This window comes from Leucobacter sp. UCMA 4100, from assembly GCF_027853335.1.
Lineage (GTDB): Bacteria > Actinomycetota > Actinomycetes > Actinomycetales > Microbacteriaceae > Leucobacter_A.
This window is the reverse complement of sequence record NZ_JAFEUS010000002.1, coordinates 112969-170639: the sequence shown is the minus strand read 5'-3', so window position 1 is coordinate 170639 and position 57671 is coordinate 112969. Positions and strand designations below refer to the sequence as shown.

General features: G+C 61.6%; 50 protein-coding genes and 1 tRNA gene (2 of these 51 only partly in view). 34 read left to right on the top strand and 17 right to left on the bottom strand.

The features are described 5' to 3' along the window. The 3 genes from JSO19_RS01005 to JSO19_RS00995 form a co-directional block, all read right to left on the bottom strand. Positions 1–220: the start of a DMT family transporter gene (locus JSO19_RS01005; RefSeq protein WP_270909185.1), read on the bottom strand. 749 nt of this gene lie to the left of the window's left edge; only the first 220 of its 969 coding nucleotides appear in the window; its start codon is at positions 218–220; its stop codon lies off the left edge, out of view. Beyond that, entirely contained in the window at positions 217–795 is a 579-nt protein-coding gene (locus JSO19_RS01000; protein WP_270909184.1) for a TetR/AcrR family transcriptional regulator, read from the bottom strand. Before JSO19_RS01000 ends, JSO19_RS01005 begins: the two co-directional genes overlap by 4 nt. Positions 796–941: 146 nt before the next feature. After that, complete coding sequence (locus tag JSO19_RS00995) at positions 942–1478, bottom strand: J-domain-containing protein (RefSeq protein ID WP_270909183.1); 537 nt, start codon at positions 1476–1478, stop codon at positions 942–944. 66 nt (positions 1479–1544) lie between these two features. On the opposite strand from JSO19_RS00995, the gene JSO19_RS00990 reads away from it, so the two are divergent. After that, positions 1545–2147 carry a TetR/AcrR family transcriptional regulator gene (locus JSO19_RS00990; protein ID WP_270909182.1) on the top strand — a complete coding sequence of 201 codons (603 nt, stop codon included), beginning with the start codon at positions 1545–1547 and terminating at the stop codon, positions 2145–2147. 98 nt (positions 2148–2245) lie between these two features. Here the strand turns inward: JSO19_RS00990 and JSO19_RS00985 are convergent, their stop codons facing one another. The 3 genes from JSO19_RS00985 to trmB all read right to left on the bottom strand — a co-directional run bounded on the left by JSO19_RS00985 (position 2246) and on the right by trmB (position 5268). Beyond that, entirely contained in the window at positions 2246–4045 is a 1800-nt protein-coding gene (locus tag JSO19_RS00985) for a DUF5979 domain-containing protein (protein WP_270909181.1), read from the bottom strand. Positions 4046–4414: 369 nt separating this feature from the next. Further along, a tRNA-Arg gene (locus JSO19_RS00980) sits at positions 4415–4487 on the bottom strand. Between the two features lie 43 nt (positions 4488–4530). Next, entirely contained in the window at positions 4531–5268 is a 738-nt protein-coding gene (trmB, locus tag JSO19_RS00975) for a tRNA (guanosine(46)-N7)-methyltransferase TrmB (RefSeq protein ID WP_270909180.1), read from the bottom strand. Between the two features lie 72 nt (positions 5269–5340). Between trmB and JSO19_RS00970 the strand changes: the two genes are divergently transcribed. Next, a complete protein-coding gene (locus JSO19_RS00970) occupies positions 5341–6657 on the top strand; it encodes an MFS transporter (RefSeq protein ID WP_270909179.1) in 1317 nt (438 codons plus the stop codon). On the opposite strand, the gene JSO19_RS00965 is transcribed toward JSO19_RS00970, so the two are convergent. From JSO19_RS00965 to pepN, 3 genes are all read right to left on the bottom strand, one after another. Then, positions 6654–7094 (bottom strand): globin, encoded by a 441-nt coding sequence (locus tag JSO19_RS00965; protein ID WP_270909178.1) that lies wholly within the window; start codon positions 7092–7094, stop codon positions 6654–6656. The two genes, JSO19_RS00970 and JSO19_RS00965, sit on opposite strands and share 4 nt — an antisense overlap. Continuing rightward, entirely contained in the window at positions 7091–7981 is an 891-nt protein-coding gene (locus tag JSO19_RS00960; RefSeq protein WP_270909177.1) for a mechanosensitive ion channel family protein, read from the bottom strand. Before JSO19_RS00960 ends, JSO19_RS00965 begins: the two co-directional genes overlap by 4 nt. Before the next feature lie 80 nt (positions 7982–8061). Further along, a complete protein-coding gene (gene pepN, locus JSO19_RS00955; protein ID WP_270909176.1) occupies positions 8062–10623 on the bottom strand; it encodes an aminopeptidase N in 2562 nt (853 codons plus the stop codon). A gap of 119 nt (positions 10624–10742) precedes the next feature. Here pepN and JSO19_RS00950 point away from each other — a divergent pair, with 119 nt between their 5' ends. The 3 genes from JSO19_RS00950 to JSO19_RS00940 are packed head-to-tail and all read left to right on the top strand — an operon-like array spanning position 10743 to position 12852. Continuing rightward, the gene (locus JSO19_RS00950; RefSeq protein WP_270909175.1) at positions 10743–11366 is read left to right on the top strand and encodes a DsbA family protein; all 624 of its coding nucleotides are present in this window, start codon (positions 10743–10745) and stop codon (positions 11364–11366) included. Between the two features lie 25 nt (positions 11367–11391). Further along, a complete protein-coding gene (locus tag JSO19_RS00945; protein WP_270909174.1) occupies positions 11392–11892 on the top strand; it encodes a ribose-5-phosphate isomerase in 501 nt (166 codons plus the stop codon). Positions 11893–11901: 9 nt separating this feature from the next. Continuing rightward, positions 11902–12852, top strand: a complete 951-nt coding sequence (locus JSO19_RS00940; RefSeq protein ID WP_270909173.1) for an Fpg/Nei family DNA glycosylase — start codon at positions 11902–11904, stop codon at positions 12850–12852. A 30-nt stretch (positions 12853–12882) separates the two neighbouring features. Here JSO19_RS00940 and JSO19_RS00935 read toward each other — a convergent pair whose 3' ends face one another. Both JSO19_RS00935 and JSO19_RS00930 read right to left on the bottom strand, forming a co-directional pair. Then, positions 12883–13947, bottom strand: coding sequence for an FUSC family protein (locus tag JSO19_RS00935; RefSeq protein ID WP_270909172.1), 1065 nt, complete (start codon positions 13945–13947; stop codon positions 12883–12885). Continuing rightward, complete coding sequence (locus tag JSO19_RS00930) at positions 13944–14996, bottom strand: App1 family protein (protein WP_270909171.1); 1053 nt, start codon at positions 14994–14996, stop codon at positions 13944–13946. The genes JSO19_RS00935 and JSO19_RS00930 overlap by 4 nt, the downstream gene beginning before the upstream one ends. Before the next feature lie 178 nt (positions 14997–15174). On the opposite strand from JSO19_RS00930, the gene JSO19_RS00925 reads away from it, so the two are divergent. The 4 genes from JSO19_RS00925 to cydC are packed head-to-tail and all read left to right on the top strand — an operon-like array spanning position 15175 to position 21019. After that, positions 15175–16620 carry a cytochrome ubiquinol oxidase subunit I gene (locus tag JSO19_RS00925; RefSeq protein ID WP_270909170.1) on the top strand — a complete coding sequence of 482 codons (1446 nt, stop codon included), beginning with the start codon at positions 15175–15177 and terminating at the stop codon, positions 16618–16620. Between the two features lie 12 nt (positions 16621–16632). Beyond that, complete coding sequence (gene cydB, locus JSO19_RS00920; RefSeq protein ID WP_217132013.1) at positions 16633–17670, top strand: cytochrome d ubiquinol oxidase subunit II; 1038 nt, start codon at positions 16633–16635, stop codon at positions 17668–17670. Continuing rightward, positions 17670–19307, top strand: a complete 1638-nt coding sequence (cydD, locus tag JSO19_RS00915; protein WP_270909169.1) for a thiol reductant ABC exporter subunit CydD — start codon at positions 17670–17672, stop codon at positions 19305–19307. The genes cydB and cydD overlap by 1 nt, the downstream gene beginning before the upstream one ends. Further along, a complete protein-coding gene (gene cydC, locus JSO19_RS00910) occupies positions 19304–21019 on the top strand; it encodes a thiol reductant ABC exporter subunit CydC (RefSeq protein ID WP_270909168.1) in 1716 nt (571 codons plus the stop codon). Before cydD ends, cydC begins: the two co-directional genes overlap by 4 nt. On the opposite strand, the gene JSO19_RS00905 is transcribed toward cydC, so the two are convergent. Next, the gene (locus JSO19_RS00905; RefSeq protein ID WP_270909167.1) at positions 21016–21762 is read right to left on the bottom strand and encodes an aminotransferase class IV; all 747 of its coding nucleotides are present in this window, start codon (positions 21760–21762) and stop codon (positions 21016–21018) included. The two genes, cydC and JSO19_RS00905, sit on opposite strands and share 4 nt — an antisense overlap. Before the next feature lie 34 nt (positions 21763–21796). On the opposite strand from JSO19_RS00905, the gene JSO19_RS00900 reads away from it, so the two are divergent. Both JSO19_RS00900 and leuS read left to right on the top strand, forming a co-directional pair. Further along, a complete protein-coding gene (locus JSO19_RS00900; RefSeq protein WP_270909166.1) occupies positions 21797–23080 on the top strand; it encodes a chorismate-binding protein in 1284 nt (427 codons plus the stop codon). A 5-nt stretch (positions 23081–23085) separates the two neighbouring features. Further along, the gene (gene leuS, locus JSO19_RS00895) at positions 23086–25587 is read left to right on the top strand and encodes a leucine--tRNA ligase (RefSeq protein WP_270909165.1); all 2502 of its coding nucleotides are present in this window, start codon (positions 23086–23088) and stop codon (positions 25585–25587) included. A gap of 72 nt (positions 25588–25659) precedes the next feature. On the opposite strand, the gene JSO19_RS00890 is transcribed toward leuS, so the two are convergent. Beyond that, positions 25660–26193: a CGNR zinc finger domain-containing protein gene (locus JSO19_RS00890; protein ID WP_270909164.1), complete on the bottom strand. Its 534-nt coding sequence runs from the start codon at positions 26191–26193 to the stop codon at positions 25660–25662. A 54-nt stretch (positions 26194–26247) separates the two neighbouring features. Between JSO19_RS00890 and JSO19_RS00885 the strand changes: the two genes are divergently transcribed. The 4 genes from JSO19_RS00885 (at position 26248) to holA (ending at position 32099) form a co-directional block, all read left to right on the top strand. Further along, on the top strand, positions 26248–27732 hold the full coding sequence (locus tag JSO19_RS00885; RefSeq protein WP_270909163.1) for an FAD-dependent monooxygenase: 1485 nt from the start codon (positions 26248–26250) through the stop codon (positions 27730–27732). 111 nt (positions 27733–27843) lie between these two features. Beyond that, a complete protein-coding gene (locus JSO19_RS00880; protein ID WP_270909162.1) occupies positions 27844–28662 on the top strand; it encodes a ComEA family DNA-binding protein in 819 nt (272 codons plus the stop codon). Further along, positions 28659–31082 (top strand): ComEC/Rec2 family competence protein, encoded by a 2424-nt coding sequence (locus tag JSO19_RS00875; RefSeq protein ID WP_270909161.1) that lies wholly within the window; start codon positions 28659–28661, stop codon positions 31080–31082. The genes JSO19_RS00880 and JSO19_RS00875 overlap by 4 nt, the downstream gene beginning before the upstream one ends. A 9-nt stretch (positions 31083–31091) precedes the next feature. Continuing rightward, positions 31092–32099 carry a DNA polymerase III subunit delta gene (holA, locus tag JSO19_RS00870; RefSeq protein ID WP_270909160.1) on the top strand — a complete coding sequence of 336 codons (1008 nt, stop codon included), beginning with the start codon at positions 31092–31094 and terminating at the stop codon, positions 32097–32099. 311 nt (positions 32100–32410) lie between these two features. Here the strand turns inward: holA and rpsT are convergent, their stop codons facing one another. Further along, a complete protein-coding gene (gene rpsT, locus JSO19_RS00865) occupies positions 32411–32677 on the bottom strand; it encodes a 30S ribosomal protein S20 (RefSeq protein WP_270909159.1) in 267 nt (88 codons plus the stop codon). Positions 32678–32859: 182 nt separating this feature from the next. On the opposite strand from rpsT, the gene lepA reads away from it, so the two are divergent. The 11 genes from lepA (at position 32860) to era (ending at position 43586) form a co-directional block, all read left to right on the top strand. Next, the gene (gene lepA, locus JSO19_RS00860) at positions 32860–34710 is read left to right on the top strand and encodes a translation elongation factor 4 (protein WP_270909158.1); all 1851 of its coding nucleotides are present in this window, start codon (positions 32860–32862) and stop codon (positions 34708–34710) included. Then, the gene (locus tag JSO19_RS00855; protein WP_270909157.1) at positions 34707–35390 is read left to right on the top strand and encodes a DUF1990 family protein; all 684 of its coding nucleotides are present in this window, start codon (positions 34707–34709) and stop codon (positions 35388–35390) included. The genes lepA and JSO19_RS00855 overlap by 4 nt, the downstream gene beginning before the upstream one ends. A gap of 1 nt (position 35391) precedes the next feature. Continuing rightward, on the top strand, positions 35392–36615 hold the full coding sequence (gene hemW / locus JSO19_RS00850; RefSeq protein WP_270909156.1) for a radical SAM family heme chaperone HemW: 1224 nt from the start codon (positions 35392–35394) through the stop codon (positions 36613–36615). A gap of 66 nt (positions 36616–36681) precedes the next feature. After that, entirely contained in the window at positions 36682–37725 is a 1044-nt protein-coding gene (gene hrcA / locus JSO19_RS00845) for a heat-inducible transcriptional repressor HrcA (protein ID WP_270909155.1), read from the top strand. A 30-nt stretch (positions 37726–37755) separates the two neighbouring features. After that, entirely contained in the window at positions 37756–38847 is a 1092-nt protein-coding gene (gene dnaJ / locus JSO19_RS00840) for a molecular chaperone DnaJ (RefSeq protein ID WP_217132036.1), read from the top strand. A 2-nt stretch (positions 38848–38849) separates the two neighbouring features. Continuing rightward, positions 38850–39593, top strand: coding sequence for a 16S rRNA (uracil(1498)-N(3))-methyltransferase (locus JSO19_RS00835; protein ID WP_270909154.1), 744 nt, complete (start codon positions 38850–38852; stop codon positions 39591–39593). A gap of 9 nt (positions 39594–39602) precedes the next feature. Beyond that, complete coding sequence (locus JSO19_RS00830) at positions 39603–39950, top strand: histidine triad nucleotide-binding protein (RefSeq protein WP_270909153.1); 348 nt, start codon at positions 39603–39605, stop codon at positions 39948–39950. Beyond that, entirely contained in the window at positions 39943–40923 is a 981-nt protein-coding gene (locus tag JSO19_RS00825; RefSeq protein WP_442915667.1) for a PhoH family protein, read from the top strand. The genes JSO19_RS00830 and JSO19_RS00825 overlap by 8 nt, the downstream gene beginning before the upstream one ends. Then, a complete protein-coding gene (gene ybeY / locus JSO19_RS00820; RefSeq protein ID WP_270909152.1) occupies positions 40920–41381 on the top strand; it encodes an rRNA maturation RNase YbeY in 462 nt (153 codons plus the stop codon). The genes JSO19_RS00825 and ybeY overlap by 4 nt, the downstream gene beginning before the upstream one ends. Further along, a complete protein-coding gene (locus JSO19_RS00815; RefSeq protein WP_270909151.1) occupies positions 41378–42697 on the top strand; it encodes a hemolysin family protein in 1320 nt (439 codons plus the stop codon). The genes ybeY and JSO19_RS00815 overlap by 4 nt, the downstream gene beginning before the upstream one ends. Then, on the top strand, positions 42687–43586 hold the full coding sequence (era, locus tag JSO19_RS00810; protein ID WP_270909150.1) for a GTPase Era: 900 nt from the start codon (positions 42687–42689) through the stop codon (positions 43584–43586). Before JSO19_RS00815 ends, era begins: the two co-directional genes overlap by 11 nt. Here the strand turns inward: era and JSO19_RS00805 are convergent. Continuing rightward, complete coding sequence (locus JSO19_RS00805) at positions 43583–45388, bottom strand: DUF2207 domain-containing protein (RefSeq protein WP_270909149.1); 1806 nt, start codon at positions 45386–45388, stop codon at positions 43583–43585. The genes era and JSO19_RS00805 overlap by 4 nt on opposite strands. Before the next feature lie 160 nt (positions 45389–45548). Here JSO19_RS00805 and leuA point away from each other — a divergent pair, with 160 nt between their 5' ends. The 7 genes from leuA to JSO19_RS00770 all read left to right on the top strand — a co-directional run bounded on the left by leuA (position 45549) and on the right by JSO19_RS00770 (position 54640). Next, a complete protein-coding gene (gene leuA / locus JSO19_RS00800; protein WP_270909148.1) occupies positions 45549–47297 on the top strand; it encodes a 2-isopropylmalate synthase in 1749 nt (582 codons plus the stop codon). Positions 47298–47368: 71 nt separating this feature from the next. Continuing rightward, positions 47369–47974 (top strand): Holliday junction branch migration protein RuvA, encoded by a 606-nt coding sequence (gene ruvA / locus JSO19_RS00795; protein ID WP_270909147.1) that lies wholly within the window; start codon positions 47369–47371, stop codon positions 47972–47974. A 3-nt stretch (positions 47975–47977) separates the two neighbouring features. Then, complete coding sequence (ruvB, locus tag JSO19_RS00790) at positions 47978–48976, top strand: Holliday junction branch migration DNA helicase RuvB (RefSeq protein WP_270909146.1); 999 nt, start codon at positions 47978–47980, stop codon at positions 48974–48976. A 70-nt stretch (positions 48977–49046) separates the two neighbouring features. Further along, positions 49047–49463 carry a preprotein translocase subunit YajC gene (locus JSO19_RS00785; protein ID WP_270909145.1) on the top strand — a complete coding sequence of 139 codons (417 nt, stop codon included), beginning with the start codon at positions 49047–49049 and terminating at the stop codon, positions 49461–49463. Between the two features lie 33 nt (positions 49464–49496). Beyond that, complete coding sequence (gene secD / locus JSO19_RS00780) at positions 49497–51341, top strand: protein translocase subunit SecD (RefSeq protein ID WP_270909144.1); 1845 nt, start codon at positions 49497–49499, stop codon at positions 51339–51341. Beyond that, positions 51341–52351: a protein translocase subunit SecF gene (gene secF, locus JSO19_RS00775; protein WP_270909143.1), complete on the top strand. Its 1011-nt coding sequence runs from the start codon at positions 51341–51343 to the stop codon at positions 52349–52351. Before secD ends, secF begins: the two co-directional genes overlap by 1 nt. Before the next feature lie 45 nt (positions 52352–52396). Then, positions 52397–54640: a RelA/SpoT family protein gene (locus JSO19_RS00770; RefSeq protein ID WP_270909142.1), complete on the top strand. Its 2244-nt coding sequence runs from the start codon at positions 52397–52399 to the stop codon at positions 54638–54640. Here the strand turns inward: JSO19_RS00770 and JSO19_RS00765 are convergent. Beyond that, positions 54637–55230, bottom strand: a complete 594-nt coding sequence (locus JSO19_RS00765) for a hypothetical protein (protein ID WP_270909141.1) — start codon at positions 55228–55230, stop codon at positions 54637–54639. The two genes, JSO19_RS00770 and JSO19_RS00765, sit on opposite strands and share 4 nt — an antisense overlap. 64 nt (positions 55231–55294) lie before the next feature. Continuing rightward, positions 55295–56527: a DUF349 domain-containing protein gene (locus tag JSO19_RS00760; protein ID WP_270909140.1), complete on the bottom strand. Its 1233-nt coding sequence runs from the start codon at positions 56525–56527 to the stop codon at positions 55295–55297. A 155-nt stretch (positions 56528–56682) separates the two neighbouring features. Between JSO19_RS00760 and JSO19_RS00755 the strand changes: the two genes are divergently transcribed. Beyond that, positions 56683–57671 carry the 5' portion of a replication-associated recombination protein A gene (locus JSO19_RS00755; RefSeq protein ID WP_270912077.1) on the top strand. It continues 289 nt past the right edge of the window, so only the first 989 of its 1278 coding nucleotides appear in the window; its start codon is at positions 56683–56685; its stop codon lies beyond the right edge, outside the window.

The window sequence follows — 57671 nt, the reverse complement described above, 5'->3', positions numbered from 1 at the left end:
GCGCCACCAGCCCGGCCTTCGGCTTGAGCGCGGGCCAAGCCCTATGCAGTGAGGGAATGGCAATGACGGCCTGCATGAGCCCGCCGATACCGAGGGCGGCAGCCCCGATCGCTAGCGGGCCAGCCGTGGGGGCAAACGTGGCGGCGGTGCCGGTTGTGCCCCAGAGGAACGACGCGATGGTAATGGCCACAATCGCGCTGAGGCGGCCGCCGCGGTTCATTGACCCGCCAGCATCTGCTCAGCGAGGCGACGTGCTCGAATGAGTTTGTCGGTGCTGCCCTCGAGGCCAGCCCGCGTCATTGCACCCTCAAGAAGAAAGGCGCAATGCTCGGCTGCATCGCTGGCATCTGGGTGCTCAAGCGCGTTCAAATGCTCGACGAGGATCGATTCGACCTGCTCTTTGTGGCGTCTCACGGCTTCTCTCCCTGCGGCGTCGACCGGAAGCTCTGCGGCGGCGTTCAGTAGGCCGCAGCCGCGGAAGCCGTGCACGCTGCCCGACTCGGCGTGATCAATGTACGCATCAAAGACCGCGAGCAACCTCTCGGCAGGGGTGCGAGCCTTTGAGAGCCGCGCCTCATACAGCTCAAGCCATTCATCATGGCGTGCGTCAATATAGGCGAGCATCAGCTCCTCTTTTGAAGAGAAGTTGTTGTAAAGGCTTTTGCGGGCAACCCCGGCCTCTGCGGTAATCGCATCGATCCCGGTTGTGTTCATGCCGTTGGCGTAGAACAGTCTGCCTGCGGCCTGCATGAGTTTCTCGCGTGCCGGTGTCGTGGTCGTTCGATGAGTGTTCATGACCCTCCCTGTAGGTAGACCAGTCTACCTACATTGCGGATCGAGACGCCAGCCTTCTCGTGCGATTGGCGATTGGCGGTGGGCGCGTTGGTCGCCCTTCTTGGGGCTCGGATGTTCGATGCTTGCCGGGGGAATGGCGTGGGTTGCTACTCGGGCTTGCGTTTGCGAAAAAGCCATCGGCGCCCGCTTGTGTGTGCGCGGTCACTGTCGCCGGTGTCTTTGGCGGCCTTCAGGGCCTGCTCGGCGCGATGCTCTTTTCGGGTGGCCCAAGCAATGACGGTGTCTTCAACGTCTCGAAGCATCGTGGTCAGGGGAGGCCCCGCTGGTAATTGGTAGCGAGCCCAGATGACGTGCTCGTTAAAGGCTTCGATTTCTCGGCGCACTTCGTGTTCGTTGAGGAGGCGGTCAAGTTTATCGTCGAGCGCGGCGTCTTCGTTACGGAGCTGCACTGACGGCGGCAGCATGACGAGCCCCTCCCGCCTTGCGAGGCGCTTGAGCCACCAGTCTGGGTCGTGGCTGTCTGAAACATCGATGGGTTTGCCGGCCCCGGGGAGGTTGTCGAACTCGCCTCGTTCGATGGCCTTGCGAATCTGCATGTCTGCGATGAGGGCGATCATCGTCTCAGTGTCAAAGGCGAATGCTGCGGGGTTGAAGAAGATGCTCGGGAGTTCGTGCTCGGTCATTGGAACTCCTTCCTCGCTCTTTCCAATACAGGTGTATTATTACATGGATAATGCAGAGGAGTCCAGGTGCCAAAACCGGTTAATCATCATGCGCGGCGTCAGTTGATCGCTCAGGCGCTCTGGCGGGTCGTTGACGAGCAGGGGTGGTCGAAAGCAACCATGCGCGAGGTTGCGCGTGAGGCAGGGGTCTCGCTGGGGCAGCTGCAACACTACTTTTCGTCGCGGGCCCAGATGCTCGCGTTTGGAGTCGAGTGCGCCTCAGAAGAGACCGCGAGACGAGTCGGAGAAGCGCTTGAACAACTCAGCCAGCCGCCGCACCCTCGTGATGTATTGCGTGCCGTTTTGTATGAGATGCTCCCGCTTCACCCCGGGGCACGAGCAACCAGCCGAATGCAGGCAGCATACGTGCTTGAAGCCATGCATGATGGTGCTTTAGCTGAACGGGTGAGTGAGGGCATGCGGGGCGGTAGGGCAATGGTCGAGGAGTGTATTCGCGACGCTGTTCGAATCGGTCACCTTCCTGAAAGCACTGACGTTGCTCTCGAGACAGATCTCGTTCTCGCGTTGACGGGTCTTGGGCCTTTGCTCGAACTGAACGTTATTGAACCCGGCGCGGCTCTCGCGGCAATTGATCGGCATCTTGAGCGGTTGTTTGACCTGAGGCCTTGAGTGGCTCGCTGAAGGATGCTCTTTGGGATGTGTTCTGGGGCCAACACAGCTCAGCCGTTCGAAGTATCTCCGAACGGCTGATCGTGAGCGATGCGTTACTAGCTGTGCTTCCTCTGAGCCCGCCAGACCATGGCCGCGCCCATGAGTAGGAGCAATCCTGGAACCACCCAAGCAGCGGCGGGCACTTCTGATCCAGTTGCGGCGAGTGGAGCGTTTCGGTAGGTGTTGGTTGCGGTGACCTGTAAGGGCTTTTCAGAGTTGATAGTGAAGGCAGTATCGCTGAACTCAACGCCGGTGAAGACATGGCCTGCGAGGCTCGGTACCTTCAGCTCTGTGAGGGTGACTGAGCTGCCAACGGGGAGATCTCTGGGCCCCTTGACGAGCGAGCCGTCGGCGGGAAGTGAGAACTCACGGGTGACTTCTTTCCCGTCGATCATGAGGAGAGCGGTGATCGTGAACTCCGTTCCTTTGGGGAAGTCTTTCGCTGTGGCGCCCTTGAGTATTTTGTGGAGGTCGAAGCCCCCAAGAACGCGGTCGTAGGTGTTTGTTACGATGAGTTCGATGTCGGGGTTGCCGCCTGCCAGAATCGTGATGGATTCGTCAGAGAGATGACTTGCGCTGAAGGTGTATCCCTCTGGCGCTTCTGGCGGTGTTCCTTCTTCGAGGGTCACGACCGTTCCCGCCGGGAGCATGACGCCGGAAGAGACCGGTGTGCCGTCTGCGGGAACATCGATGGTTTCTTCGCCGCCGCTCCAGGTTGCGTGTACCGGGAACGTGGTTCCCTCGGGGAAGTCTCCTGGCTCGATGCCCGAGAGCTCCTTGCGTACGTTGAACGTGCCCACATTATCGACGAAGTTAAGCTGCGTCAGGGTGCGCACCTTTGTTGCACGGCTGCGTTCGAAGGCGGCAAACACTTGGCATGAAGCGTCGTCTGAAGAATGGTTTGCCTGCGCCCAGCTGAGGTACTTCGAGGCTTGAGGTGTTGCGCTGAGCGAGAGGGTGACGTTGCCTGGAGTCGTGCGCTTAATACAGAGGTGCACTTGTTGTGAGGCGTCGGGGTTGGTGCCCTTTACGAGCAGTTGGCGATCAGTCAGGGTCGCCTCTCCTGAGCAAATCTTGACCTCGGCGCCTTCGATTTGGAAGTCAATGGGCTGCTGGAAAACATTGGTAGAAACGACCAGTCTGGCCGTTGCCCCGACTGGTATGTGTGACTGGCCACCTGAGATCGAGAGATCAATCTGGGGTGTTTCTGGGATCGCTTTCAAAATTTCAGCCTGGCGTTCTGGCCCGATGTTTTCGTCGCACCAGGGGCTATTTTCGGCTTCCGCGCTGAAACTGTCATAATCAGAAATGCACCACACCATGAGCTGGCGCGCGTAACGCTCATGCTTATCTCGGTTCGACGTTGTGGTTACATCTGCATGCGGTGGCGGGGTGACCGGCATGTCATTCTGCAGAATGTAGGCGATCACCTTCGACTGGTCGGTGGTTAATTTATCGTTCCCGTCAAGCCATTCCATGGGATCAATCGGGCCAGGGATTTTTTCGCTCTCGAGGCTACCGTCGGGCTTGACGTTCAGGCACGCGTCCTTTTGCATGTCGGTGCAATACATCCACTCTGAGACGGGGCCGCCCGCGGCCTCGACGTATCGAACCCCGCACCCCGGGGCCGTCGCGGCGTCTCCATCGCGCAGACCTTGAGACCCGTAGAGCACGGCGATGCCGCCTGCGTTATAGTTCTCGAGCTGTGCGCCGGTGACAACGAGAGACGCCGGGTCGTCTTCGGAGCCTTCGCACGCCGGCGCGATGAAAGGGTCTGCTTCCGGTGATGGCGGGGTGTCTCCGCGGGTTGGGGGTGACGCAGATTCTGCGTAAGCTGCGACCGCCCCTGAAACCATAAGTCCTGCGACTAGGACAGCGGCTATGCCACCCCGAATTTTTCGCAGCGCACGTATCCCCATAGTGTTTCCCCCTAGAAAATGCTGTAATTTCAACGCTACACGAATTGTTGCGGAGTGCAAGGGGGTGCATTCCATGCGTCTAGGGTGCGTGGAATGATGGTGTCGATGCGGTGAGTGAAACGAAACTTGAGTCCTGTTGCGAGGCAACCATCGGCCAAGAGGGTCATGAACGAAAGGGGTCGAGCGACCCAAACGACCACGAATACCCGTGGCGATCACAGATCGACCGAACCCGCACGGTGTCTCAGCAATCAGCAGAGAAGGGCACGCTGGACATCGCACTGCGTTGTTCAGCGGTATTGATAGCGCCCCCGGCAGGATTCGAACCTGCGACCAATGGATTAGAAGGCCATTGCTCTATCCCCTGAGCTACGGAGGCAACTGAACCAGAATAGCACTGCTTTGCCGTGCCGAAGTCTTGCCTAGTGAGCGCCGCCCGTGAAGCGGTAGGTGAGGTCGCGAATGTCGCGGCCCTTTTCGGTGCCCTTGCGCTCAAAGTTCGTGACGGGTCGGCCTGCGAAGCGTTCGGCCCACTCGCCATCGAAAGCGCGCTCATAACCGGTCGCCGCGTCAAAGACCTCGCGCATCTGGTCGGCGTATTCCTGCCAGTCAGTGGCCATGCGTACGATCCCGGTAGGCTTCAGCACCCGTGAGGCCAGGTCAACGAAAGGCGGTGCGATGAGGCGGCGCTTGTTGTGCCTCGCCTTGTGCCAGGGATCGGGAAAGAAGACGCGAATCTCGTCGACTGAAGTTTCGGGCAGGTAATGCTCAAGCACCTCGGGAGCATTGGCCTCGATAAGGCGCACGTTCGTGAGCTCACGTTTATGGGCGTTGAGCATGGCGCGCGCGAGGCCAGCCTGGTAAACCTCAATGCCAATGAAGTCGTGTTCAGGGTGTTCGGTCGCGGCGTGAATGAGCGCCTCGCCATCGCCGGTACCGATCTCGACCACGAGCGGTGCGGTGCGACCGAAGAGTTCTTCGGGGTTGCGAGGCACACCCTTGGCGACCGTAGTCGCGCCGCCGTCGCGCTGCATTTCAAGCAGGTAATCGCCGGCATATTCTGCCCAGGCGAGCTCTTGCCCGGCGGTCATGCGGCCATTGCGGCGCACGAATGATCGGGGCTGGTTCTGATGCTGGGGCGTAGTGGGCGAAGTATTCATCGAGTCAACGTTACCGTGACTCGGAGCTCAGTGAGGCTAAACTAGCCGGGGCAACACAAACAGAGGGGAACGATGGCGACAACGGCTAAGAAGAAGCTCCCGTTTGAAGTATGGGCGCTCATCGCCGGAGCCTTCACCATCGCTCTCGGGTACGGTGTCGTCGCACCGGTTTTGCCGCAGTTCGCCCAGGAGTTTGGCGTTTCGAGCTTTGCCGCAACCGCCGTGATCTCTTCGTTCGCGCTCTCGAGGCTCATTTTCGCGCCTGTCGCGGGCGGCATCGTCACGAAGCTGGGGGAGCGCACGACGTATGTGACCGGTCTGCTCATCGTGGCCACGATGACTGGCGCAGCCGTGTTTGTTGGGGAATACTGGCAGCTCTTGCTCTCCCGTGGGCTCGCTGGCATCGGTTCATCGATGTTTTCGATTGCCTCGACCGCCCTCATGATCAAGGTTATGCCAGCTGCGCAACGTGGCCAGGTGGCCGGCATGAACTCAGCGGCGTTTTTGCTTGGTAACCTGCTCGGCCCCGTGCTCGGCGCACTCGTCGCAGGGTGGGGGCTACGGGCACCCTTCATTGTCTACTTCTTTACGCTGCTTGCCGCTGCGCTCGTCGTTGGAATCGCGCTGCGCCGCTCAACGAATATTGGCGTAGCAGCTGGTGAACATCTCTTGCCGCCCCAAACCTTCCGGGAGGCATTCCGTGTGCGTCAGTACCGCGGTGCGCTGCTCTCGACGTTCTCGTTTGGCTGGGCGATTTTCGGGGTGCGCATTAGCGCGGTTCCGCTCTTCGTTGCGGGTGCTCTGGGCGGCGGCGGGCGAGAGTCGGGCTGGGTGCTCGCCGCCTATGCTGCAGGCAACGCAGTGTTCGTTATTCCCTCTGGCCGGTGGAACGATAAAATCGGCAGAAAACCGCTGCTCGTTACCGGTTTTGCGCTCAGCACGATTGCCTTCATCGTGTTCCCCCTCACCACATCGATTCCGCTCGCGATGGCGACGCTCGCACTCGCAGGTGTTGCTGCGGCCTGTGCGAACCCGGCACAGCAGGCGGTCATCGCCGACGTTGTCGGGAAACGTGGCGGTGGTCAGGTTGTCGCGGCAGGTCAGATGTCGGCCGACCTGGGCGGCATTCTCGGCCCCCTCATTGCGGGCATCCTCATTGACACCGTGAGCTACCAGGCCGCGTTCTGGCTCACCGCAGTGTTGCTCGGCATCACAACGGTCGTGTGGATCTTTACCCCCGATTCGCGGGTATTGAACGACGCCGATATTACCGCCGAGGCGACGATCGTTTCACCAACCGAGCCTGAGACGGGGCCAATCACGCTCCCACTCGAAGATGAATTGCCTGGTGAGAAGCCCGTAACAGACGACGATCCCGAGCCGCGTTAACCCGCGGTGTTCGTCATCGCGAGCGCGGCCCGCTCGACGTAGTCGCGAAACTGGGTGTCGGCCATGGGCGCGAGGTCAGCCTCGTCGAGGGCGGCATGCATGTGGTGCAGCCAGCGTTCGCGCGCGAGGGTGTTGATCGGGAAGGCGTTGTGACGCATGCGCAGCCGCGGGTGGCCGCGGTGCTCCTGGTAGGTCGTTGGCCCACCCCAGTACTGCTCGAGAAAGGTTTGCAGGCGCCAGATGGCCCCCTCCCAATCGTCTTGAGGATACATGGGGGCAAGAACCGGATCTTCTTTGACGCCGGCATAGAATCGCCGCACGATGCGCTCGAAAGTGGCCGATCCGCCGACCTGCTGCCAGAGCGTGTCGGTCACGGCATTGCCGGTCGCGCCCTCGCGAAGCGTGAGGCGTGGCTTGGGGGTTTCTGGGGTGGTCACGGGGTAGCTCCTGGAAACGTCGGTAGTTCGCTGGCGAGGGTGATGCCATGCTTGTCGAAGAGGCGCACAAGTTCGAGCCGAAGTGCGCGCTGAACGGCCCACTGGGCTTCTGGTCTCGTGCGCATCGCAAGGCGAAGGGTGGCGCGGTCGCCGAACATGCTCTCGACGCCCCATACCTCGGGCTCGCCGATGATCTTTCGCGCGTGTTCGGGCATTTTCATCACCTCACGGGCGGCCTCAAGCGCGACGTTTTCGACGAGATCGAGGTCGTTATGGGCGTCGACCGTGATGTTGATGATGGCGCGGCCCCAACCCTGAGAGCTGTTACCGAGGGTGAGTACCTCACCATTGCGAATGAACCAGAGGGTGCCGTCGACCGCGCGCACCTGTGTCACCCGAATGCCGACGTCTTCGACGGTGCCACTGATCTCACCGATCGTGATCCAATCGCCGACACCTAGTTGGTCTTCACTCACCATGAAGATGCCGTTCAAGAGATCTTTAATGAGGTTTTGCGCGCCAAAAGCCAGCGCCGCGGCAACGATACCTGCCGAGGTGAGGAGCGCGGCAAGGTCAACGCCCAGTTGCCCGAGAATGAGGATGATCGAGATGACACCGATCGTCCACGTGATGATGTGTTTGCCGACCGCTCCGAGCGTTCTCGTGCGCTGAACCGCGCGAGCACTGAGTTTCGGGGCCAGCGATAGCTCCTCGGTGAGGTCGGTCGCTTGCGAGCGCTTCACGCCCTTCACAACGCGGCTCACGACCCTTCGAAGGGTGTGCTGCAACAGCCACCGCAGCACGATTGAGAGCAGGATAATGAGCGCGATGTTAAACGGAACTTTATAGGTGGTGATAAAGCTCTGCAGCGCCTCAAGAATTTCCACTGTGCCTCCTTCGAAACGTCATACGGGTGTGATGAGTGCGTGGGTCGGGCGTGTGGTATCGCCCGACCCACGCATGCGCCCTATGCCTGGGCGTCGCGGGCCTGTGCGTCGAGCGCGCGCTCAACGTCGGCCAGGTGCTCGATCATGAAGCGACGAAGCGCAGGCGCCGCGTCGGGGTTTGCGTCGAGCCATGCGCGCGTTGCCTGCTGCAGTTGAGCGTCTGCGAGGGGGGCAGGGTAGAAGCCCTCGAAGATCTCCTCGCCGATGGCGTAGCTCCGGTCGTTCCACACCGCATCGATCGAGGCGAAGAAGCGCTCGATGAAGGGGCGAAGCAGCTCGGTGTCGTGCACGCGGTTGAAGCCGAGCGCGGCGAAGCGAATCGTGAGGTTCGCTGCCCCCTCGGTCTCGACCATCTGCTGCCAGGTGCTGTCTTTGGCCTCTGCGGTCGGCAGCGCAGCGTGCGCGTAGGCTGCGAATTGCTTGCCGCTTGCCGTGAGGTCGGTGGCGAGTACCTCGTCGATTGCCGAGCCGTCAACGAGACCGGCGGCAGCGAGCGAGATGACGAACTCCCAAGTGAGGTCGGTGTCGACCGTGAGGCCCTCGAGCTTCACGGTGCCATCGAGCAGCGCCTGAATCTTCGCGGTCTCGTCGGGGGTTTCAGCGAGGGAAGAGAACGCCTTGATGAACTGGAACTGTGCATCTGAAGCTGCCTCTGCCGCATTCGCGAGCTCCCAGAGAGCGTCAGCGACGCGCGTGCGGGTCGCCTCTCGCTTCTCGGGCGCGAGGTACGAGTGTGTCGCGGTAAGTAACTGGTTGATAATGTTGCGCAGAATCGTCGAGTTCGTCTCGGCGTGCACGTTCGCGAGCACGATCTCGATGAACTCAGACGCTGACATTTCGGCGTCACGCGTCGTGTCCCAGAGCGAGCCCCACACGAGGCCACGAGCGAGCGAATCTGGCATCGCGGCGAGGTGCTCGCGAACCGTGGCGAGTGAGCGCTCATCAAAGCGGGTCTTCGCGTAGGTGAGATCGTCGTCGTTGAGCAGAATGAGATCTGGCTGCGCAACACCAACGAGCTCGGCGACGCTCGTGCTTTCACCCGCGACATCAAGTTCGACGCGCTTCGTGCGAACGAGCTTGCCTCCCTCAAGCGAGTAGAGGCCAACCGCGAGGCGGTGGGGGCGGATCGTCGGGTAGTCGTCGGTTGCGCTCTGCTCGATCGCAAATGATTCGAAGTTGCCCTGGGCATCGGTCGTGAAGACCGGACGCAGCGTGTTCACGCCCGCGGTCTGCAGCCATGCCTTCGTCCACTCTGCGAGGTCGCGGCCGCTCGTTGCCTCGAGCTCGTGCATGAGGTCGGGCAGCTCGGTGTTGCTGTAGGCGTACTTTTCAAAGTAGTCGTGCACGCCCTTCATGAAGGGCTCACGGCCAACCCAGGCAACGAGCTGCTTGAGCACCGATGCGCCCTTGGCGTAGGTGATGCCGTCGAAGTTCACGAGCACGTCGTTGAGGTCGGCGATGTTGGCCATGATCGGGTGGGTCGATGGCAGCTGGTCCTGGCGGTATGCCCAGGTTTTGCCGCTGCCGACGAAGGTGGTCCAGCCTTCGTTCCACTCGGTTGCCTCAGCGGTCGCGAGCGTTGACATGTACTCGGCGAATGACTCGTTGAGCCACAGGTCGTTCCACCAGCGCATCGTGACGAGGTTGCCGAACCACATGTGAGCGAGCTCGTGCAGAATCGTGACGACACGGCGTTCACGCATCGCGTCGGTGACCTGGCTGCGGAACACGTAGGCTTCGGTGAAGGTTACGGCACCGATGTGTTCCATGGCACCCATGTTGAACTCGGGCACAAAGAGCTGATCGTACTTCTCGAAGGGGTAGGGGTAGTCGAACTCTTTGGCAAAGAAGTCGAAGCCCTTGCGGGTGATGTCAAAAATGTAGTCGTGGTCGAGGTGCTCCGCGAGCGATTCGCGGCAAAAGACGCCGAGCGGAATCGTGCGGCCGTCAGGGTTCGTCAGTTCAGAACGCACCTCGTGGTACGGGCCAGCGACGATCGCGGTGATGTAGCTCGACATGATCGGGGTGGGCGTGAAGTGCCAGGTGGCTACCTCGACGCCGTCAACCTGACCTGCAGCGACTGGCTCTGGTGTCGGCTGTACGCTGACGACCTTCCAGTAAGCGGGGGCCGTCACGGTGAACTGGAACGTGGCCTTGAGGTCTGGCTGCTCGAAGACCGGGTACATGCGACGTGAATCGGGCACCTCGAACTGTGAGTAGAGGTATACCTCGCCGTCGACCGGGTCAACGAAACGGTGCAGGCCCTCGCCGGTGTTCATGTATCGCATGTCTGACACGATCGTGAGCGTGTTCTCAGCGGCGAGACCAGGCAGGGCGATGCGTGAGTCGGCGAAGTGGGTAGCGGGGTCGAGCGATGTGCCGTTGAGCGTGATGCTGTGCACCGCGTCAGCGATGCAGTCGATAAAGGTTTCAGCTCCGGGCGTAGCGGTGAAATGGATGGTTGTATTGGCCCCGAAAAGGGTCTCACCACGGGTGAGGTCGAGCGCGATCTCGTAGGCACTCGTTTGCACCACCGCCGCACGCGACTGGGCTTCGACGTGAGTGAGGTTTTCTCCTGGCATGATGCTCCTTAGAATCTTCTTCACATTGGACGTAACCAGCCTATTCGAGAGAGGGCGAAGTTCGCTGGGTTCGCTGAGGGCGTCCTTGCTTTTACGCTCTCAGCGGTAGACTGTGGGTTATGACTAGTGCAGAGCAACCCCGTGTAGACAGCGTTGAATTTTGGTTCGATCCGGTGTGCCCGTGGGCTTGGATGTCAAGCCGCTGGCTCACTGAGGTGAGTGAGAAACTCGGGCTTAGCGTAGCCTGGCGCCCCTTCAGTCTTGCAATCTTGAATGAGGGCAACGAAGATGACGGCCATCGCGCCGCCTACGTGCGTAGCCTCGTGCTTGGCAAGGCGCTTATTGTGACCGAGCGTGATCACGGGAGCGAGTCCGTGTGGCGGCTCTATACTGAGCTCGGCAACCGCCTGCACCACGACGCTCGTGATGATGAGGCAGTGCTCGCCGAGGCAGTTGCTGCAGCCGGCCTGCCCGAGTCGATCGCAAACATTGCGGGCGACGAGGGTGACACGGCCGAACAGCTCTTGCGTGCAAGCACGGCCGCCGGCATTGAAGCCGTTGGTCCTGGCGTCGGTGTGCCCATTCTCTCGATCAACGGTAAAGCCTTCTTTGGTCCCGTGGTGACCCCTCGCCCGAAGGGGCAGGACGCACTGAACCTGTGGAATGCGGTGTACTACGCGACCCAGACGCCAGGCTTCTACGAGCTGAAGCGTGGCCGCGAGGTTGGGCCCGATTTCAGCTAGCTGATTCGGGTACAGTAGAAGCATTATGCGCATTCATATTGCAACCGATCACGCCGGTCTTGAACTCAGTCAGACGCTTCAGCAGCACCTCACCGAGCAAGGCCATGAGGTCCATGACCACGGCCCCGTCGAATACGATGCGCTCGACGATTACCCGTCGTTTTGCATTAACGCGGCTCTCGCGGTTGCGCGAGACGAAGCGGCGGGCGTCGAGGCGCTGGGCGTCGTCTTTGGAGGATCAGGTAATGGCGAGCAAATGGCAGCGAACAAGGTTCAGGGTATTCGTGCCGCGCTGGTCTGGAACGAGTCGACCGCTGAACTTGCGCGAGAGCACAATAACGCAAATGTGATCTCGATCGGTGCGCGCCAGCACACGGTCGAAGAAGCCATGCGCTTCATTGACCTGTTCATCGCGACGCCGTTTCCCGGCGAGGAGCGCCACGTGCGCCGCATCAATCAGCTGGGCGAGTACGAGCGAACCGGCAAGATCGCCGGCAAGCAGGTTGACGAGCCCGTTTCAGCGTAGGGAGCTTCGGTGCCTGAGGGTCATTCAGTTCATCGCATCACGCGTCAGTTTGCTGCGAACTACGTCGGCACCTCGCCAGAGGTTTCGAGCCCGCAGGGCCGTTTTGCGGGCGGTGCCGAGATCATCTCGGGCCTGCCGATGACCGATGCCCGTGCCGTCGGCAAACAGATGTTTCTCGAGTTTGCCGGCGAGTACTGGCTTCGGGTGCATCTCGGAATGTACGGTGCGTGGGACTTCTCGGGCGACATCGTGGTTCACGAGTCAATTGAGATTCACGGTCAGAAGGCCGCCGTTGACGAGGTCGGCGAAGACTCGGTGACCTCGATCGGGGCACCGAGAAAAACACGCATTCGCATGGCCGAAGAAGACAAAGAGCGCGACGTCGCCTTCGAGTGGCCGCCCGAACCGGTTGGTCAGGTGCGTGTTCGGTTGCTCAACGAGCGCGTGTGCGCCGATCTGCGCGGCCCGACGGCCTGCGAGGTCGTGAGTCCCGAAGAGGTGCGCGCCGTGATGCGACGCTTGGGCCCCGACCCAGCAAACGACAACAGCCCCGAAGAGCAGGCTCGTTTTGTTGACCGCGCGCTCAAGAAGCGCACGCCGATCGGTCTCGTGCTCATGGACCAGTCAATGGTTGCGGGCATCGGCAACGTCTACCGTGCCGAGATGCTGTTTCGCGCGGGCATCGATCCGCACACCCCGTCGAACGAGCTGAGCCGCGAGACCATGCAGGCGCTCTGGGATGACTGGGTGTACCTGCTCGACATCGGCATTCGCGTCGGCCAGATGATCACGATTGACGGGCTCGAGGGCGAGGCCTACGAACGAGCGCTCGTGCACCGAGACGATCGTCACTGGGTCTACAAGCTTGAGGGCACCCCGTGCAAGCGATGCGGCACGAACATCGCACTCGAGGAGTTCGGCGCGCGCAAGCTCTACTGGTGCCCTGGCTGCCAGCACTAGGCTGAGGCGTCACTCAGGGCATCGTCGCGGTTATTCGCCCTGTTGTAGCTCGACGATGCTGATGCGGGTGCGGCGAAGGTCTTCCATAAGGGCTCCGATGAGCACCCAGTGTTCGGCGTTGGGCACGACGATACGGTAGGGAGCCGTGAGCGCTGGAGGCTCAATTACCTCGTCGCTCTCGAGATTAAAGCGGTACCCGACGTGCCTGAGGTCATGCGCGGCCCTGTTGAACTCGTCGGCGAGGCCCTCGACGGCTGGGTCGTTAATAATGTCGGGGTCGTAGCCATCGGCGAGGGCGCGCGACATGCCGAGCACCTGTGTGACGATGTGCTGTAGGCGCTGGAAGAGTTCGTCGTCGGCGAGTAACTGTTCGCGGTAGTGGCGGCTTCTCGGGTTGAGCTTCAGGCTTTCGCGCGCGCTTCTCAGGAGCGTGTGTACCTCGCGGCGCTCTTCCCGGAGGTCGCGCGCCGCCATGAGGAGGTCTTGCATCTCGTCAAAGCTTTGCTTTTTCGTGAGCGAGGTCGCGATGCGGTCGAGTGATTGCGCCGTATGCTCGACGAGTTCGTGCACGGCGATGCTCGCGGGTGAAGTTCGCACTGGCGCGATGAGAAAAGCGTTGACGAGCACACCGATGGCCCCGCCGATCGCGGTCTCGATGATGCGCTCTGCGCCGTAGGCGAGGCTCTCGCCGCCGAGGGCGATGACGAGCATGGCGCTGATCGCGATTTGCGTGGTCGAGGGACCCGTGAGGCGAAAGGCCCAGCCGATAAGGAGCGAGACGAAGATCGCGGCCACGAAGAGCCACGGGGCCTTGCCGAAGAAGATGCTCGCGCTCACCGCGATCGCAACGCCGACCACGACTCCGACAAGTCGCTCGATGCTCTTGTTGAGCGACTGCGAAACGTTGTCTTGCACGCAGATGAGGGCCGCGATGATGCCGAAGATGGGCAGAGCGTCGGGAAACACGAGGATGCACGCGAGCCACGCCAAGAGCGAGGCGATGCCGCTCTTCACGACCTGCAGAAACGGGGTGCGTTCGGTGCGCACGAAGCTTTCGGTGAGCTGCCTACCCGCGCGTGAGAACGACCTGATCATAGAATCCCGTGCTTCTTGAGCTCGTTCATGATGGTCGCGCCATCGGGACCGTAGACCCAAGGAACCCCGCTGACGCTGCGGTGCAGGCGAGCTTTTGATCGCCCACCCTGCAAGACGGCTTCGCCCGTAGATATTTGGCGGATCGCTACCGCCGCAACATTTTCCGGGTGTTGCGACGAGAATTCGTGGTACAGCATCTCGTCGTGCTGGCCGTCGTCGCCAATGAGTACCCACTTGGTTGATGGGAACTCTTCGATGAGCCGCAGTAGCTCGCGTCGTTTGTGCTGCTGGCCGCTCCTGAAGAAGCGGTCGTGCGTGGGCCCCCAGTCGGTGAGGAGCAGCGGCCCGACGGGGTAGAGGTTGCGTGCGAGAAATCGGCTGAGTGCCGGCGCCGCGTTCCATGCACCGGTCGAGAGGTAGACAATGGGTGAACCCTCGTGCCGCTCGATGAGCGTCTGGAGCAACACGGGCATGCCAGGGGTCGCGGTGCGCGCTTGTTCGTCAACCACGAAGGTGTTCCACGCGGCCACGAGGGGACGGGGGAGGGCGGTCTTTAAAATGGTGTCGTCAACGTCCGAAATCACGCCAAATTTCGCGCGAGGATCGACGATGAGCACGTTTGTCTCGGCAATGTCTTCGTCTTCGGCGCGAAGGCCGAGCGTGTGCCAGCCTGGGGTCAAGGAAACATCGACTTTGGCGTCGACTACACCACCGTCATCGGCAGCGACCGTCGTGACTAGCCTGCCGTCGAGATAAACCTCCACTTGTTGGCGAGGCACTGCAACACTCGTGAAGGTTCGCCACCCTCGAACCTTCGAAATCTGAACGAGATCTGTGCGGCCAAGGTCTTCGGTTACGGCCTTCGGCTTGAGGTATAAGACGCGACCGAGCACGCGCACCCACTCAGTTGAGCCATACCCGATATATGGAATGACCGATGGTGCTTTACCGCGCTTTGTCGCCCTATTTGTGCGCTGCTGATGAATCCACCCCTCGCATTTTGCCGCGATTGCGCGCAGGGAAGACGGGGTTGGTGGGTTAAGAGTCACAAGCCCATTCTACCCGTGTTGGTTCGCGCGAACGCCGCGAATCCGGTAAGCTTGAAAGTGACCAGTAGACGCTGGTAGATCCGCGAGGAATAACATCCTCTCACGGATCTCACTGATGGGGGTGCTTCCTCTAAAGAAATCTGTTGGGCGCACTCCTGAAATGGACCTGGAGTGTTCTATGGACGAGTTCTTTGATCCGCTGTCCCTAGCGCGTTGGCAATTTGGTTTGACGACGCTCTACCACTTTATTTTTGTCCCGTTGACCATCGGCATGGCTCTGCTCGTAGCGATTCTGCAGACCGCTTGGGTACGAACGGGTAAAGTCAAATACCTTCGCCTCACGAAGCTCTTTGGCAAGATCTTCCTTATTAACTTCGCGATGGGCGTCGTAACCGGCATCGTGCAGGAGTTCCAGTTCGGCATGAACTGGTCGAACTACTCGCGTTTTAACGGTGACATCTTCGGTGCGCCACTCGCGATGGAGGGGCTCATCGCCTTCTTCTTTGAGGCGACCTTCATCGGTCTCTGGATCTTTGGCTGGGACAAGCTCCCGAAGAAGATTCACGCCGCCACGATTTGGTGCGTGTGGATCGGCACTGTGCTGAGCGCGTACTTCATTCTTGCCGCGAACGCATTTATGCAGAACCCCGATGGCTTCGTCATTAATGAGGAGCGCGGCCGTGCCGAGCTCGAAAGCATCTCGGCTGTGCTCTTGAACCCCGTCGCGGTGAACCAGTTCGTGCACACGATCTTCGCGTCGCTCATGTTCGCCGCAACGGTGGTGGTCGCGATCGCCGCATGGCACCTCGCCCGCAAGCAGCACAAGGAAGACATGACGACGGCACTGCGCTTTGGCGCGGTCGTGAACATTATCGCGTTCATGGGCGTTGGCCTCTCGGGTCACTCGCTCGGCATTACGATGACTGAGACGCAGCCCATGAAGATGGCGGCCGCCGAGGCGATGTACGAGACGGCGAGCGGTAAAGACGCTTCATTCTCACTCTTCAGCATCGGTACCCCTGACGGTGAGCACGAGATCTTCTCGGTGCGCATCCCGTACCTCGCTTCGTTCCTCGCAACGAACTCGTTTGACGGTGAGGTCGAGGGCATCCGTGACCTGCAGGCCGAATACACTGAGAAGTACTGTGGCGATGAGAACTCGCTGCTGACGTGCCCCGAGAGCGGCAGCTTCGTTCCGACGGTGTGGATCACCTACTGGTCGTTCCGATGGATGATTGGCCTTGGTGGCCTGTCGATGATCGTGAGTGCCGTTGGCCTCTGGCTGACGCGTAAACGCGCCGAGCTTCCTGCCTGGACGTGGAAGGTCGCTGTCTGGACCGCTCCGCTGCCACTGCTCGCCTCGCTCGTCGGCTGGGTCTTCACCGAGATGGGCCGCCAGCCCTGGATCGTATTCGGTGTCATGACGACCGAGCAGGGCGTCTCGCCCGGAGTACCAGGTTGGGCCGTCTTTACCTCGATGATTGTCTTCACCCTGTTGTACGGTGGTCTTGCCGTCGTCGAGTTCTGGCTCATCAGAAAGGCCGCGAAAGAAGGCCCACCGCAGATCGAAGAACCTGAAGACGGTTCAGAGATCGACGTCAGCAAGCACGCCACGGTGTACTAGGGAAGGATCACCATGTCTCTTGAAATTCTCTGGTTCTTTATTGTTGGAGTGATGCTCGTCGGCTACTTCGTGCTCGACGGCTTCGACTTTGGTGTCGGCATGTCGCTCCCATTCGTCTCCAAAGACGACACCGACCGCCGCGTCGCCATTAACACGATCGGCCCCGTCTGGGACCTGAACGAGACCTGGCTCATCGTGGCCGGTGCCTCGCTCTTTGCCGCGTTCCCCGAGTGGTACGCGACGATGTTCTCAGGCCTGTACCTGCCGCTTCTGCTCATTCTCGTCGCGCTTATTCTGCGCGGTGTCTCGTTTGAGTACCGCCACCAGGGCAAGGGCGAGAACTGGACGAAGTGGTTTGACCGCTTTATTGTGTTCGGCTCGTTCCTCCCGCCGCTCCTCTGGGGTGTCGCGTTCGCGAACCTCCTGCAGGGCCTGCCCATCGAGCCGATGGACAACGGTGGCTGGATCTACACGGGCACGCTGCTCACGCTGCTGAACCCGTACGGCCTCCTCGGCGGTCTAGCGGTTATGCTGCTCTGCTTCACGCACGGCGCGGTATTTCTTGCGCTCAAGTCAGACGGCGCGATCCGCGAACGCTCACGGGCGCTTGCCTCACGCGTCGGCCTCATCACGATCGTCGTTGCTGCGGCGTTTCTCGTGTGGACCATCGTGCAGCAGCTCGATAACCCGATGCTGCCGTGGGTCATCGTTATGGCGGCCCTTGCAGCGGTCACGCTCATCGGTGCCTGGGTGTTCAACGCCCGTGGCTCAGAGGGCTGGGCGTTCACCTTCAATGCCGCCGCGATCGCCTTCGCGCTGCTGACGATCTTCATGGGGCTCATGCCGAACCTCATGATCTCGAGCACCGATCCCGCGTTCTCGATGTCAATCGTCGGCGCCGCAAGCTCGCAGAAGACGCTTGAGCTCATGACCTGGGTTGCAGCCCTGACCATGCCACTCGTGCTGGCCTACCAGGGCTGGACGTACTGGGTCTTCAAGAAGCGCGTTACCCGCGAATCGATTCCCGCCGAGGAGCCGGTCGCGGCATAATGAAACCGTTTGACGTTCGGTTACTCCGATACGCGAGAGGGGTGCTCCCGCTGCTCAGCTGGGGCGCCCTTCTCGGGGTTCTCAGAGCCATCGCGATCGTTGCGTGGGCGTGGTCAATCGCCCACCTCATCGCTTGGTATGCAAAGCCCATTATGGTCTTTGACTGGTCGGTGACGGCCTACGGTCGCGTTTTCGAGGGCCTCGAAGACAAACGTCAAACGTGGATCATTCTCGCGTGCGCAGCACTCGTGGTGCGCACCGCGGCAACCTGGTTGATGAACTGGATTGCAGAGCGCGGGGCAGCAACGGTGAAGCACCAGCTTCGCGCCAACGCCCTCGCGCACATTGATGAGCTCGGCCCTGGCTGGGTGACTACTCAGTCAGAGGCTGGCCTCACTCTCAAGCTTTCTCGGGGGCTCGACGCCCTCGACAACTACTTCTCGCAGTACCTGCCGCAGCTCTTTCTGACGATCACCGTGACCCCGCTGCTCGTGCTCGTGCTCTTTCGCGTTGACTTCTTGAGCGCCATCATCGTCGTCATCGTATTCCCGATCATTCCCGTGTTCATGGTGCTCATTGGTCTCGCGACCCAGGGCGCCCAAGACAAGCAGTGGAAGGTGCTTGGGCAGCTCTCGAACGCGTACCTTGACGTCGTTCGCGGGCTCCCAACGCTCAAGCTCTTTCGTCGCGAGGGCCGTCAGGTCGAGCGTGTCGAGAACATCACCGAGGAGTATCGCTCGCGCACCATGAAGGTGCTGCGCGTGACGTTCCTCTCGGGCTTTGTGCTCGACCTTGCCGGGACCTTCTCGGTTGCGCTCGTCGCGGTAACGGTTGGCACGAGGCTCGTCGATGGAGCGTTCCCGATCACGCTTGCACTGTTCGTGCTGCTGCTCGTGCCCGAGGTGTTCGTTCCGATACGTCAGGTTGGGGCCGCTTTTCACGCCTCGAGCGAGGGCCTTACCGCCGCGCAGGATGTCTTTGCGATTCTCGAAGACGCGGGCGAGGCATCAAACACCCCCGCAACTCCCGCGAGTGACGCCGTCGTGTCGCTCGACGGCGTGCAAGCGGTTCGTGGCGGTGTCGCCGTCGCCGAGCCCGTCACGATGACTGTCTCACCCGGCGAGATTGTCGTGCTTGCTGGGCCAAGCGGTGTCGGGAAGACGACGCTGCTCAATGCGATGGTGGGTACACAGCCTTTCGAGGGCGCGCTTGAAGCGGCCCCCGCCGCATGGAGTGGGCAGAAGCCCGGGCTGTTGCGTGGCACAGTCGCCGAGAACGTGGCGCTCGGCGATTCTTCGGCCGACGAGGCACTCGTGCGCACCTCGCTCGATGCGGCAAGGCTTGACTGGCTCGATCCTTCAACCTCGCTGGGCACCTCAGGAGAGGGGCTCTCTGGCGGGCAGGCCCAGCGTCTCGCGCTCGCGAGGGCACTCTATCGCTTGCGTGCGCATGATCTCCCGCTGCTCGTGCTCGACGAGCCGACCTCGGCCCTTGACGCCGAGACCGAACAGGGCGTGATCGAGACGCTTCGCGCGCTCGCTTCTGAAGGTAAGGGGCTCGTCGTGGTGAGTCACCGACCCGCGGTCATGGAGGCCGCAACGCGCGTTGTGCGTATGGAATCGAGGGTGACGGCGTGACGAAACAGACACACAGCGCTCAAGATCACTTCGACGCCAAGGCGCTTGCGATGCCAGCGCCTAAGGCTCTCTTCACCGGCGTCTTCTGGGGCGTGCTCTCAGACGCCTCGATGGTCGCGCTGCTCATTCTCAGTATGTGGCTCATCATGCGTTCGGGCGAGCAGCCCCCAATTTTGCACCTCACCTTTGCCATCGTGGGTGTTCGTGCCCTCGCGATCGGCCGGGCCGTCTTTCGGTACCTCGAGCGGCTCGCCACGCACGATCGTGCTCTCAAGCAGCTTGCCTCACTGCGCTCGAATGTGCTCAAGCGGCTGATTCCGCTCGTTCCCGGTGCGATGAAGCAGCGCACGACGGGCGATGTGCACGCGAGCCTCATCGACGATATTGACCAGCTGCAAGATCAGCCACTGCGTGTTTGGCAGCCGCTCGTCGTTTCGGGCATCACGGTGGCGCTCGGCGTCGGTCTCGTCGCCATCATGAGCCCGCTTGCCGCGCTCGTGAACACCGTCTTCATCGTGCTCGCGCTGCTCACCGCCAGGTGGCTCATCGTGCGCAGTCGAAAGGTGTCGAGTTCAGAGCTCACCGAGATCCGCTCACGGCTCATCGACGCTCTCATCGAACGCTTCGAGGCCGCACAGGTTCTGCACCACTTTGGGGCGACGAGCAAACACGACGAACGCATCTCACGGATCTCTCGCGAGTACGTCTCGGTGCAGCAGAAAGAGGCCGGGCTGACCGGCATGACCGCAGGCCTGATGTCGGGTGCCGCTGGCCTCAGTACCCTCGTCACCCTCTGGCTTATGCGCCCCGAGGCGGGCCTTGACGTCGTCTCGGCTCCCGTGCTCGCCGCTCTCGTGATCGTGCCCGCAGCCCTCTTCGAGGTGCTCACGCAGATTCCGCAGGCGATGCAGGCCCGTCAGCTCGTTGACGAGAGTGCTGCTCGCGTTGAGTCGCTGCTTGGCGAACGCGTTCCCGACGAGATTCCCGAGACCACCGGGAGCGAAAGCGAGACGCGTGAGCGCCTCGCCGAGGCTCGGGAGGCGGGCCCTGACTCCACGGTTGCGCTGCTCGCCGCGCATGACCTCTCGGCAAGATACCCTGGCGCAACGCGCAACACGCTCGAGGACGTCGACTTCGAGTTGAACGCCGGCGAGACGCTGCTCATCACCGGTGAGAGTGGCGCCGGCAAGTCAACGCTCGCTAAGGTGCTCGTGCGTTTTCTCGAGTACGAGGGCTCGCTGACCCTCGGCGGCACGCAGCTGAAACACCTCACGACGCACGAGGTGCGCTCGCGTATCGGGTTGTCAGAGCAGTCACCTCACCTGTTCGACTCAGACCTGCGCCAAAACCTGAAGTTCGCTCAGCCCGACGCTCCTGACGAAGTGCTGCTCGAGGCGCTCGACAGGGTGGGGCTGCGCGATTGGGCCGAGTCTCGCGGAGGCCTCGACATGCACGTCGGCGAGCACGGCGCGCTCGTGTCGGGCGGGCAGGCGAGCCGCATCGCCCTCGCTCGGGTGTTGCTCACCGACTTCGAGATCGTTGTGCTCGACGAGCCAACCGCGGGCGTCGACACTGAAAATGCCGACGCGATGCTTCGCGACCTGCTGGGAGCTGTTCCGAGCGACCGAGCCGTCGTCGTGATCTCACACACCGACCTGCCCGAGGGTGTGAACGCGACGAGGCACCTGCGGCTAAGCTCGGTGGGCGCCTAACGGTTCGTGACGACCGGTTCACGCATCGCGTGCAACGCCTTCGTGAAGGTCTCGAGTCGCTGGGCGTTAGGGGCGTTGAGCGGTGCCCCATCGAGGTGCGTCACCGGTCGTATTCCGTGCAGGGCATTGAGTGCCCACAGCTCGGTCTCGGCAAGCTCCAACGGTGAGCATAGCTCGGTCCCGGTCTCGTAGCCGAGCCGAGCTGCGATCTCGGTCACGATCCGCTCGGTGATCGAGGCAACCCGGGGTCGCATGGTGGTCGAGGGAGCATGCATGAGCCGGCCTTCCCGCCACCAAACGAACGAGGTCGTGGTGCCCTCGATCGCGTTGCCTCGGTCGTTCACGAAGAGGGCCTCGCCGCCAAGGCGCCTCATGACCCGCCCGTATCGGTCGATGTTTGGCCCTTTGAGATGCGCGTCGTCGGCGGCCGGTTGCTGCGCGGTCGTGAGCGCGATCTCTCGCGTGCGTTGCGGGGCGGGGCGTAGGGCAAGTTCGAAGCGAAAGGTCGCCCGGTCTTGCCAACACTCGAACCTCGGAAATGCCGGGCCGTTCGCCCTGGCGTACTCGTCGATGCTCGGCAGCGCGAGGGCGAAGAAGTCGTCGAGCAGTGCCTCCTGGCGCTCCCCAGCCCGTTCCCGCACGCCGGCGCGAAAGCGCTGGAGGTGGAGCGTAAGGCCCCTTGCGACGGGGGTGCCATCGGCGAGATCAACGAGCAACGAATCTGCGAGCGCGAGGCGTTCCATACCGCCGATTCTAGCCGTGCATTACGCTGGGTGCGTGAAAACGTTACACAGCGCTCTGCTCAAGGGACTTCAGGTCGGCGATACCCCGTGGTTTAGCATCGAACTCGACGACCCCGTGCATGGTCGCATCACGCGGCTCGGGCGCTTCGACGGTGAACCTCATCACCGCCGAGTGGTCGTCGGCGACTCGGGCGTGCGGCCAGTCGAAACGCCGGGAGCGGGGTGGATCTTTGCCGAGCGATACGAGGGCGGGGCCCCGCTCGGCGGTTACGTCGCTGCCACGATCGTGCTGAGACACGGTGATGGCGACGCCTGGGTCGAGGGCGAGGCGAACAGTCAGCACACTGCCGCGCTCGAGGCCTTGCTCAGTGACGCGCGTGAAGCGGCAGCCGAGGTGCGCGACGGTGGGCCGGAGGATCTTGCCGCTCGGCAACTCGCCGAACCTCACCATGATGGCGACGAGGCCCATGCAGGGCTGACCGTTCAGTGGCGTCACGACGACGCGAGCTACCTCGAACACATCGGCGCCTGTGTGGCCGCGGTGAGCGAAGATGGCGGTGTGCGTTGCCTTACGAATATGGCAACGGTGACGGCCCCGGCTCCGTTCGACCCCGTCTCGGTCTCAGAGGCACTTACCCGTTCGAGTGCCGCGCCACGAGCGGCGATCATCGTTGAGGGCGATGTTGCTCTCGTGAGTGCGAGCCCCGAGACTTTTGTTGCGTGTGCCTCAGGGGTCGTCGAGACCGAACCGATGAAGGGCACGAGGCCGAGGGGCACGACTCCCGAAGTAGACGAGGCGCTGCGGGAGGAGCTGCGTTCGAGCGAAAAAGAGCGGCAAGAAAACCTCGCGGTCACCGAACGCGTTGTTGCAGAGCTCGACGCGGTGTGTGCGAGCGGGAGCGTGCACGTGGCTCGGCCCTGCGTGGTCAAGAGCTACGGGCAGGTGCATCAGCTCGTGAGCGAGGTGCGGGGCCAACTCCTCGAGAGCGCGACGCTCGGTGAGGTGCTCGACGCGATGTCACCGGCGGCATCGATGACCGGCGTGCCGAAAGCAACGGCGGTGAGGCACCTCGCCGAGCTCGAAGACGGGCCGAGAGGGCTCTACTCGGGGTGCTACGGGTGGGTGAGCGTTAGCGGTGCTGATGCTCAGGTTGCGATGGCGATTCGCTGCGCTGAGCTTCGGGGATCGACGGCGCTCGTGGGCGCCGGGGGAGGCCTGACCGCAGCCTCGCGCCCAGACGAAGAGCTCGCCGAGGTAAAGCTGAAAGCCCGGGCGGTGCTGAAAGCTCTGGGAGCCGGGTATCCTAGAGTACTGTGAGTGAAATGCAGAACGAAACCTATGACTTCCGGGTAATCCAGGAGCGCTGGCTCCCCGTATGGGAGGCCAAAGAGCCTTTCGTGGTGAAGCCCGAGCCCACCGGCCGCCCAACCAAGTACATTCTTGATATGTTCCCGTACCCCTCGGGCGACCTTCACATGGGCCACGCAGAGGCGTTCTGCTTCGGTGACATTCTCGCGCGTTACTGGCGCACGCAGGGCTACGACGTGCTGCACCCCATCGGTTGGGACTCGTTCGGGTTGCCCGCCGAGAACGCGGCGATCAAGCGCGGGGTCGATCCGCGTGAATGGACCTACTCAAATATCGACCAGCAGAAGGCTTCGTTCCGCACGTACGCACCCTCGTTCGACTGGACCCGAGTGCTGCACACCTCTGACCCCGAGTACTACCGCTGGAACCAGTGGCTGTTTCTCAAGATGTATGAGCGAGGCCTTGCGTACCGCAAAGACAGCTGGGTGAACTGGGACCCCGTCGACCTGACCGTGCTCGCGAACGAGCAGGTGCTTGCCGACGGTACGAGCGAGCGCTCAGGCGCAATGGTCGTCAAGAAGAAGCTCACGCAGTGGTACTTCCGCATCACCGACTACGCAGAGCGCCTGCTCGCCGACCTCGATCAGCTCGAGGGGCGCTGGCCCGCAAAGGTGCTCGGCATGCAGCGCAACTGGATCGGCAAGTCAGAGGGCGCCGAGGTGTTCTTTGAGATCGAAGGCCACGACGAGAAGATCCCGGTCTTCACGACCCGCCCTGACACGCTCTGGGGCGCAACCTTCATGGTCGTCGCGCCCGACGCTGACCTGGCACAGGACCTCGTGGCAGGAGCCGACGAGGCGACCCGTGAGGCCTTCGCCGACTACCTCGCGCAGTCGCAGAAGCAGTCTGAGATCGAACGTCAGAACGCCGACCGCGAGAAGACCGGCGTGTTTCTTGGCCGCTATGCGACGCATCCCCTCACGGGCGAGCGCATTCCCGTGTGGGCCGCCGACTACGTGCTTGCCGACTACGGCCACGGCGCGATCATGGCGGTTCCCGCGCACGATCAGCGCGACCTCGACTTTGCCCTCGCCTTTGACCTGCCCATCGTGCAGGTGCTCGACGTGCGCGGCGAAGAGGGCGAAGAGCTGCCGAACCCTGCTGAGAGCGGCATCGCGCTCACGGGTGACGGCGTGCTCGTCAACTCACCGGGTCTCGACGGCCTCACCAAGGCCGAGGCGGTCGCCGAATCGATCAAGACGCTCGAAGAGCGCGGCACCGGCAAGCAGGCCATCACGTACCGCCTGCGCGACTGGCTCATTTCGCGCCAGCGCTACTGGGGCACCCCGATTCCGATTCTGCACGGCACCGGCGAGCATGAGGGCGAGATGAAGCCCGTCGACCAGTCGACGCTGCCCGTTGAGTTGCCGGCTTCGGCTGGGCTCGACCTGAAGCCCAAGGGATCGTCGCCGCTCGGCGCCGCAACTGAGTGGGCCACGGTCGAAGACCCCGAGACCGGCGCGACCTGGCTGCGCGACCCCGACACGATGGACACCTTCGTCGATAGCTCGTGGTACTACTTCCGCTTCCTGTCGCCCACCGACAGCACTCAGGCCTTTGACCCGGCCGAGGCGAAGAAGTGGGGCCCCGTCGACCAGTACGTTGGCGGCGTCGAGCACGCGATCTTGCACCTGCTCTACTCGCGCTTCATCACGAAGGTACTCTTCGACATGGGCTACATCGACTTCGAAGAGCCCTTCCTCGACATGCTCAACCAGGGCATGGTGCTGCAAGACGGCGCCAAGATGTCGAAGTCGAAGGGCAACCTCGTCGAGTTCGCCGAACAGCTCGAGAGCCACGGCGCCGACGCGCTGCGCGTGACCCTCGCGTTCGCAGGGCCACCAGAAGACGACATCGACTGGGCCGACGTCTCGGTGCAGGGTTCGGCGAAGTTCCTCGCCCGCGCCTGGCGCGTCGCTCGCGACGTGTCGAGCGAGCCCGGCGTTGACTTCGCGACCGGTGACGCTGAGCTGCGCAAAGCGACGCACCACCTGCTCGCCGAGGCCCCGAAGCTCGTCGAAGACTATAAGTTCAACGTCGTCGTGGCTCGCCTCATGGAGCAGGTCAACGTGACGCGCAAGGCCATCGATGGCTCGGTCGGCACCGCCGACCCCGCCGTGCGCGAGTCGGCCGAGGCCATCGCAATGATGCTCTCGCTCTTCGCGCCCTACGCCGCTGAAGACATGTGGGCGATGCTCGGCCACGAGGCTACCGTTGCGCTCGCTGAATGGCCTGCTGCCGACGAGTCGCTGCTTGTCGAGAACGAGATCAAGGTTGCCGTGCAGGTTGGCGGCAAGGTGCGCGACGTGCTCGTGCTGCCCGCTACCGCGAGCGATGCCGACGCTGAGGCGGCGGCGCTTGCCTCGACCTCGGTGCAGCGTGCGATTGGCGATAAGGAGATCGCGCGTGTGATTGTGCGCCTGCCAAAGATCGTCTCGATCGCGACGAAGGGCTAGCCTCTCTCGCTCGTTAGACACGGCGCCCCGCGGCCTTTTGGGCTCGCGGGGCGCCGTGCGTTTGGCGTGCTTTCACCTCGACTGCTGCTTGCGGCGGTGCGCGGCGACTCTCACGCGCGTCGCGCAGGTGGTGCCGCAGAACCGCTGCGGCTCTTTGCGTCCCTCGTCGACGAACACTCGCTCGCACCCGGGTGCTACGCAGATGCCCCAGGCTGCTCGGCCCTGATCTGAGGCCCATCGTGCGAGACCAAACGAGCCGAGTGCGAGCAGGGTCGCCGCGGCGTCATCGTGTGGCCCTTGAGGGATGGGTCGTAGCGCCCAGCGCCCGTCGGCGAGCTGGGTGAGCTGCTGGGTGACCTGGTGAGCGGTGAGTGTCTCGTTGATGATGGGCGCCGCGCTCGCGAGCTCTGGCTCTGCGAACACTCGGCGAAGCATCGCCTTCGCTTCTGCAAAGCGGCCCTCATCGAACGCTCGCTCGCCGAGCGCGGCGTCGCCGCGGCGTTCGCAGAGGCCGCGCCAGCTCGTTTCGGTTTCGACGTCGTTGATTGCCTCGACGACGAAACGCAGCCCGAGTGGCCGGTCATCGGTTGCATATGATTGCGTCATACGAGTATTGTAACGCTGTTATCTTTTATTTATCGTTACAAGGAAGGGGTGTCGATGACTACACCGGTTCTTCTCGTTGGCGCAGGCCCCATTGGCCTCACCCTGGCAGCCATGTTGCGGCAGCGCGACATCGAGGTGCTCGTGCTTGAGGCTCACCCTGGCCTCTCGCGGCACCCCAAAGCCCGCGGCATTTCAGCCCGCTCGATGGAAGCTTTCAGGGCGCTCGGCGTCGAAGAACGCATTCGCGAGGTCGCGTTGCCCGCGAGCCATATCCGCTTCTTCAGGGGCGACACGCTCGCCGATCTACACGCCGAGGTTTCTGCCGCGCCTGCCACACACGAATCGGGCAACACCTCGTCGCCTGGAGTGCTCTGCTCACAAGACGTGCTTGAGCCGGTGCTGCTCGAGCACGCTAAATCGCTCGGGGCGCAGGTGCTCTTCGGGCACCGAGTCACCGCCGTGCAGCAGACCGAAACGGGCGTGAGCGTCACCGCGCAGGTTGCCGGTGAGACGAAGCACTTCGAAGCCGCGTATGTCATTGGTTGCGATGGTGCACGCAGCACCGTTCGCGAGGCGGCAGGCATTGGTCTTGAGGGCGAGCAGGGGCTCGCGCGGTTTCTCTCGATCCGCCTCATTGCCGACCTGCGCGAGACCGTTCGTGGCCGCGAATCGACCTCGTACTTTCTCGCTGGGGGCAAGGGCGGGTTTCTCGCGGTCGACAATGCCACGCGGTGGATCTATCAGTACCCGATCGCCGCGCACACCGACAGCGACACGCTTCGTGCCGATAACGACCGGCTTGTCGAGCTCGTGCGTGCGGCTGCCGGCGTTAGCGAGCTCGAGGTCACCGTGCTCGACACCATGACCTGGCGCATGGATGCTTGCCTCGCCACGACGTTTCGAAACGGTCGGCTGTTGCTCGCGGGCGATGCCGCTCACCAGACCCCGCCGACCGGTGGGCACGGCATGAACGTTGGCATTGGCGATGCTGAGACGCTCGCGTGGCGGCTTGCCGCGGTGCTTGGCGGATCAGCTCCCGCCGCAACCCTCGACCGGTATACCGCTGAGCGCAGGCCCGTCGCTGAGACGATCATCGCGGTGTCTTCGGGCAACGCTGGGAGCAACTACGCGATTGATGATGAGATGCTGCTCGCAACGCACTATGGAGCTGCCGAGCCCGTCGCCCTTGGCCCATACGAGCCGTCTGGCGAGCCGGGCAGGCGCATGCCGCACGTCGCGATCGAGGGTGACCCCGCGGTGGTTTCGAGCCTCGACCTCGTCGCGGTTCACCACCTGCCGACACTCGTGAGCGAGTACCATGATCGGCAATACGCTGCGGCAGCGGCGGGCCTGGGAATCCCTTATGCGGTGCTCAATGACGGCGGCCGCCGCGAGCGTGACCCCGGCGGGTTCCGCGCGAAGACTGGTCTGGTTCTCGGCGGTGCGCTGCTCGTGAGGCCCGACGGGCATATTGCTGAGCGCCTTGCATCTGCCGATGCTTTGGCCAGCGCGTTCGAGCGGCTCATGGGAGCACCATAAGGCGGCGGATCATCGCCTCTTTCGCCGTTCACACCGGCTCTCGAGCGGGTCCTCTTTGAAGACCTGGTGATGGCAGCCGCCTGACGCGTCGTCTCACGTAACGTTCACCCCATGAACCTCGATGAGAACACGGTGCCGAAGCCGGGAAGCGCGGCAGAGCAACCCAGAAGCCCTGCCGCACGGCGCGACGGTGAGGCCGCCTCGTGGAAGGTGCCGGAGCCGCTGCCGCGAAGACTCTTTCGAGCAATCGCGACGCCGCCCGCGGCTGGCGTGATCATCTTTATCCTCGTGGTGTTGGTCGCGGTGGTTCTCGCGCTCGTGCGCTCGAACCATGCCTTCTCGCTCGAGAGTGCCGAAAGCTCAGGCGACGATGAAACGAACGCGAGCGAAATCTTGGGAGAAGAGGCCTCGAGCGGAGAAGTCGGCTCGAGCGATTCCCGCGGCGCGGGCGATCGCGGCGCGGCTCCCGGCGAGGGGGCGAGCAAAGGCGCCGAGGGTGCGAGCGTGTTCGTGCACGTGCTGGGTGAAGTGAAGAAGCCCGGGGTCATCGAGCTAGCCTCCGGTGATCGGGTGCAGCAAGCGATCCAAAAGGCCGGGGGAGTCACCGATAAAGCCTCGCTCGTCGGGGTCAACCTCGCGCGTGAGGTGATCGATGGTGAACAGATACTCGTTCCCGCAGAGGGCGAGCAAAGCGAGCAGCCCGGCGCGTCGGGAACCGCCGCTCCCGATGCTGGTGGGTCGGTGAACCTCAACAGCGCCGACGCGGCGACACTCGAAACTCTGCCGCGTATTGGCCCGGCCCTCGCCGCTCGAATCATTGAGTGGCGCGACGCAAACGGTGGGTTTCGTAGCGTCGACGACCTTATGAACGTCTCAGGTATTGGCCCGAAGGTCTTTGCCGAGCTGCGCGACCTTGTGACCGCCCCGTGAACAAACCGCCGGGCACCTGGCGGCTGCTGTTCGCTGCGCTTGTGTCATGGGCGGCAGCCGCGTTTCTGATTACTCGCCCGGGTTGGGCGATGCCGGTCACGGTGGCTTCGCTGGCAATTGGCGGCCTGATGCTCAGCGCATCAATCGTCTTCAGAAAAGCTCAGCTGCCCCGGCGTGTGGCGCGCTTTTCCGTCGTGACGCTCGCCTTTCTCGCGGTCGTTTCCGGGCAGATCGCACACCAAGAATGGGTGCGCGAGGCGCCAGAGGTGAGCGGGGGTGAGCAGGCGACGATCCGCACCCATCACCGTGAAGCAACGAGTTCGCGCGACAAACTGATGTGGGAGGCGAAGCTCGCGGGATTCGTTGAGCGTACTGAGACGGGCGACGGGTGGGTGCAGGCAGGTGTCTTCAGCAACCGCGGTACGGTGCCGGTGCTGCTCTGGTTTTCGCAAGACACGCTCGAACAACTCGACGGGGCCGCCGAGGTTCCTTCTTCGCGGTGGGTTCCCGGAATGGTGGTGCGTTTCAATGGGAGTTTTCGGCCATCAGAACCGCAACGCTCAGCGGCCTACATGGTGAGTGTTCAAGAGCTCACGGTAGCCGAAAGCCCCGCGGCCTGGCACCGAGTCATCGCCTCGTTACGACTCACGATCATCGAACACGCCTCGGCCGTTGACGGCGCCGACCTCGTGCCCGGGTTCACCGTCGGCGACACGAGTCTCGTGACGGAAGAACTTGATGCGGCGATGAAAACGACGAGTCTCACCCACCTCATCGCAGTGTCGGGGGCGAACTGCGCGCTCATTGTTGCCGCGGCGATGATCGTGGTTTCGTACCTCGGGGTCGGGAGGCGATTGCGTATTGGGTTCGGCGCGGCTGCGCTGTTCGGGTTCACCCTCGTCGTTGGTCCTGACCCGAGTATTCAACGCGCGGCTCTCATGGCTGCCGTGACACTGCTGTCGCAGTTCGGTGGGCGCCGTGGCGTCGGGTTTGCCTCGCTTGGGTGCGCCATGATCGTGCTGCTTATCGGTGACCCATGGCAAGCGCGTCACCCGGGTTTTACCCTGTCGGTCGCTGCAACCGCAGGCATCATGTTTTGGGCGCCGGGCATCACCCGCTGGCTTTCGCGGTGGGCAAGGTTGCCGATGCCGTTGGCGCTCACACTCGCCGTGACCATCGCTGCCCAGGTTGCCTGCGGGCCACTCCTGTTGCTGTTGCAGCCAGGGCTTGCGCTCGGCGGCATTCTTGCGAACGTTCTCGCAGCTCCCGCGGCGCCGCTTGGCACCGGTATCGGGCTTCTTGCGATGCTCGCCGCCCCCGTGGCTCCACTGCTCGGGCACTGGTTAACGGTTGTCGCTGCCGTTCCTTCGTCGTGGGTCGTCTGGCTTGCGTTGACGATCGCTGAGATGCCACTCACGCGCCTCTATTGGCCGGGTGGCGCGGTTGGTGCCGTGCTCTTAACGCTATGCCAGGGCAGTATCATCGCATCGCTATGGCTGCGGAGCATGAGGCCTGTTGGGCGGTGGCGAACACGCATTGATGCACCGGTGTTGTTGCGGCGCCTCTGGTGGGCGTTGGGTGCGGCCGGCGTCGGAACCTTCGTCGCGGTCAGTATCACCTCACCGGTGATGACCCGGGTGACGACGCCCGGCGACTGGTTCGTTGTCATGTGCGACGTGGGGCAGGGCGATGCCTTTCTCGTGAGAGACCCCGCAGACCCCGATCGGGTTATGCTCACCGACACCGGGGTCGATGAAACTGCGGTGTCGGCTTGCCTAGACCGCTTTGGCGTCACCGAGGTGACGCTACTCGTACTCAGTCACGACGATGCCGATCACGTCGGAGGCATGGGGGCCGTGCTCGATCGCACACGGGCTGCGCTCATCTCACGTCCCGTCACCGGAGACTCAGCAGAACGCGCTCCCGAGCAACAGCTACAGCGGCACTCGATCCCGTATCGGATCGGGGTTGAGGGTATGCAAGGAACCCTCGGTAGCGACAACCCCGACGCCACCCTCTCGTGGCGCATTCTCGCGCCGACCACAGAACAGCCGATTACGAGCGCGAACGGTGCGAGCATTGTCATGCGCATTGATGTTCAGGGGGTGTGTCTCTTCATGCTCGCCGATACGGGCGAGGCCGACCACGCAATGCTTCGCTCACGCTACCCAGACGAGCGCTGCGACATTGTGAAGGTCGCGCACCACGGCTCGAAGGATGCCGATGCCGAGTTCCTTGAGCAACTCGGCGCAGAGTACGGTCTCGTATCGAGCGGAGTCGAGAACCGCTACGGGCACCCGAGCGACAAGGCGCTTGACGACCTCGCCAGGGCCAAAACGATCCCGTTGCGCAGCGATACTCACGGCTCGATCGCGCTTTCGCTGCAGGGCGACCGCGTCGTTGTCTGGAGTGAACGATAGAGTAGAGCCGTGGCAGCCAAAGCAAAGATTCCCCAACTCTCGTGGTCAGACGTGCAGCCGGTTCCGGTCATGCTCGTGACCGGTCCAGAGCAGCTCTTTGCTGACCGCGCCTGGCTCCGTATGCGCTCTGTCCTGCGTGAGCAAGACCCGGCGCTCGAGATCCACGAGGTCGAGGCGAGTCAGTACGAGTCAGGCATGCTCATGACGCTCGCAAGCCCCTCGCTCTTTGGCGAGCCCCGGCTCATTCGCGTCATGGGCGCCGAAAAAGCCACTGACGCGTTCATCACCGACGCGAAGGCATACCTCGAGGTTCCCGACGCCGACACGACCCTCGTCATTCGTCACGGCGGAGGCCAACGCGGCAAGGGACTTCTCGACGCGATCCGCGCGATGCCCGCTGGAGCCGTCGAAGTGCTGTGCCCGGCAGTAAAGCCCGGCGACCTACCGGCGCTCGTGCGTGCCGAGTTCCACAGGCTCGGCGTCAAAGCCGACCCGCGGGCGATGCAGGCACTCGTGCAAGCCTTTCCCGAAAACCTTGAAGAGCTGATCGCGGTGTGCGGCCAGCTCGCCCAAAATAGCGGTGGCAATGTGACGCTCTCGCAGGTCGAGATCATGACTGGCGGCCGCGTCGAGACGAATGCGTTCAAGGTCGCCGACGCAGCAATCGCGGGAAACGCTGGTGAGGCGCTGCTCTTCCTGCGCCAGGCGCTCGATACTGGCGTGCAACCGATCCCGCTGCTCGGCGCGCTCAACTATAAGCTACGTGCCATTGCCCGGGTGTGCGGGGCAGAGGCCTCAGCCGCACAACTCGCCAAAGAGTTCGGCATGCCGCCCTGGCAGGTCGACCGCGCCATGCGCGACGTGCGCGGCTGGCGTGAAAGCGGCCTCGCCCGCGTCATAACGGAGTCGGCGGCGACCGACCTCGCCCTCAAGGGTGGGTCTCGCGACGCCGTCTACGCGCTCGAGCGCTTCGTGCTGCTCGTGGCCCGCAAGGGCGCTCCGCTCCCGGCAGCCTAACCGCACCGCGCTTCGCCGTCTCTTCTCGCCGAGTGAGTATCAGTTCGTCGAGTGAGCATGGAAACAGCGCGATCCCGATACTCACTCGACGAAGTCATGCTCACTCGGCGCATCCAAGTAGCGAGGCATCGACGGGCGGAGCATCAGCGGGACGGGCCCGCAGCGCAGTGGCAGGGAAGTGATTCGGTATGGGCGGCTATTCAGCCGGGCAGCGGATCAGCCGAGCGGCACGAGGCACGACGGGAGCGCGGACCCCAGAAACATCAAGGGCCCCCACCAAACGGTGAGGGCCCTTGACGTGAAACGCGTCACTACGCTGCGAGAGCGTTTACCTGCTGTGCGAGCCTTGACTTGCGGTTCGCGGCCTGGTTCTTGTGCAGAACGCCCTTCGAAACAGCCTTGTCGATCTTGCGGGTAGCCTCTTTAAGCTTCTTCTCTGCGAGCGCCTTGTCACCGGCAGCAACTGCTGCGCGGGTCTGGCGTGCGAGGGTACGGTACTCGCTCTTGACTGCACGGTTACGCTCGGTAGCCTTGCGGTTGGTCTTAATGCGCTTGATCTGCGACTTAATATTTGCCACTTGGTGCTTTGTCCTTTAGCTTAAAAATCATTAACGGTTGAGTCCCGTCGGCAGAGAAGAGGGCTACCTGGCGGGGTGTGTGGTTTCCCACACGCAAGCCAATAAGCAACTCTACCAGAAAAAGCCGCGCGCGAAAGGAGCAAACAGCATCGTTATGCGATTTCATGAGATACTGAATCACAATGTCTCCTCGAAGTATTCATCCCCCTGTGCCGGCGTCGACCGATCCGCGCATGATTCGCAACTTCTGCATCATCGCGCACATCGACCACGGTAAATCAACTCTTGCCGACCGCATGCTGCAGATCACCGGCACGGTTCCCGACCGTGAGATGCGTGCTCAGTACCTCGACAGTATGGATATTGAGCGAGAACGCGGCATTACGATCAAGTCGCAGGCCGTGCGCATGCACTGGCAGCACGACAGCACTGAGTACGCGCTCAACATGATCGACACCCCCGGTCACGTCGACTTCAGCTACGAGGTCTCACGTTCGCTGGCCGCCTGCGAGGGAGCGATTCTGCTCGTCGACGCGGCGCAGGGCATCGAAGCCCAGACGCTCGCGAACCTGTACCTCGCAATGGAGCATGACCTCGAAATCATTCCGGTGCTCAATAAGATTGACCTGCCGGCCGCCGACCCCGAGCGGGTCGCGCGCGAGATCTGCGACCTGCTCGGTGGTGAGCCCGAAGACATTATTAAGGTCTCTGGCAAGACCGGCATGGGTGTTGAAGAGCTGCTCGACCGAGTAATCGAGAAGGTTCCGGCACCGGTGGGTGAGCAGGAGGCACCCGCTCGCGCCATGATTTTCGACTCGGTCTATGACCCGTACCGCGGTGTTGTGACCTACGTTCGTATGGTTGACGGCAGGCTCACGCCGCGCGAAAAAGTGCAGATGATGTCGACCGGCATGGTCTACGAGGCGCTCGAGATCGGTGTCTCTTCACCAGGGCCCGAACCCACGAAGGGGCTCGCGACCGGCGAGGTCGGTTACCTCATTACTGGCGTGAAAGATGTGCGTCAGTCGAAGGTCGGCGACACGGTCACGAGCCAGCACCACGGTGCCGAAGAGGCCCTTCCCGGTTACACCGACCCGAAGCCCATGGTCTTCTCGGGCCTGTACCCGATCGATGGTTCTGACTATCCGATCCTGCGCGAGGCGCTCGACAAGCTGAAGCTCTCAGACGCCGCGCTGCAGTACGAGCCTGAGACCTCGGTTGCGCTCGGCTTCGGTTTTCGCTGTGGCTTCCTCGGGCTCTTGCACCTCGAAATTATCTCGGAGCGCCTGCGCCGCGAGTTTGACCTCGACCTCATCGCGACCGCGCCGAGCGTGGTCTACTCGGTGACCGCTGAAGACGGCGAAGAGATTACGGTCACGAACCCGAGCGAGTATCCCGAGGGCAAGATCATGAGCGTGCGCGAGCCGATGGTGCGCGTCGCGATTCTCGCCCCAAAAGATTACGTCGGCGCGATCATGGAGCTCTGCCAGAGCCGTCGCGGCAGCCTGCTCGGCATGGAATACCTGGGGGAGCGCGTCGAGCTTCGCTACGCGATGCCCCTCGGCGAGATCGTGTTTGACTTCTTCGACCATCTGAAGAGCCGCACGCAGGGCTACGCAAGCCTTGACTACGAGCCGATGGGCGAGCAAGAAGCCGATCTCGTGAAGGTCGACATCCTGTTGCAGGGTGACAAGGTCGACGCGTTCAGCGCGATCGTGCACCGTGACAGCGCCTACCACTACGGCACGCTCATGACCGAGCGACTGCGCAAACTCATTCCGAGGCAGCAGTTCGAGGTGCCGATTCAGGCGGCTATCGGGTCGCGCGTGATCGCGCGTGAGACCATTCGCGCGATCCGCAAAGACGTTCTGGCAAAGTGCTACGGCGGTGACATTAGTCGTAAGCGTAAACTGCTTGAAAAGCAAAAGGAAGGCAAGAAGCGCATGAAGATGGTGGGCCGCGTTGAGGTACCCCAGGAAGCGTTTATTGCCGCACTCTCGGGTGACGTCGAGGGCAAGGAGAAAAATAAGTGAGCGATGAGCAGCCAATCCTGAGGCGCTCCACACACGTCGACCACGAGGTCAGCTACGCATCGGTCGGTGCCTCGCAGGCGCCCGACCTCATGAAGTATCCACCTGTTGGCAGCACCCCCTTCGAAGAAGAGGTGCTGCTCGGCAGTGGCGAAGATCGCTTCATGTCGGCCACCTCGACCCTCATGACCTGGGGCGCACAAAAGGGCGCCAACATCGAGATTGAGCTCGTCGATAAGGGGCAGGAATCGAAATACGCATCGATCTCGTTTCGCGACACCGGGCTTCCTGAAGGGCCGAAAGAGAACGAGCAGCTCTTCGCTCCAGACGGCACTCCGTATCTTGAGGCAGGGCACCTGGTGAACTACCGCATTGGTGACGAAGACGTGCGCAGCATGCGCGTGATCAGCGTCATCGACGAGACGAACCGTGTCGGCTTCATCGTCGGCAGTGCGGCAGAGTCTGACATCGCCGGCGAGGCTTTCTTGCGTGTCGAAATGCGCTCTGATAACTCGGTGTGGGCGGTTGCCCGCGGTTTCTTCTACGACGCACGCAAGGGCAGCAAGAAGCTGCTCACGAAGAGCGGCGTGAAGAAAGAGATTGCCCGCGTAGCCGAGCAGCTTCACGCACTCACGCCCGTCGTGCAAGCGACGATCAACGCGTCGAGTTCAGAAGAAGAGTAGCGTGGCGAGCCAGCCTCCCGAGGGCGTCAGCGCTCCCGAAGACGGTTCTCTGCCCGAAAGCGTGACCGCTGGTGCCCTCGAACGTCACTTTGGGGTGTACCTGCACGTGCCCTATTGCAGGGTGCGCTGCGGGTACTGTGACTTCAACACCTACACCGCCTCCGAGCTTCGCGGCGCAAAACGCGAGAACTATGCCGGCGAGGCGGTGCACGAGGTGCGCCTAGCCGGTGAGGTCATGCGCCGAGCTGGGCTTCCCGAGCGCAAGGTTTCGACGGTCTTCTTTGGCGGCGGAACTCCGACGCTTCTCCCGGGCGAGCAGCTTGCCGAGATGCTGCACGCGGTGCGCGACGAGTGGGGGCTCGCCGAGGGGGCCGAGGTCTCGATCGAGGCGAACCCCGATACCGTCACCCCGCAGTTGCTTGAGACGCTCGCCGAGGCAGGCTTCACGCGTGTGAGCATGGGCATGCAGTCGGCTGTGCCGCACGTGCTGGCAACGCTTGACCGGACGCACGAGCCGGCGATGGTTCCGAAGGCTGTCCAGATGGTGAAGGATGCCGGGCTGCAGGTGAGTCTCGACCTCATCTATGGCACCCCCGGCGAATCGCTCGATGACTGGCGCACCTCGCTCGAGACGGCGATCGCGTGTGCTCCCGACCACCTGAGCGCATACGCACTCATCGTCGAACAGGGCACGAAGCTCGCCCGGCAAATTCGCCGTGGTGAGGTTGCGCAGCCCGATGACGATCTGCATGCGGCCATGTACGAGCTCGCCGACGGTATGCTGCAGGCTGCCGGGTACGAGTGGTATGAAATCTCGAACTGGGCGAAGGCAGATGAACTGCGATCGCGGCATAACCTCTCGTACTGGACCGGTGAAGACTGGTGGGCGATCGGGCCGGGGGCTCACTCACACATCGGAGGTGTGCGCTGGTGGAACGTCAAGCACCCCGCAGCCTACGCCGAGCGCATCGCCCGTGGCGTTTCGCCTGCCCACCAGCGAGAGCTACTCACGGCTGAAGACCAGCGCATCGAGAGCGTCATGCTTGAGTCGCGACTGCGCTCTGGTGCGCGCATCTCGCAACTCGAGGAAGCCGGAAGAGGCGAGGTTGCGAGCCTGATCGCCGAGGGCTTAATCGATGGCAAAGCGGCGATTGCGGGGCGGATCGTGCCGACGCTCAGGGGGCGCCTGCTCTCAGACACGGTCGTTCATCGCCTGCTTCAGTGAAAAATGTTCAGGTTGTTCGACTAGTATTAGCACTCAGGTGTTGAGAGTGCCAATGCGGAGGTGTGAATGAGTATCTCAGACCGGGGTCTCGCGGTCTTGCGCGCCATCGTGAACGACTTCGTGAACGAGGGCGAACCGGTGGCCTCGAAATCGATCGTCGAGAGGCACTCGTTTGGGGTATCGGCCGCGACGATCCGCAATGATATGGCGCTTCTCGAAGAAGAAGAACTCATCGTCGCACCGCATACTTCGAGTGGGCGGGTGCCCACCGACAAGGGCTACCGGCTCTACGTCGACACGCTCGCCGAGATTCGCCCACTCACGCAGGCGCAACGCGCGGCGATCGAACGCTTTCTGGGTGAAGCCGAGAACCTCGACGACGTCATGGCGCGAACCGTCAGGCTGCTCGCGAGCCTCACACACCAGGTCGCTGTGATTCAATACCCGACAGCTGGGGCGGGGTACGTGAAGCAGATCGAACTCGTCGCGATCGGGCCAGACCGGGTGCTCTGTGTCGTGATCACGAGTAACGCGGCTGTTGAGCAGCACATCGCGCGCATTCGCCACGCCATCGTCGACGAGGCCTGGGTGCAGGGGCTGAGGGATCGCATCGCTACTGAAGTGATGGGGCGTGACATCGGGCTTGCCCAGGCTCGGGTGACAGAGCTCATTCGCACCGCGGGTGACTGGGCAGAGCCCAACGAGCTTGAGCCGGTCGTGAGTGTTCTTGAGGTCGTCGAAGAACAGCTCAGCGCCAACCGCAATCAACGCATCGCGGTCGCGGGCACAGCAAACCTGTCGCGGCCTGGCGAGACCCTTCAGAACCTCTCGGCGGTGCTCGAGGCGGTTGAAGAACAGGTCGTGCTCTTGCGCCTCATCCAGGAACTTGCGACCGATGAACGTGGGGTCGGCGCGTCGATTGGCCGCGAAAACCTCCCGTACGGGTTTCCTGACGCCGCCCTCATCGCGACCCAGTATCAGGCTGGTGGCGCTACACTCTCGAGGCTCGGCGTGCTCGGGCCAACTCGCATGAACTATGAACGCAACATCGCCGCGATGCGGGCGGTGTCGAGATACCTCGGTCGGTTGCTCGGTGAGAGCAACCTCTAGATCAACGAAACGCAAAAAGGAGCAGCCCTCGTGGCAGATCACTACGAAACTCTCGGGGTTTCACGCGAAGCAACCCCTGAAGAAATCAAGAAGGCTTACCGCAAGCTTGCGCGCGAGCTGCACCCCGATGTGAACCCTTCAGAAGACGCCTCGGAGCGCTTCAAGCTCGTCACTCACGCCTATGACGTGCTGAGCGACCCGCAGGAGCGCCAGAAGTACGATATGGGCGGCAACGACGCCTTCGGCGGTGGCTTCGGCGACATCTTTAACACCTTCTTCGGTGGCGGTTTTGGCGGCGGCGGCAGCGGGCCGAAGTCGCGTTCAGAGCGCGGGGAAGACGCGCTCATTCGCATTGATGTCACGCTTGAGCAGGTCATGTTCGGTGATGAGACGACGGTCGCGCTCAACACCGCGGTGTTGTGTGAAACGTGTCAGGGCAGCTGCTGCCAGCCAGGTACGTCACCCGTCACCTGTGACGTGTGTGGCGGCGAGGGCTCGGTGCAGCGCCAGGTGCGCTCGCTCTTCGGCAACGTCGTGACGAGCCACCCCTGCGGTACCTGCCAGGGCTTCGGCACCGTTATTCAGAGCCCCTGCATTACCTGTGGTGGCAAGGGCCGCACTCGTGAGCGTCGCGAAACCACCATTCAGATTCCCTCTGGCGTTGAGACCGGAACACGCATGCAGATTCGCGGCGGCGGCGAGGTTGGCCCCGGTGGCGGCCCGAACGGCGACCTGTTCGTCGAGTTTCAGGTCAAGCACCACGACATCTTCAGCCGCGACGGCTACGACCTGCTCGCGACCGTGAACCTGCAGATGACCGACGCTGCGCTCGGCACCGAGGTGACGCTTGAGTCGCTCGATGGCGCGGTCGAGATCGAGGTTGAGGCCGGCGCGCAGGCGGGCGATATCTTGACGCTTCGCGGGCGCGGCATTCAGCACCTGCAGTCGAACCAGCGCGGTGACTTGAAGGTCGCCCTGCAGGTTGTGACTCCGACCAAGCTCAGCTCGAAAGAGAAGGACCTGCTCAAAAACCTCGCCAAGTTGCGTGGCAATAAGCCGCCTCAGTTCGGCGAGTTTCAGCAGGGCTTCTTCGGCAAGATGCGCGACCGTTTCTTCCGCTAACCATGGCGAATCTCTACGTGCGAGAGGGCCTTCAGCCCGCCGACTTCACCGGCACCATTGAGGTGACCGGCGACGAGGCGCGCCATGCCGTCGCCGTGAGCCGGCTGCGCGTGGGCGAGAGCATTCTCGTTGGCAACGGCGAGGGCACCATTGCGGGCGGCACTGTTACCGCGGCGTCGCAGAACGCCTTTTCGGTCGAGATTGCCGAGGTGACCGAGTACCCAGAGCCCGTTCGAAAAGTGTGGATCGTGCAGGCCCTCGCCAAGGGCGACCGCTCCGAACGGGCGGTTGAACTGTGCACCGAGTTTGGAGCCTGGGGCTTTGTCACGTGGCAGGCGGCCCGTTCGATCTCGAAGTGGGACGCGAAGAAAGCGCCGAAGGGACTCGAGAAGTGGCACCGGGTTGCGCGCGAAGCCTCGAAACAGTCGATACGGCCCTTCGTGCCGCGCGTGACAGGGCCCATGACGACCAATGATCTCGTGCAGCTCGCCGCTGCAGGTGAAGCAACCGTGATAGTGCTGCACCCGAGGGACGCCGCAGAGCTCTCGGCTCGGGTGGCCGAACTCAGCCCGAGCGGCGACGTGTATGTGTGCGTCGGGCCAGAGGGCGGGCTCAGCGACGCAGAGCTTGAAGCGCTGTCGTCGGCCGGTGCCATCACAGCGACGGTCGGCGCGAACGTATTGCGCACCTCAAGTGCCGGTGCCGCCGCGCTCTCGGTACTGAATCTTGCGGCGGGGCATTGGTAGACTACCGGCATGGCTCAGGAAACTATTTTTGCGAAGATTATCGCGGGTGAAATTCCCGTTGAGAAGGTGTACGAGAGCGACAGCGTGCTCGCCTTTCGCGACATCGCGCCTCAGGCAAAGGTGCACCTGCTCGTCATCCCGAAAACCACTGCATACGAGAACGTGACCGAGCTCGCTGCTGGCGACCCCGCGCTCCTCGCCGACATGGTCGCCGTTGCGAAGCAACTGGCCGACGAACACGGTGAGGGCGAGTACAGGCTCGTCTTTAATAACGGCGCCTCGGCCGGGCAGACCGTCTTTCACGTGCACGCCCACGTTCTCATCGACGACTTGAAGGAGCAGAGCCTCGGTGGCTGACCCTCACCACAGTTCCCGCACCATTGTTCTTGGCACCGCCGACCCGCGGGCCCTTTTTGGTGCGGGTGATGAACATCTTCGCGCCCTCGAAGAACGCTTTCCTGGCGTCACCTTTTTCCTTCGCGGGCACCGCCTCACTCTCACCGGTGCTTCCGACGAGATGAATGAGATCGAACGGCTCGTTGACGGCCTGCGTGAAGTGACTCTTGCGCAGGGTACCGTGAGCGCCCGTGAGGCTGAGCGCCTGTTTGGGCGCCCCGGGCGAGATTCTGCGCCCCAAACGACCGCGCAACAGATGCTCAGCGAACCTATCGTGCAGACTCGCGGTAAGCAGATCCGCCCGCAGACCGCGGGCCAGCGCGACTACGTGCACGCGATCGATCAGCATACGATCACCTTTGGCGTGGGGCCAGCGGGCACCGGCAAGACTTTTCTCGCCGTCGCCAAGGCAGTTCAGGCCCTGCAGCGCCGCGAGGTCTCGCGCATCGTACTGACGAGGCCCGCGGTCGAGGCAGGCGAACGGCTTGGCTACCTGCCGGGCTCGCTCGAAGAGAAGATCGACCCGTACCTGAGGCCGCTCTTTGACGCGATTGCCTCGCTTATGGAGCCCGACGCCGTGCCGCAACTGCTCGGGGGTGGAACGATTGAGGTTGCACCACTCGCGTACATGCGCGGGCGCACGTTGAATGATGCCTTCGTCATTCTTGACGAGGCACAAAATACAACGCCAGAACAAATGAAAATGTTTCTCACGCGCCTGGGCTTTGGGTCGAAGATGGTGGTGACGGGCGACGCCACGCAAATTGATTTGCCGCACGCCAAGAGCGGCCTCAAACACGCCCTACGCATTCTTGACGGGGTTGACGACCTCGCCGTGTGTAACCTCACGAGCGATGACATCGTGCGCCACAGCCTTGTCGGCCGCATCGTCGACGCTTATGACTCTTATGATTCGCGAAAGGATCAACCGTGACCATCGAGATCAACAACGAATCAGCAATGCCCGCAACCGAGGCGACGCTGCACGATCTCGCGAGCTTCGTGCTCACCGAGCTTCACGTTCACCCCGATACCGACCTCGCGATTTTGCTCGTTGATGAAGACGCGATGACGAAGCTGCACGAGCAGTGGATGGGCGAGCCCGGTCCAACCGACGTGCTGAGCTTTCCCATGGATGAACTGCGTCCCGGAAGGCCAGACGCCCAAACCCCGGCGGGCCTGCTTGGCGACATCGTGGTGTGCCCGCAGGTCGCAGCGATCCAGGCCGATGCTGCTGGGCACGACCTCATGACCGAGATGCTGGTGCTCGTTACCCACGGCATGCTGCACCTGCTCGGTTACGACCACGCCGAGCCCGTTGAAGAGCACGAGATGTTCTCGCTGCAGAACCAACTCCTGCAGTCGTATCTGCTGCGCGGAGCCGGCGCGTGATTCCTGGTCTCGTTATCGGTCTCGCGGCGCTCGCGGTGCTTGTCACCGCTGCTGGGGGACTGCTCGCCGCAATCGACGCGGCATACACGGCTCTCTCGAAGAGCGACCTCGAAGAGCTCGCCGAAGAGAACCCCGCAAAGGCTGACCGCCTTGAACTTATCGGCGACAACCTCGAGCGCCATCTGCGTAACCTGAGCTTCATGCGCATTACCGCTGAGACGTTCTCAGCGGTGCTCATCACCCTGGCCTACGGCGAGATTTGGGAGAGCGTCTGGGTCACGCTTGCTGCCGCCGCGCTGACGATCGTGGTGCTCAACATCATCGTCATCAGCGTGAGCCCGAGGCAGTTGGGGGAGCGCCACCCGGAGCGCATCGTGCGTGGCACGGTGGGGCTCGTGCGCATGCTTGATACCTTGCTCACGCCGCTCGCTCCCGTTATGAGCGGCATCAGTGAGCGCGCCTTCTCTGCCCGCTCGACCCAGGCCGAGCGGCTCAAGAACGAGCAGATCTTTTCGCTCGTTGACCGCGCAGCGGAGCAAGAGCTACTTGAAGAAGACGAACAAGACATTATTCACTCCGTTGTCGAGTTCAGCGACACGCTCGTCAAAGAGGTCATGGTGCCGCGCACCGACATGATCACCATCGAGTCAACCGTGACGGTTCAGGAGGCCCTCGACTTCTTCATGAGTTCGCCATACTCGCGCATTCCGGTGATCTCGGGTGACTCTGACGGGGTGATCGGGGTCATGTACCTGCGTGACGTCGTTTCGTTTGTGCATCGCCGCACCGAAGAAGCTCAGCACTCGCAGGTGACGAGGGTTATGAAGCCTGCGCGCTTCGTGCCCGATCTACAGCGCACCGACGACCTACTCCGTGAGATGCAGCGTGAAGCGAATCACCTCGCGATCGCCGTCGACGAATACGGTGGCATCGCGGGGCTTGTGACGCTCGAAGACTTGATCGAAGAGCTCGTGGGCGAGATCCACGATGAGCACGACAAAGAGACCCCCGACATCGTTATGCAGCCCGACGGCTCGTACCACATTAACGCCAGGCTCGACATCGACGAGCTTGGCGAACTCTTTGACGAAGAGCTTGACGATGACGACGTGGAAACCGTGGCGGGGCTCGTCGCAAAAGAGCTCGGCCGACTCGCTGAGCCCGGTGACGTCGTGAGAATCTCGGGCATCGAACTCACCGTGCTGAACGTCGAGAAAAAGCGCCAGCGACTCGTGAGCGTTCGCGCCAAGTGGGTCGGGCGCGAGACGCAGGATATGATGGAAGTTCCAGAGAACAAGGAAGAGCATGACGACTGAGCACCCTGATTTCCGCGCCGGATTCGTTTCGTTCGTGGGCCGGCCAAACGTAGGCAAGTCGTCGCTCACCAACGCGATCATCGGCGAGAAGGTCGCGATCACGAGCAACCGTCCGCAGACCACGCGTCGAGTGATTCGGGGCATTGCCCACCGTGAAGACGGCCAGATCATCATCGTCGATACGCCCGGTATTCACCGCCCCCGCACCCTGCTCGGCGAGCGGCTCAACGACCTCGTGTATTCAACGCTCGGCGACGTCGACATCATTGGTTTCTGCGTTCCGGCTAACGAAGCGATCGGCCCCGGCGACCGCTATATTAACGAGCAACTCGACGACTTTCCGAAAGCGAAAAAGGTCGCTATCGTCACGAAGATCGACACCGCCGGGCGCGACCAGGTGATTGATCAGCTCGCCCTCGTTGACCAGCTGAGGGAATGGGACGCGGTGATTCCGGTCTCAGTCTCAAACGAGGGGCAGCTCGAAGAGATGTCGAGCCTCTTGCTCTCACTTCTGCCCGAATCGCCACCCCTCTACGAGGTTGAGCAAACGACCGAAGAGAGTGAAGAAGACCGGCTCGCCGAGCTCATTCGTGAGGCCGCGCTCGAAGAAGTTCGCGAAGAGCTGCCACACTCGATCGCCGTCACGATTGAAGACCAGGAAGAGCGTGAAGACGGCCTGCTTGAGATCTACGCCAACCTTATTGTCGAACGTGATAGCCAGAAGGGCATCATTATCGGCAAGGGCGGCAGCAGGCTACGCACGATCGGTGAGAAGGCACGCAAAGAGATCGAGCAGCTGCTCGGCCGCCGCGTCTACCTCTCGCTACGCGTGAAGGTGCTCAAGGAGTGGCAGCGCGACGCCAAGAAGCTCAACCGACTCGGTTTCTAGCGGCCTCCTGAGAACCCGCCGCCGCCACCTCCGCCGGCAAAACCGCCGCCGCTCGATCCGCTGCTTGTGCTCGCCGTGTACGATGCCGCCGAGGTGACCGCGCCAGAGAACGCGCCCAGCGAGCTACTCATGCTCGTGATGCCACGCGTGGCGAGGTAGGGGTACCAGTATGGGGTCGAGATGCGCTCTGCTTCATAGCGTGAAGCAAGCACGCGCGACCACTCTTTTTCGAGGCCGAAGAGCGTGGCGTAGGGCAGCAAGCGCTCGTAGAGCTGCACGATGGTTACCCCGTCAAGCTCTGCGCGCTCCGCTCCCGAGTACGACTGCAGCATGCGAATGCGCTCGGTCTCGGCAACCGAGATGAAGAGTTTGAGTCCTTCGAGGTACTCGTACGCTTCGGCACCGAGCGGTGTGTGCACCCTGCGTTTGAAAAGCCCGACGATCGACAAAGCGAAACTCGTCGTCATGAGCGGCATCGCTACGAGCGTGATGCCGCGATCGAATCCGGTTGCCGAAGCGTAGGCGAGAAGCACTCCGCTCACGATCGCGAGCGCAATGCCGACGAGGCTGAGAATCTTGGCAACCGGGCTGGCCTCGCGCGTGAAGTAGCCGCGCTTGTCGCTCTCGCTCTTTCCGTCGGCCGTGAGCTGCCCCATGCGGCTTGCAAACTTCGTCGACGACTTTGGGATGGCGCGGGACTCTGGGTGCTTCGAAGTGAAGAGTGCATCGAGCATTGCCGCGTCGAGCGCATCGTCGGTGACGCTGTGCGAAGCCGTACCGGGAGTCATATTGCGCAGTACGATGCGCGGGTCGCGATAAAGGTTGCCGTTCGGCTTCAGCTGCTCTTCGATGCGAATGTTGCCCTTGACCGCGAGGTGTAGGTATTCGGGAGCAATGGGGTCGAGACTGGCAGGGTGCATGATGGCCGCCGCAATGAGCGGGGGAAGCTGGGCCGGTGCCTCGTATTGCGCGATGATCGCGCGGCCCGTTTCCCGGTGGCGCCTCCGGAATCGCACGAACGCAATCTGGGCGGCTACCGCGGCGCCCATCGAGCCGAGTGAGACCGCAAAGGGCATGATGGTCACGACGGGATTGCTCTGTCGTTTCGGTGGTTGCACCACGGTGTCTTTGGCAAAGCCGAGCCCGAGGGTGACGACCACGTCGCGCCCGAGGGGCAGCGGATCGATGCTGAAACGGTTACCCTCGTGGTGCAGGTTCACCGTGTTGCGTGAGCCGGCAACGCCAGCGTATGCCGTCATATCACCATTGAACGCGGTGCTCAGGGTGTCGTCGACCGTGACGCTCGCTGAGAACGAACTAATTGCCTGGGCGCGGTCAACCGAGACCATATCCCAGAGAAATTCATCGACCGCTGCGTCATCTGGAACAAACACTGGATCTGGAATATCGTACGTGATGACGTAGGTGGTGCGCCCCTGCACGTAGTCGTCATTGCCGGTGAGGATCACGAAAAAACGATCTTCTGTCTCAGTGAAGAACGGAGTTGGGGTGCCGTTTTCGTCGGTCACCGTGACATTTTCGGGCATGGAGTTTGCGCCGTGAAACTTTGCAGGGATGCCGCGCACGATGCCTTTATTCTGATCATGATCAGGGAAAAGGGCGACGAGAGTTTCAGTGACATGAGCGACCGCCCTGCCATCTTCGGTGGTCTCGAGGTCAATGTTCGTGTCCCAAGACTCGTACAAAAAGTCTTCGACGGTCGACTCGGTCACGGCCGGCGAAAAGAGCGAGGAAACGCTCAAAAAGAGCGTGGCCACGAGCGACAAAAATGGTGTGGGCATACCTCTAGTGTAAGAAATGCTTGCCGAGCCGTGTTATATTTACAGCATGCTGTTCATGGCGCTTCTTCTTAGCTGCCGCGACGAGTCCTAGTTCACTAGCCTTCCTCGTCGCGGTGTTTGTGCTTGGCTGGACCGTCGCAAGAAGAAAGAACGTAAGACCATGAAAAACACTCAACAGCCATCAGGTATGCCAGCTCACCGCTACCGTCCGTACCACGAGATCATCAAGGTCGATCTGCCCGATCGCACCTGGCCCACGAAGCAGATCACGAAGGCTCCTCGCTGGTGTGCGGTTGACCTGCGTGACGGTAATCAGGCCCTCATTGACCCGATGAGCCCAGAGCGCAAGCGCATCATGTTCGATCTGCTCGTTGAGATGGGGTACAAAGAGATCGAGGTTGGTTTTCCGTCGGCGAGCCAGACCGACTTTGACTTCGTGCGTCACCTCATCGAAGAGAACGCCATTCCCGATGACGTGACCATTCAGGTACTCACCCAGGCACGCGAACACCTCATCACCCGAACGTACGAATCGCTGCGCGGAGCCAAGCAAGCGATCGTGCACCTCTACAACTCGACCAGCATTTTGCAGCGCGACGTCGTATTCCGTCAGGACCGTGAGGGCATCAAGCAGATTGCGCTCGAGGGCGCAAGGCTGTGCATCCAGGCCGAGTCGATCTGCCCAGAAACTGACATCTACTACGAGTACTCGCCAGAGTCGTACACCGGTACCGAGCTCGAGTACGCGGTTGAGGTGTGCAACGACGTGCTCGAAATCTTCAAGCCAACGGCAGAACGCAAGGTCATCATTAACCTTCCGGCGACGGTAGAGATGGCGACCCCGAACGTCTACGCCGATTCGATCGAGTGGATGAGCCGCCACCTCAACCACCGCGAGAACGTTATTCTCTCGCTGCACCCTCACAACGACCGTGGCACGGGTGTTGCGGCGGCAGAGCTCGGGTATATGGCGGGCGCTGACCGCATCGAAGGCTGCCTCTTCGGCAACGGTGAGCGCACCGGCAACGTCGACCTCGTCGCGCTCGGCATCAACATGTTCACCCAGGGTATCGACCCTGAAATTGACTTCTCGCGCCTCGACGAGATTCGCCGCGTCGCCGAGTACTGCAACCAGCTCAAGGTTCCCGAGCGCAGCCCCTGGGCGGGCGACCTCGTGTACACCGCGTTCTCTGGCTCACACCAGGATGCGATTAAAAAGGGCTTCGAACGCATGCAGCAAGACGCCGCAAAAGCCGGCGTCGATGTCAACGACATCGAGTGGGCCGTTCCATACTTGCCCGTTGACCCGCGCGACCTCGGCCGTAGCTACGAGGCGGTGATCCGCGTCAATTCGCAGTCGGGCAAGGGTGGTGTCTCGTACCTGCTCAAGAACGATCACTCGCTCGATCTGCCGCGTCGCCTGCAAATCGAATTCAGCGGCGTGGTGCAAAGCGTCACCGATTCAGAGGGCGGCGAGGTGACGAGCGAAGAAATCTGGCGGATCTTCCAGGACGAATACCTGCCGTCGGCCGAGCCAGCCGAGCGCTGGGGCCGCTACGAGATCTTCTCGACCAAGTCGAAGAGCGAAGGCGACGGCGTGACCGAGCTCACGGTAACGTACCGCGACGAGCAGGCAGAGCGCACGCTCACCTCACGCGGCAATGGCCCGGTTGACGCGTTCATAAACGGAATAAACGACGACGGCAACGAGGTGAAGGTGTTCGATTACGTCGAGCACGCCATGAGCGAGGGCGGCGACGCCAAGGCTGCCGCTTACGTACACCTCGACGTTGACGGGGTACAGCTCTGGGGCGTCGGTATTGACGCCGATACGAGCCGTGCAAGCCTGAAGGCAATCGTCAGCGCTATGAACCGTGCCGAGCGCAACAAGGTAGTCGTTACCGCCTAGTATTCGAAAATTTATTCGAATCACCCGAGTGGCACGCGCGAAACGCAAGGCGAAGCGTTTACAGTTGAACTGTGATTGCATCAGTCAGAGGTCAGCTGCTTCGTCAAGGAGCAAACTTTCTCATCATTGAGGTGGGTGGGGTCGGCATGCGTGTCGAGGTGCCCTCGGGCGCTCGGGCCCCACGGCTCGGCGCGGGGGAGGTATTCTTGCACACCTCGCTCATCGTTCGCGAAGACGCCATGACGCTGTTTGGGTTTGAGACCCTCGAAGAGATCGAGGTTTTCGAACACATGATTACCGTGTCGGGTGTCGGCCCGAAGTCGGCGCTTGGCGTGCTCTCGGCGATGAGCCCGGGCGACATTGCCGCCGCCGTGATCGCCGAAGACGATAAGGCGTTTCGCCAGGCACCGGGCATCGGGCCCAAAACCTCGAAGCTTCTCATCGTTTCACTCGCGGGCAAGCTCGATCACCTGCCTCAGCCCGCGTCTGCCGTTGCGCCCACTGCCGAGAAGCCTTCTGACGACCGTGCTCAGGTGATTCTTGGCCTCCAGGGGCTTGGCTGGAACGAGCAGCAGGCGAGTGCCGCGGTGTTGCAGGCGCTCGAAGCAGGTGCACCTGGAGACGCGGCGAGGCTCATGCGAGTTGCTTTGCTTATTCTCCAGTCGGGAGGGAAGTAAAGCGTGAGTGGCGAACTCTCTGCCGGGCTCGAGCACGGTGAACTGAATTTTGAGGGCGCGCTTCGCCCCTCGCGCCTCGGCGAATTTATTGGCCAGGCCAAGCTGCGCAAACAGCTGAGTTTGCTGCTGAGTGCAGCGCAGATGCAACAGCGCACTCCCGAGCACATCCTGCTCGCGGGGCCTCCTGGGCTCGGTAAAACGACCCTCTCGATGATTGTTGCGCATGAACTCGACGCGCAGCTTCACCAGACTTCTGGCCCCGCGATTCAACACGCGGGTGATCTCGCTGCGATCCTTTCCGGATTGCAGCCCGGCGACGTACTCTTCATCGACGAGATTCATCGGCTTTCACGCAACGCCGAAGAGATGCTCTACCTCGCGATGGAAGACTTTCGCATCGACATCATGGTCGGTAAGGGGGCCGGCGCCAGCTCAATCGCACTTGATCTTTCACCGTTCACACTCGTGGGAGCCACGACAAGGTCGGGCATGCTGCCGAACCCGCTGCGCGATCGGTTTGGCTTCACGGCGCACTTTGAGTTCTACGATCACGACGAGCTGGCGCAGGTGGTGTCCCGCACGGCGAGACTGCTCGACTTCGGCCTCGAGGGGCCCTCGATCGCTGAGATCGCGAGGCGTTCGCGGGGCACGCCGCGTATCGCGAACCGGTTGCTTCGGCGGGTGCGCGACTACGCACTCGTGCACGACAACCACGGCGACCTTGACACGGTACGCGAAGCGCTCGCGCTGTATGACGTCGACGAGGCAGGCCTTGACCGCCTTGACCGCGATGTGCTCTTCGTTCTTGTCGAGCGTTTCGGGGGCGGGCCCGTTGGCGTCGAATCGCTCGCGACGTCGCTGGGAGAGGAAGCGGAGACCATTGAATCGGTGGTTGAACCCTTCCTCGTGCGTGAAGGCTTCGTGCTTCGCACCCCTCGGGGTAGGGTCGCAGCGCAGAAAGCTTGGGATTACCTCGGCGTCACAAAGCCGACAACCATGTAAGCTGAGAGAGTTTGCTCGTAAAAGGCTTGAGAAGAAAGTTGAACACAGTATGGATCCAATGAGTCTAATCATGCTTGCCCTCATCGGCTTGCTCGTGATCATGATGGTACGCAACGGCCGTAAGCGCCGCGAGCAGGCCGCTGCAATGCAGCAGGGGCTTGTCGCCGGGGCAGAAGTTATGCTTCAGACCGGTATCTACGGAACCTTTGTGAAATTCGATGAGGTCGATGAGAATCGCGCCGTTATTCAGACGGGTGACACCACGATGATTGTTCACCGTAACGCTATCGGGCAGATCATCACCCCGGTTGAGGTTGAGACGGTTGACGAAGAAGAGTCATCGCTCGCTCCCGACGATGACCCAGCCTTCGGCGAGTCACTCGCTTCACCCGAGGCAACCATCGAAGAGACCACTGACTTCCCGGCGACCCCTGATGTTCCCGAATTTCCAGAGGGACCTGAGTCGCCCAAGTCTGACGAAAAGTAAGCTCGTCACCTTTTTCTAGAGAAAGAATCCGCTGTGGCATCATCACCGTCGGTGCGAAAGGCGCGTAAATCATTACTCGCCCTCGCTGTCATTATTATTGCGCTCATAAGCGTGATTGGTATCGGAGTGTTCCGTGGGGGGACAGGGTTAGCGCCAAAGCTCGCGCTTGACCTACAGGGCGGTACACAGGTACTTCTCGCTCCAAAACAAACCGACGGCTCGCAAGTCACCGGTGAGCAACTGAATCAAGCTGTGTCGATCATTCGTCAACGCGTCAACGCCAATGGCGTGACCGAGGCGGAAATCACGACGCAGGGCAACCAGAACATCGTCGTCTCGATTCCGGGTAAGGCCGACGAAGCAACGCTCAAGCGCATTGAGGCATCGGCAAAGATGGACATGCGTGCGGTGCTGTACTACGGCCCCGCACTCTCGAGCGACGGCGCCCAGGAAGGCGAAGACGCAACCGCCGAGGGCGAAGAAGGAGCAGGCGCTCCTGAGGTTGCCGGTACTGATGAAGCTGCCGAAAAGACCGATGAGTCTGACACGAAGCCAGAAGAAGGCGAAGCGGCAGATGAGAAGGATGGTGCTGAAGCAGAAGATACGGGAGATCTGTACCCCGATCCGCTGCCGACTGACCCCAGCGATAGCGCATGGGTAACCGAGGCGCTCTTCAACGAGTTCAACGATTACCAGTGCACCACTGACTCACACGACAAGGCAAGCGCAGCTCCTCTTGATCGTCCGCTGATTACCTGCGATACAACGAATACGGTCAAGTACATCTTGAGCCCGGTCGAGCAGGACGACAAGGGTAACGTGCTGGGCGGCGAGTCGATTCTCGACGCAAGCGCGGCTCAGGCAACTGACAGCAACGGCGCCGTGATTGGCAGCTGGGCTGTTCAGCTGAAGCTCGACGAGACCGGCTCAAAGCTCTTTGGCCAGATGAGCACGAGGCTCTTCGGGCTCAAGGGGCAGGAACCTCTTGACCAGTTCGCATTCGTGCTCGACGGCGCGGTGCTCATCGCACCTTCAATGCAGGGAACGATTCTTGATGGTCGACCATCGATCACCGGCGACTACACGCAGGAAGCCGCTCAGGCCCTCGCCGATCAGCTGAAGTTCGGCGCACTGCCCATCGGGTTTGAAGTGCAGAGCCAGCAGGACATCTCGGCGACGCTTGGTGACAGCCAGCTGAAGTGGGGCCTCATCACGGGGCTTATTGGCTTCATTCTCGTGATGATCTACTCGCTGTTCCAGTACCGCGTGCTCGGCAGCGTGACCGTGATGTCGCTCATCATGGCGGGCTTTATCACCTATCTGCTGTTGATCTACATGTCATGGCAGCACGGGTACCGACTCTCACTCGCGGGCATCGCTGGTGTCATGGTGGCCGTTGGCTTCACTGCCGACTCCTTTATCGTTTACTTCGAGCGAATTCGAGACGAGCTGCGAGACGGACGACACATTACGGCAGCGGTCGACGCTGGGTGGAAGCGTGCAATCCGCACGATTCTTGCCTCAGACGGTATTAACTTGCTTGCGGCAATCATTCTCTTCGTTCTTGCTGTTGGCAACGTGCAGGGCTTTGCGTTTACGCTCGGTCTCACGACCCTCGTCGACGTGCTTGTCGTGACGCTCTTTACGCACCCACTGCTCGTCTTGCTCGCACGTACGAAGTTCTACAGCGAAGGACACCCGCTCTCAGGCCTCGATCCACGCCAGCTCGGCGCTGTGTACCGCGGCCGGGCACAGTTCCAAGCCCCCGTCGTCGACGAGTCGAAGGCAGGGCGCAAAAACCAGAAGAGCCGTAAAGAAGCAGAACGTCGCCAGACGATTGCTGAACGTAAGGCTACTGAGAATCAGGGAGCAAACTAATGGCCGGTGGATTTGCAAAGCTTGGTAACGATCTCTACACAGGCGACCGCTCGGTAAACTTCGTTGGGCGCCGCGGGCGCTGGTATCTTCTTTCAACGCTCGTCATCGTTCTCGCGTTGCTGGGTACCCTCCTGCGAGGTGGTTTCAGCTTCGGTATTGAATTCACGGGCGGTAGCGAGTTCCAGGTGCACACCGACAAGGTGAGCCAGAGCGACATTCAGGTGGCGACCGACGTCGTGACCGATGTGCTGCCTGGTTCGGTGCCTCGTGTGACGACCCTCGGCCAGAACACGGTTCGGTTGCAGACTGAACAGCTCGATGAGAAACAGTCACGTGAAATCGGCGTGCAACTCGCTGAAGCCTTCGATATTGAAGAGAGCGCCGTGACCTCGTCGTACATTGGTGCGACGTGGGGGCAGGACATCACCAAGTCTGCGCTCAAGGCGCTCATCGTCTTCATCCTGTTCGCAGGGCTCGTCATGGCGCTCTACTTTAGAACGTGGAAGATGGCTCTTGCGGCTCTTGTCGCGCTCTTCCACGACCTCGTGATTACCGCTGCCGTGTATGGCGCCGCTGGGTTCGAGATCACTCCAGCCGCGATGATCGGGTTCCTGACCATTCTCGGGTACTCGCTCTATGACACCGTTGTGGTCTTCGACAAGATTCGTGAGAACACTGACACGAGTATGTTTACCTCCCAGCGCACCTTCGGTGAGTCGGTAAACCTTGCCGTGAACCAGACACTCGTTCGCTCGATCAACACCTCGGTCGTAGCGCTGCTTCCTGTCGGCTCGATCCTCTTTATCGGTGCAATGATGCTGGGTGCTGGCACCCTTCGTGACATCACCCTCGCGCTCTTCATCGGTATTTTTGTTGGCGCGTACTCGACCATCTTCATTGCAGCTCCGGTCTATGCGCAGCTGCGTGAAAAGGAAGAGGGCATTGTCAAGCATGACGATGCGGTGCGCAAAACGCGCGAACGAGAGGCAACCTCAGCCTCGATTGCGTAATCGGGGCACATGTGGCGTACGATTCCTTCATAAGGTGGAGGTGCCATGGCTGATACAAATATCAACAGTTCATCGCTTCGTCGGTTGATGCCGAAGCTCTTTTCTCGCTCAACCACGCCCGATGCTGTTGATCAGCTCGTACGCACCGTCAAAGCAAACCACCCTCGCGGCGACCTCGCGCTCATTGAACGAGCGTACGAGGTCGCCGAGAGGTGGCACCGTGACCAGGTGCGTAGAAGCGGCGAACCGTACATTACGCACCCCGTAGCAGTCGCCCAGATTCTCGCTGAGCTCGGCGTTGCTCCGGTAGCTATCGCCGCGGCGCTGCTGCACGACACGGTCGAAGACACCGATTACTCCCTTGAAACTCTCACCGAAGACTTCGGCGAGGAAATCGCGATGCTCGTTGACGGCGTGACAAAGCTCGACAAGGTGAAGTACGGCGACAGTGCCCAGGCCGAAACCGTGCGCAAGATGATCATCGCGATGTCGAAAGACATTCGCGTTCTCGTCATCAAGCTTGCCGACCGTCTGCACAATGCGCGTACCTGGGGCTTTGTCAACCCCGACTCTGCCAAGCGCAAAGCAGCAGAAACCCTGGAGATTTACGCGCCGCTTGCGCACCGACTCGGTATTCAGTCGATGAAGACCGAACTCGAAGATCTCTCGTTCGCCGTGCTCAAGCCAAAGCTCTATGGCGAGATTCAAAACCTCGTGAACCAGCGCAACCCCGAGCGTGAAAAGCTCGTGCAAAAGGTGATTGGCACGATCGAATCAGACATGCGCGAGGCGAAGGTCAAGGTCGAGGTGACTGGCCGTCCCAAAGAACTCTATTCGATTTACCAAAAGATGATCGTTCGAGGTCGAGAGTTTGACGACATCTACGATCTCGTGGGCATTCGAATTCTCGCAAACTCCATTCGCGACTGCTATGCGGTGCTGGGAGCGGTTCATGCACGCTGGACCCCGATTCCTGGTCGTTTCAAAGACTACATCGCCTCGCCGAAATTCAACCTTTACCAGTCACTCCACACAACGGTGATCGGCCCAGACGGCCGAGCGGTCGAGATTCAAATTCGTACGCACGAAATGCACCAGCGTGCAGAGTACGGCGTTGCGGCCCACTGGAAGTACAAGCAGGGCAACACAGAGAACGGGCAGTCTGTCTCGGCAGACATGGCTTGGCTCGAGCACATTACCGACTGGCAGGCTGAGACCGAAGACCCAGGCGAATTCCTTGATGCGCTCCGCTTTGAAATAGGCGCGAAAGAGGTCTACGTCTTTACGCCGAAGGGAAGAGTCATTGGCCTCCCTGCAGGGGGTACAACCGTCGACTTCGCCTACGCTGTGCACACCGAGGTTGGCCACCGCACCATGGGCGCGCGGGTCAACGGTCGTCTCCTGCCGCTCGAAACCGAACTGCACAATGGCGACGTGGTCGAGGTGTTCACCTCGAAAGACCCCGATGCCGGACCGAGCCAGGACTGGTTGAACTTTGTGAAGAGCAAGCGCGCTCAGAGCAAGATTAAGCAGTGGTTCACCAAGGAACGCCGTGAGGGCGCCGTTGAGCACGGTAAAGAAGCCATCACCCGAGAAATGCGGAAACAGAAATTGCCGCTGCAGAAGCTGCTCAATTCAGATGCGGTCCAAGATGTTGGGTTGCAGCTGCACTACTCAGATGTCTCAGCGCTCTACGCCGCGGTGGGCGAGGGGCACGTCTCACCGCAGTCGGTGGTCGAAAAGATCATCACCATCATCGCCGAACAAGAGGGCACCGACCACAGCCCGCTGATTGAGGCGCCAGCGATTGGCGCTCAGCAGCCCGCAAAGCGCCAGACGAGCAACTCAGGTGTCATCGTGAAGGGCACGAGCGACGTTCTGGTGAAGCTCGCGAAGTGTTGTACCCCGGTTCCTGGCGACGATATTATGGGCTTCATTACGAAGGGGCAGGGCATCTCGGTGCACCAGACCAGGTGCACGAACTATGCCGCTCTCGCCGAGCAGACCGAACGGCTCGTGGAGGTGGAATGGGCACCAACCTCGAAAAGCTTATTTCTCGTCCAAATCCAAGTAGAGGCACTCGACCGCTCGGGCCTGCTCTCTGATATCACTCGAGTGCTGTCTGAGTACCACGTCAATATTCTCTCGGCGAATCTGAACACCTCGAGCGCGCGACTCGCGATCAGCACCTTTGCCTTCGAGATGGCAAATACAACGCACCTCGATCACGTGCTGGGAGCCGTGCGGCGCATAGAGGGTGTCTACGATGTGTACAGGGTCACCGGCTAACTTTCGGTAGCGTCGTCCAGGCGATGCAGTGATGCGGGGCGGATCACGCAGCGACGCACCTCGGCGAGCCGGGCCTCTGCCCTTCGACGGTAAGGGCGATTACGCTCGTGGTACCTGGTTGCGATGTCCTTGGGCAAGCGTGCTTCCCGCTCAAGCAATGAGCGGAGCGAGCTGACCCCGAAACGTTCGTACTCATCTTCGTCGAGGTAGAGCAGGTCATACACCGTGCGTGGGGGAGACGTGACGCGCACACCGGCGAGCATAACCGTGTGTGAACGGTCAATGTCGTACTCTCGCACACGAACCGGGGCACCGATACGGCGGAGAAAGCGCATACCGTTCAGTGTTGAATAGAGCGTTGGCTGGCCTTTCTGCCACTCGGCACCCCACACCCACGCGGCGCTGTACGCGGCAACGGCGAGCTCATGGTCGCCGGCGCCAGGGGGAAGGAGCGTACTCGCGCGAACGACGGCGTTGTCGGGCCATCCGATGCCTCGCACGCCAGGCCCGCAGCGAACGAGTGAGCCTCGTCGTAGCTCAGCGGAGATGATTGAGGGTGGGAGCGATGAAAAAGCGGGAGGGGTAAGCATCGCACCAGCCTGTCGTGAAACAAGCGGTGAATGCCATCCCTCCCTCGAGAAGTGTGGGTAACTCCTAGCCGAGTGCCTTGAGCCACGACTCCTGCGTGGCGAGTTTTTCAGCGGCCTGAGCTGCCTTCTTTGCGTTACCTGCTGCCTCGGCAGCCTTGATCTCTTCGTTCAACTCAGCGATTGAGGCCTCGAGCTGGCCCTTCAGCCCCTCGCTGCGAGCGATCGTCTCTGGGTTTGTTGCTTCCCAGTGATCGTTCTCGAGCTTGCGCACGTGATCTTCAACCGTGCGAAGACGGCCTTCGATTTCGCGAAGTGCCTCGCGGGGAACGCGGCCAACCTCGTCCCATTTGATCTGGATGTCGGTGATGAGCTTGCGTGCCTTTTCGTGGTCAGAGACCTTGAGGATCGGTTCTGCCTCTTCGAGGATGGCGCGCTTTGCTTCGAGGTTTGCCTCGTACTCGACGTTTTCGAGAGCGACTTCTTCGGCTTTCGCGTTGTAGAGTACATCGCCAGCGGCCTTGAACCTGGCCCAGAGCTGATCGTCAACCTTGCGGCTTGCGCGGCCAGCTGCCTTCCAGTCATCAAGCAACGCGCGATACTGCGGGATCCCGTCTGAACCTTTGGGGGCGAGAGCCTCAGCGGCGGTAATGAGCTGCTCTTTACGGTGCTTCACCTGCTTATTCGTCGCATCCATCTGCGAGAAGAAGCGGCGGCGGGCAGCATCGAAGCTCGTGCGTGCGGTGCGGAAACGCTTCCACAGTGCATCGGCGTCGGCCTTATTGATCTGTGGGCCCTGACGTTGGGCATTCTGCCAGTTCGTGAAGAGCTGCTCCATGAGCTTGCCGGAGTCTTTCCAACGAACCTGGTCTTCGGGCTGAGCGGCGATGCGCTCTGCTTCGACGACAATTGCCTCGCGCTCTGCGAGCGCCTCCTGTTTGAGGGCGGCACGCTCTTCGCGCTGCTTCTTGGCGTACTCTTCAGCACGCTCCTGAAGCTTGGCGACGCGGTCACGCAGTGACTGCAGGTCGCCAACCGCGGCTGGCTCTTTGACGAGTTCGCTCAGGCTTGCGACACTCTGTGAAATGTCGAGGCCGGCGCTGCCAGTGTTGATGCGCTGTTCAAGCAGGTGAATCTGCCCTTCAAGGTCATCGAACTTGCGCACGAAGTAGGCCATCGCCTCCTCAGCCGTGCCGTCTGGGTACTGGCCGACCACCCGTTCTGTGTCGCCGTCACGCACAGTTACGGTATTCGTTTCGTCGACGCGACCCCATTGATTCGCGTTAGTTGATTCGTTCACAGTTTCACCATTCGAGGCAGATTGTTCCATCAAGTCTCTACTATAGCTAACTCCTGCCGTTCTCACGCATCTTGTCAGAGGGTGTGGCTACCATAAGTACTGTGACGAATCATTCGCTGAGCCCGGCCGCCCAGACGGCGCCGCTCGCTGTGCGCATGCGCCCAACCTCTCTCGACGAGGTCGTGGGTCAGCAGCATTTGCTGAGGGCTGGCTCGCCGCTTCGGCTTCTTGCCGATGGCGACAGTGGTCAGCAGGGCGCGATTTCGGTCATTCTGTGGGGGCCGCCAGGCACCGGAAAAACCACGATCGCACAGGCGCTTGCGCACTCAAGCGGCCGCAAGTTTGTTGAGCTCTCGGCCATTAACGCAGGAGTGAAAGACGTTCGAGTCGTGATGGAACAGGCACTGAACGACCGTGACCTGTTCGATATCGCTACCGTGCTTTTTCTCGATGAGATTCATCGCTTCACCAAGGCGCAGCAAGATGCGCTGCTTCCCGGCGTTGAAAACGGGTGGGTGACACTTGTCGCGGCGACAACAGAGAATCCCTCCTTCTCGGTGATTAGCCCCTTGCTTTCGAGGTCGTTGCTGTTAACGCTCCAACCACTCTCTGACGATGACCTCTACTTGCTCATTGAGCGGGCTGTGAACGACGACCGTGGCTATGGCGGCTCAATTACCGTCGAGGCAGACGCAGCTCGCGCACTCGTGCAGTTTGCGTCAGGCGATGCGAGGCGAACCCTGACGGGTCTTGAAGCGACGGCCGCGCTTGCGCTGCAGCGTGAAGGCCCCTCTGTCGTCACGGCAGAACTCGTTGCCGAAGCGATGGATCGTGCGCTCTTGCGGTACGACCGTAACGGCGATGAGCACTATGACGTGATTAGCGCTTTCATTAAGTCGCTGCGGGGCTCTGACCCCGACGCCGCTATTCACTATCTTGCCCGCATGATTGAGGCCGGGGAAGACGCCCGCTTTATCGCGCGACGGCTCATTGTTCACTCGGCAGAAGATGTGGGCATGGCCGATCCGCAGGCGCTGGTGATTGCGACAGCAGCTGCTGACGCCGTGCAGTTCATTGGCATGCCAGAAGCGCGTATTCCGCTCGCAGAGGCGACGATTTACATCGCTACTGCGCCGAAGTCGAA

Bases quoted from the DNA above. Each gene is read 5' to 3' on its own strand.
- JSO19_RS00885 (WP_270909163.1), top strand. From the start codon at position 26,248: ATGACTACACCGGTTCTTCTCGTTGGCGCAGGCCCCATTGGCCTCACC.
- JSO19_RS00765 (WP_270909141.1), bottom strand. From the start codon at position 55,230: ATGCTTACCCCTCCCGCTTTTTCATCGCTCCCACCCTCAATCATCTCC.
- JSO19_RS00880 (WP_270909162.1), top strand. From the start codon at position 27,844: ATGAACCTCGATGAGAACACGGTGCCGAAGCCGGGAAGCGCGGCAGAG.
- JSO19_RS00950 (WP_270909175.1), top strand. From the start codon at position 10,743: ATGACTAGTGCAGAGCAACCCCGTGTAGACAGCGTTGAATTTTGGTTC.
- JSO19_RS00945 (WP_270909174.1), top strand. From the start codon at position 11,392: ATGCGCATTCATATTGCAACCGATCACGCCGGTCTTGAACTCAGTCAG.
- secF (WP_270909143.1), top strand. From the start codon at position 51,341: ATGGCCGGTGGATTTGCAAAGCTTGGTAACGATCTCTACACAGGCGAC.
- era (WP_270909150.1), top strand. From the start codon at position 42,687: ATGACGACTGAGCACCCTGATTTCCGCGCCGGATTCGTTTCGTTCGTG.
- JSO19_RS00830 (WP_270909153.1), top strand. From the start codon at position 39,603: ATGGCTCAGGAAACTATTTTTGCGAAGATTATCGCGGGTGAAATTCCC.
- JSO19_RS00770 (WP_270909142.1), top strand. From the start codon at position 52,397: ATGGCTGATACAAATATCAACAGTTCATCGCTTCGTCGGTTGATGCCG.
- hrcA (WP_270909155.1), top strand. From the start codon at position 36,682: ATGAGTATCTCAGACCGGGGTCTCGCGGTCTTGCGCGCCATCGTGAAC.
- JSO19_RS00835 (WP_270909154.1), top strand. From the start codon at position 38,850: ATGGCGAATCTCTACGTGCGAGAGGGCCTTCAGCCCGCCGACTTCACC.
- JSO19_RS00785 (WP_270909145.1), top strand. From the start codon at position 49,047: ATGCTTGCCCTCATCGGCTTGCTCGTGATCATGATGGTACGCAACGGC.
- pepN (WP_270909176.1), bottom strand. From the start codon at position 10,623: ATGCCAGGAGAAAACCTCACTCACGTCGAAGCCCAGTCGCGTGCGGCG.
- cydD (WP_270909169.1), top strand. From the start codon at position 17,670: ATGAAACCGTTTGACGTTCGGTTACTCCGATACGCGAGAGGGGTGCTC.
- JSO19_RS00970 (WP_270909179.1), top strand. From the start codon at position 5,341: ATGGCGACAACGGCTAAGAAGAAGCTCCCGTTTGAAGTATGGGCGCTC.
- leuA (WP_270909148.1), top strand. From the start codon at position 45,549: ATGAAAAACACTCAACAGCCATCAGGTATGCCAGCTCACCGCTACCGT.
- JSO19_RS00985 (WP_270909181.1), bottom strand. From the start codon at position 4,045: ATGGTTTCAGGGGCGGTCGCAGCTTACGCAGAATCTGCGTCACCCCCA.
- JSO19_RS00890 (WP_270909164.1), bottom strand. From the start codon at position 26,193: ATGACGCAATCATATGCAACCGATGACCGGCCACTCGGGCTGCGTTTC.
- JSO19_RS00805 (WP_270909149.1), bottom strand. From the start codon at position 45,388: ATGCCCACACCATTTTTGTCGCTCGTGGCCACGCTCTTTTTGAGCGTT.
- leuS (WP_270909165.1), top strand. From the start codon at position 23,086: ATGCAGAACGAAACCTATGACTTCCGGGTAATCCAGGAGCGCTGGCTC.
- JSO19_RS01000 (WP_270909184.1), bottom strand. From the start codon at position 795: ATGAACACTCATCGAACGACCACGACACCGGCACGCGAGAAACTCATG.
- JSO19_RS00925 (WP_270909170.1), top strand. From the start codon at position 15,175: ATGGACGAGTTCTTTGATCCGCTGTCCCTAGCGCGTTGGCAATTTGGT.
- JSO19_RS00905 (WP_270909167.1), bottom strand. From the start codon at position 21,762: ATGGAACGCCTCGCGCTCGCAGATTCGTTGCTCGTTGATCTCGCCGAT.
- cydB (WP_217132013.1), top strand. From the start codon at position 16,633: ATGTCTCTTGAAATTCTCTGGTTCTTTATTGTTGGAGTGATGCTCGTC.
- JSO19_RS00995 (WP_270909183.1), bottom strand. From the start codon at position 1,478: ATGACCGAGCACGAACTCCCGAGCATCTTCTTCAACCCCGCAGCATTC.
- lepA (WP_270909158.1), top strand. From the start codon at position 32,860: ATGTCTCCTCGAAGTATTCATCCCCCTGTGCCGGCGTCGACCGATCCG.
- trmB (WP_270909180.1), bottom strand. From the start codon at position 5,268: ATGAATACTTCGCCCACTACGCCCCAGCATCAGAACCAGCCCCGATCA.
- JSO19_RS00935 (WP_270909172.1), bottom strand. From the start codon at position 13,947: ATGATCAGGTCGTTCTCACGCGCGGGTAGGCAGCTCACCGAAAGCTTC.